Origin of the sequence: Streptomyces radiopugnans (genome assembly GCF_900110735.1) — a bacterium.
In the GTDB taxonomy this organism is placed as follows: Bacteria; Actinomycetota; Actinomycetes; order Streptomycetales; family Streptomycetaceae; genus Streptomyces; species Streptomyces radiopugnans.
The window spans coordinates 57,849-111,431 of the sequence record NZ_FOET01000018.1 but is presented as its reverse complement, the minus strand read 5'-3'; the positions used below and the strand labels follow the sequence as shown (position 1 = coordinate 111,431).

The window sequence follows — 53,583 nt, the reverse complement described above, 5'->3', positions numbered from 1 at the left end:
CCAGCAGCGGGTCGTCGATGTCGGTGACGTTCTGCACGTAGTGGACCTGCCGCTTGGTGTCGAGCCACACGCGCTGCACGAGGTCGAACGCGTTGTAGGTCGCCGCGTGCCCGATGTGGGTCGCGTCGTACGGCGTGATGCCGCAGACGTAGAGGCGGGCGACGGGGCCGGGGGCGAGGGTCACCCGTCCGCCGGTCGCGGTGTCGTGGAGGCTGAGGTCTCGGCCCTGACCTGGCAGGGCGGGCACCTCGGAAGCGGGCCAGGCATGCATGGTCATGAGCGTAACCGGCACGTGGTGCCGCCCACGAGCGGGATGCGCGCAATGGCCTGAACCGGGATGCCGCGGCCGATGCGGCCCGCTTGACGAATCGCCGGGAGCGGGCGCGGCGGAACCGGACGGCGGGTCAGACGGGCGGCCAGGGGATCGCGGGCCAGTCGCCGCCGGGCAGCGGGTGGCGGCCGGTGCCGATCAGGGCGTCGGTCCGCTTGCGCAGGGCGTCCAGCTCGGCGGGGGTGATCAGCTCGGCCAGGCGGGTGGCGAGCGGTCCGCCGTCGGCCAGCGCGGCGGACAGGCCGCGCAGCGGTTCCAGCGTCTCCTCGGGCAGCGGCTCGCCCGCCCAGCCCCACAGCAGGGTGCGGAGCTTGTCGTCGGTGTGGAAGGTCACACCGTGGTCGATGCCGTACAGCTCCCCGTCCGGAGTGGTCAGCAGGTGCCCGCCCTTGCGGTCGGCGTTGTTGATCACCGCGTCCAGGACGGCCAGGCGGCGCAGCCTGGCATCGTCGGCGTGCACCAGCAGCGCGGTGCGGTCCCCGCCCACGCCGACCGGGACGACGGGCTTCCAGCCCGGGCCCGGCTCACCCTCCTCCACCAGCGCGAGCAGTTCCGCGGCGGCGGGCCCGCCGTCCTCTCCCGGCTCCTCCCGCTCCCCCGGCCGCTCCGGTTCCCGCGTCCCGTCCGGCCGGGGTCCGATCCACAGCTGGCACATGCCCTCGCCGTACGGGCCGTCGCGCAGCACGGTCGGCGGAACCAGGTGCCAGCCCAGGGCCTCGGAGACCTCGTAGGCGGCCACCTCGCGCCGGGCGAGGCTGCCGTCGGGGAAGTCCCACAGCGGGCGCTCCCCGCGCACCGGCTTGTACACGCAGGGCACCCCGTCCCCGCCGTCACCGCCTTCCTCGCCCGCCCCCGCGACCGTGCAGTACAGCACCGCGTTGGAGGCGTCGCGGAGGCGTCCGCGCACCGTCAGCTCACCGCGGGCCAGCAGTTCGGCCGGCGGTGCGCCGCCGGGATGCGCCTTCGGCCTCACAGCCCGCGGCGGTATCCGTTCTGGCGCGGACATACGTGTCCCTCCGGGTCGAGCGGCAGACTGCACAGCGGGCACGGCGGCCGGCCGGCCTTGACGACCTCCATGGCGCGTTTGGCGAAGGCCCGGGCCATGGTGCCGCTGATCCTCACGCGCAGCACCGGCGGGCCGTTCTCGTCGTCCCGCAGCAGCCTCTCCTCGGCCTCGGCCAGGTCCTCGTCGGAGTCGGCCTCGATCTCGACGAGGGCCTGCGCCTCCACGACCACGCACTCGTCCTCGCCGTCCCAGGCCAGCGCCATGGTGCCGACCCGGAACTCCTCCTCCACCGGGGTCGCCAGGGGTGCGTTGTCGGCCGTCTCGGCGGGTGCGACGGCCGGGACCGGGGCGCTGCCGCCGGTGCGCCGCACGACCTCGTCGAGGAGTTCGTCTATGCGCTCGGCGAGCGCCTCGACCTGCGCCTTCTCCAGGGCGACGCTGGTGGTGCGGCCGGCCGCGGACGCCTGGAGGAAGAACGTCCGGCGGCCAGGCAGCCCGACCGTGCCGGCCACGAAGCGTTCCGGATGGTCGTAGAGGAACACCTGACGGGACACGTCCTGCTCCATCGGTTCGACTGCTGGGACACTGGCACCCTACTGCGCACGGCGATCACCGTGCCGACCACCGCACCCGCCACCGTGTCCGCGACCGCGCCGGCCGGACGCCCGTGCGGTGCGGCCGGCTTCGGGCGGCGCCGTCAGGCCCCGCCCCCGACGACCGCGCCGCCGTCGCCGCCGGCCTGCGGCGCGCCGTGCGCGGAGTCCCCGGCGTCCGCCTCGCGCGGGGCGAGCGAGGCGAGGTCACCGGTGTCGCCCAGCCGCAGCAGGAAGGGGCGCAGCGGGGTGTAGCGGATGGCGGTGACCGAGCAGGGCTCGACGTGGAGGCGCTGGAAGAGGTCCAGGTGCATGCCGAGGGCGTCGGCGACCAGCGACTTGATGATGTCGCCGTGCGAGCACATCAGATAGGTGGCGTCCGGCCCGTGCTCCCGCTCGATCCGCTCGTTCCACTCCCGTACGGCCTCCACCGCCCGGGCCTGCATACCGCGCATCGTCTCGCCGCCGGGGAAGGCCGCGGCGGAGGGGTGCTGCTGGACGGTGGCCATCAGCGGCTCCTCGTTCAGCTCGGCGAGCTTGCGGCCGGTCCAGTCGCCGTAGTCGCACTCGCCGATGCGCTCCTCGGTGTGCAGCGGCAGCTCCGGCCTGGCACCGGCCAGCGGCGCCAGGGTCTGGCGGCAGCGCTCCAGCGGGCTGTGGACGGCGGCGGCCAGCGGGAGCGCGGCCAGGCGTCCGGGGAGGGCGGCGGCCTGGGCGGTGCCGAGCTCGTCCAGGTCGACGCCGGGAGTGCGTCCGGCGAGCAGTCCGGAGGTGTTGGCGGTGGACCGGCCGTGCCGGACGAGGAGCAGCGTGGGCATGGCAGCCAGCGTAGGCGAGGACGGCGGGGCCGAGGAGGGGCGGGGGCCGGGTGGTGGGCGGGCGGCCGTCAAGGGGGCGGCCGTCGCACGTGCCACCGGGCCGACGGTGGAGAATCGTCGGTGTGATTGTGGACTGTGCGATCTACCGGGGCGGGCGCCGCGCCGAGGGTCCCTCCGGTCTCGCCGAGGCGCTCCGGGTGGCCCGTGCGGACCGCGACGCCTTCCTGTGGATCGGGCTGCACGAGCCCACCGAGGAGGAGTTCGAACAGGTCTCCCGGGAGTTCGGGCTGCACCCGCTGGCGGTGGAGGACGCCCTGTCGGCCCACCAGCGTCCCAAGCTGGAGGTCTACGAGGACTCGCTGTTCCTGGTGCTCAAGCCGGTGGACTACGACGATGCGGCCGACACCGTCGGCACCGGGGAGCTGATGCTGTTCCTCGGCGACTCCTTCGTGGTGTCGGTGCGGCACGGCACGACCAATCCGCTGGGCTCGGTGCGCGAGCGGCTGGAGCGGAACCCGCAGGTGCTGCAGCACGGTCCGACGGCCGTGATGTACGCGGTGAGCGACTCGGTGGTCGACCACTACATGGAGGTGGCCGCCGAGCTGCACGTCGACCTCGAGGAGCTGGAGGCGGAGGTCTTCACCCCCGGCGGCACCGCGTACGGCGCCGTGGCGAGCCGCATCTACGGCTTCAAGCGCCAGGTGCTGGAGTTCCGCCGGGCCACCGGACCGCTGGCGGAGCCGATGGAGCGGCTGGCGGGCACCGGCGTGCCGTTCGTGCACGACGACTCGCGCCCGTTCTTCCGCGACGTCAGCGACCATCTGACACGGGCGAACGAGCAGGTGGAGGCGTTGGACCGGCTGCTGTCGGACATCCTGTCGGCCTATCTGGCCCAGGTGGGCGTCCGGCAGAACGACGACATGCGCAAGATCTCGGCGTGGGCGGCCATGGCGGCGGTCCCCACCATGATCGCCGGGGTGTACGGCATGAACTTCGCCCACATGCCCGAGCTGGGCCACCCGCTGGGCTATCCGGGGGTGTTGGTGCTGATGGTCGCCGCGAGCACCGGTCTGTACCGCCTCTTCAAACGCCGGGGCTGGTTGTAGCCGCCTCCCCGGACGGAGTCCGCGACCCCGCTCCGGGCCCCTCACCGGGCTCCGCTCCGTGTTCCGTCCCGGATTCCGCACCGGGTCGCGCCCCGGGTCCGGACCCGGCCCGTACCGCGTCGCGCGCGGGCTCGGACTCGTGCTCCGGTCCCGGTCCCGCGTCCGCTCCCGGCTCCGGCTTCGGCAGCGGGGGGAGCGGGTCCAGGCGTACGGCGCGGCGCCGGCCGGCCAGCCGCTCGTAGGCGTAGCGGGCCTGGACGCCGCCCTCCATCACCACCGACCTGGCCATGCTCCAGCCCAGCAGGTGGCCGGTGCGGGCCAGTACGGCCAGGGCCGCGTCGCGGTGGGCGCGGGCCTCCGCCAGCGCGTTCTCCCTGAGCACCAACTCGACGGCCGCGACGTGGCCGGCGCGGGCGAAGCCCAGCATCCCCTCGCGGCACCAGGCCAGGTGCTCCCGTTCGGCGCGGAGGACCTCCCGGACCGCCTCGCCTGCCCCGGGACGGCCGGAGAGGTGCCCGGCCAGGCGGGCGAGCCAGGCGGCGGCACGGGTCGAGGCGGCGTGCCCGTGGGCGAGGTGGGCCAGGACGTCCCGCTCGCTCAGGGGCTGCCCGCACCGCATCCGGGCGTGCGCCGGGCAGCTCCCCCGCCGCTCCAGAAGGGCGGCGTGGTCCGCCTCGGGGGGCACCTCGGCGGGTTCCAGGCCGCAGGCGGCGAGCAGTCCGGCCAGCAGCCGGGCATGCCGCTCCTGAAGCTCGCCGTACCGGGCCATCGCCGGGGCGAGTTCGCGCCGGCCCTGGGGAACGAGGGCGGCGATCCTGCGGCTCTCCCGGCCGTTGCGCGCCTGGGCCGCGGCGGCCAGGGAGCACAGCAGCCGGAAGGACGCGTCGTCGTCGAGGACCTCCCGCACCAGGTCCCTTCTGCGCAGCATGGCCCGACACCTTCCGTGGACGTATCCGCAGAAGCCGAGTCAACCGGTGCGGGCGGGCGGCGGCAACAGCTCACCTCCGCCCCTGCGCCGAACGGACGTGTCCGCCGCGCCGGGCGTAACCCCGGCGGCTCCGCGCCGTTGTGCCGGGAGACGGCCGTGGCGGGGAGGACCCCCGAGCCCCCACCACGGCCGTGGGCACGTCCCGGCGCGGGGCGCGGCCGGGCGGCTCGGTCCGGCCGCGCCCCGCGCGGCGCCCACGGCGGGGGCGGGGCGGGCGAAGGCGGACGAGGGGCGGTCCCCTCAGGAGGCGGCCCCGGACCGCTCCAGAGCCTCCACCCCGGCCCGCAGCGCGGCGATCCGCTCCTCCAGGGTGAAGCCCGCCGGCGCCAGCGACAGGGTGGTCACCCCCGCCTCGGCGTAGGCCCGCATCCGGTCGGCGATCCGCTCGACCGGGCCGAGCAGCGCGGTGGAGTCGATGAGCTGCCGGGGCACGGCGGCCGCGGCGCCCTCCTTGTCCCCGGACAGGTACCTGTCCTGGATCTCGGCGGCCTCCTTCTCGTACCCCATGCGCCGGGCGAGCCGGTTGTAGAAGTTCTGCTTGCGGCTGCCCATGCCTCCGACGTACAGCGCGGTGTACGGGCGGAAGGTGTCGGCCAGGGCGTCGATGTCGTCGCCGAGGGCCAGCGGCACGGTGGGCACCACGTCGAAGCCCTCCATGGTCAGGCCCGCCTTCTCGCGCCCGGCCCGCAGTGCGCCGAGCGTGGTCTCCTCGGCGTGCTCGGGGGCGAAGAAGATCAGCAGTGCGCCGTCGGCGATCTCGCCGGTCTGCTCCAGGTTCTTCGGGCCGATGGCGGCGATGTACAGCGGGATCCGTTCGCGGACGGGGTGGACGGTCAGCTTCAGCGGCTTGCCGGGGCCGTCGGGCAGCGGCAGCGTCCAGTGCTCGCCGGAGTGGGTCAGCCGCTCGCGGGACATCGCCTTGCGGACGATCTCCACGTACTCGCGGGTGCGGGCGAGCGGCTTGTCGAACCGCACCCCGTACCAGCCCTCGGACACCTGCGGCCCGGAGACGCCCAGGCCCAGGCGGAAGCGGCCGCCGGAGAGGGTGTCGAGGGTGGCGGCGGTCATGGCCGTCATGGCGGGGGTGCGGGCGGGGATCTGGAGGATGGCCGAGCCGATGTCGATCCGCTCGGTCTGGGCCGCGACCCAGGCCAGGACGGTGGGGGCGTCCGATCCGTAGGCCTCCGCGGCCCAGCACACGGAGTAGCCCAGCCGGTCGGCCTCCCGGGCGACCGCGAGATTGTCGGCGTCCATCCCGGCGCCCCAGTAGCCGAGGTTGATCCCGAGTCTCATCCGCGTCCCCTTACCGATCGGTAACGTGCCCGTCGCCGGGACTCTAGCGCGCGGCCGCAAGTACTCTCAACGCCCATGGAGCACAGGCACGTGGGCCGCACCGGCCTCCGCGTATCCCGGATCGGGCTCGGTACTCTCACCTGGGCGCGGGACACCGGGGAGCGTGAGGCGGCCGACCTGCTGAAGGCCTTCTGGGAGGCCGGCGGGACGCTGGTGGACACCGCCGACGTGTACGCCGACGGCGGCGCCGAGTACCTCCTCGGCCGGCTGCTGCAGGACCTGGTGCCCCGCCGGGACCTGGTGATCGCCACCAAGGCGGGCGGCGTGCCCGACCCCGAGCGCCGCTTCGACTGCTCGCGCGGCCATCTGCTGGCCGCGCTGGACGCCTCCCTGGAGCGGCTGGGCACCGACTACGTCGATCTGTGGCAGGTCCACGCCTACGATCCCTTCACCCCTCTGGAGGAGACCCTCCAGGCCCTCGACACCGCGGTGGGCAGCGGCCGCGCCCGCTACGCGGGGGTGGCGGGCTTCTGCGGCTGGCAGCTGGCCAAGGCCGCCTCCTGGCAGCTCGCCGCCCCGGGGGCGCGCACCCGGCTGGCCGGCGTCCAGATGGAGTACTCCCTGCTCCAGCGCGGGGTGGAGCGGGAGGTGCTGCCGGCCGCGCTGGATCTGGAGGTGGGGCTGCTGGCTTCCTCGCCGCTGGGCCGGGGCGTGCTCACGGGCAAGTACCGCCGCTCCACCCCGCCCGGCTCACGCGGCGCCTCAGAGCGCCTGGCGCCCTTCGTGGAGCCCTACCTGGACGACGAGGCGGCGCGGATCGTCGACGCGGTCGCCACGGCCGCCGACGGGCTGGCCGTCACCCCGCTCCAGGTGGCGCTGGCATGGGTGCGCGACCGGCCCGGGGTGGCCGCGCCGATCATCGGCCCGCGCACGTCGCAGCAGCTCGGCGAGGCTCTGTCAGTGGAGAGCCTTACGCTTCCCGACGAGATCTGCCGGGCGCTGGACGATGTGTCGGCCCCGGTGCACCGCTATCCCGATCACGACTGGAGCACGCTTTGACCGCGTCCGGCGCCGACAACGCCGATCAGGCCCCTCAGACCGCAGCCCCGGGCGCCCGGGACAAGGCCGCGGAGCTCATGGCCGCCGTACGCGCCGTGGAGAGCGGCGAGCGCTCGGCCGCCGAGTTCTTCGCAGAGCCGAAGCCCGCGCCCCGGCCCCGGCGCGCCGCCCCGGCCGCCCGGCCCGGCGGTGTTCCCTGCGGGCCCGGTGGTGTTCCCGGCGGGCCGGGCGGCCCGGTGGCCGTGCCCGAGGGCGTCACCGCGCTGCTGGCCGAGGGCGGCGCTCCCGCCGCGCTGGGCGCGGCCGTGGTGGAGACCTTCGGCGAGGGCGCCGAGGATGTGCTGCGCGCCGATCCGTGGGAGCTGCTGGCCGTTCCGGGCGTGCTGCCGGAGCAGGCGGACGGCTTCGCACGGGCGCTGCTGGGGCCGGAGAGCGGTCCGGGCGACGAGAGGCGCGGCCGGGCCCTGGCGGTGTGGCTGCTGGAGCGGGCGGCGCTGTCCGGGCACACGGTGCTGGGCTCGAAGGCCCTGGCCGAGGGGCTGGCCCGGTACGGCGTGCCGGATCCGGACACGGCGGTGGGCGAGGCGGTCGACGCGGGTGCGGTGCTGGCCTTCGAGGACGCCGGCGAGGAGGGGGCCGGAGCCGGGGATGCCGCGGCCGGTGGATCCGGGGCGGGCGAGGAGGAGGAGGCCGAGCGGCCCGTAAGGCTGCTCGTCGGCCTGGAGCGCCACGCGCTGGCCGAGGAGAGCCTGGCCGAGGGCCTGGCACGGCTGAGCGGCACCTTCGCCCCGCCCGGTGAGGAGGAGACGGCCCGCTGGGAGGAGGCCGCGGCCAGTGCGCCCGGCCCGTCCGCGGCGGAGCTGGTGCGCGCCGCCGCCCGCAGCGGTCTGGTCGCGCACACCGGCGGCGAGGCCGCCCGTGCCGAGCCGGCGGCGCTGGTGGCCGCGGCCCGGGCGCTGGGGCTGCGGGCGTACGCCGCCGCGCACAGCGAGGACGGCAGGCGGCGGCTGGCGGAGCTGCTGGACGCCCGGGGCCGCGATGGGGACGGTACCGGCGCGGACGGCCCGGACGGTGATCCGGACGGCGGTCCGGGTCCGGCGGCCGTCACCGTCGACGGGCTGCTGGCCGGCAGGGAGGGCCCCGGGCGCGACGAGGAGGGCGCGTACGCGCTGGACCTGCTCGCCGTGCTGGACGCCCCCCAGCTCGACACCGAACGCGCCGCGATGCTGGTCGAGGCGCTGCCGGACGGTGCGCGGCTGGTCCTCAGCGGCGATCCGAACCTGCTCGGCTCGGCGGGCGCCGGCCAGGTGCTGGCCGATCTGCTCGCGGCGCGCGTCTGCCCGCAGGTGGTCTCCCGCACCCCGGATCCCGGTCCGGTCGGCGAGCTGGTCTCGGGCATCGGGATCGGCGAGCTGAACCAGGTGGAGGCACCCGGCCGGGAGGTGGTGATCGTCCCGGTGCGCGACGCCGGGGAGGCGGTGCACCGCACCGTGCAGCTCGTCGCCGACTCGGTGCCGCGGGCGCTCGGGGTGCCCGCCGGGCTGACGCAGGTGATCACCCCCGGCCACGGCGGCGCCGCGGGCACCCGGGTTCTCAACGCCGCGCTCAAGGAGCGGCTCAACCCCGGCCCCGGCCGGTTCGGCGGCTTCGATCCGGGCGACCGGGTGGCCTACTCCCCCTCCCCCGGGCACACCGCGCCGGGCACGGTGGTGTCGGGGGACGAGGAGGGGCTGCGGCTGGACTGCTCCGGCCGCGCCGTCACCGTCCCGCGCGGGCGGGTGGCGCGGACGGTGCGGCACGGCTGGGCGATCACCGCCCACCAGGCAGTCGGGACGCGCTGGCCGGCGGCCGTGGTGGTGCTTCCGGGCGACGCGGTCCCGGCCCTCGACCGCGCCTGGGTGTACACGGCGTTCGGCCGCGGCGAGCGGCATCTGTCCGTGGTGCACGGCGTGGACCAGGCGCTGCCGCGGGCGGTGGCGCAGATCCCGGCCCCGGAGCGCACGACGCGCCTGCGCGCGCTGCTGCGCGCGCAGGCGGCGACGGCGGCGGCCCCGCCGCCGGAGGCCGCCGGCTGACCTCTCCGCACCCTGCCGCCGGCGCCGGCTCGCGGTCCGGCGGCAGGGTGCGGATCAGTCCGCGGCCCGCACCACCGGTCCGCCGGCCTCGTCCTCGTCCTCGTCCTCGTAGAGATCCTCCTCGTCGAAGACGGCGCTGACGTCGAAGCGGCAGACGACCTGCTCGGGGTCGGCTCCGTCGAAGGGCGAGCCCAGCCACTCCCCCGGCTCGGCGGGCTCGTCGCCCGCGATCACCCAGAGCGTGGAGTCGCCCTCCTCCAGGCCGAACTCCTCGTGCCGGGTGGCGATCTCGTCGGGTTCGTACTCGCCGAACAGCACGCTGAGCGCGGCATGCACGCCGCTCCCGGCGAAGGGGCCCTCCAGCGCCTCCTCGTCCGCGTCCGCCGAGTCCGGGTCGAGCGCGGTGACGCGCTGCGCCTGGGCCATCAGCCGCTGAGGCTCCACGACGGTGTAGTCGCGGCGGATGAGGACGCTGAGGGTGCTGGGCTCCTCCGGCCCGGCGTAGGCGGGCATGCTGTCGCCGCCCGGGATCTCGAAGGGTGTGACCTCGTCGTAGACGTCGTACAACAGCTCGTCGTACGCCTCGCCCGCCGCGGCGAGTTCGTCGAAGGCGGCGTGGACGGCGGCCTCGGCCCGGGCGGCCCCGGCGCCCGAGCCCCCCTCGGCAGACCGTCGTTCGACGGCTTCGAGGTGACGGTCCAGCGCGGTCTTCAACGCTTCGGCGGCGGCTCGTACCTCGGCAGCACCGGGCTGCGCAGCATCAGACATAGTGCAGACGCTATCCGTACCGGGGCCCCGCACGCACAATAGATGTGATGCCGGAATACGAATTTCGTGATGTGTACGTCCCGCGCGGGGTCTCCCGCAAGGCCGCCACACGTCTGCTGACCGAACACGCCGAGTACGGACACTGGGAACTGGACCGCCTCAGGCTCAACTCCGACGGCAGCCGCCAGGTGCGGCTGCGGCGGCGGATCATCCGCCAGTTGCGCGCCACCTGGTGACGCGGAAGGCGGAAGGAGCGGACCCCGCCCCCTGCAGGGGCGGAGCCCGCTCCTCGCCGTGCTCCCGGCCGTGGTTCCCGGCCGCCGGTCAGCCCCGCATGGCGCGGGCGCGCCGGTAGAGCAGGGCGCCGCCGAGCAGCACTCCGGCACCGACCGGGGCGATCGAGCCCAGCCCGCTGCCGCCGGTCTCGGCCAGCTCGCCGCCCATGACCTGGGGAGCGGGCTTCTCGGGCGCCTCGGCACGGGGCTCGTCCCTCTTCTCCGGCTGCTTGGGCTCCTCCGGCTTCTGCTTCTCCGGGTGCTTGGGCTCCTCCGGCTTCTGCTTCTCCGGGTGCCCGGGCTTCTCGGGCCCGGGCCTCTCCGGGGACGGCTGGTGGTCGCTCACGTTGGCGCACTCGTTGCCGGCGGCCGGGTTGAGCGCACCCACCACGTTCACGGAGTTGCCGCAGACGTTCACCGGCGCGTGCACCGGGGCCTGGACGGTGTTGCCGGACAGCACGCCGGGCGAACCCGCGGCCACGCCCTCGGCCCTGGCACCGCCGTGGCCGGCGTGCCTCCCGTCCTGCTTCTTGCCGTGCCCCTTGCCGTGCTCGCGGTGCTGCCCGCCGGGGTTCTCCTGGTGGCCGCCACCGCGGTGCCCGCCCTCGTGCCCGCCCTGGTGGTGACCACCGTCGTGCCCGCCCCGCTGGTACCCGCCGTCGCGGTCGCCCTGGTGGTGGCCGCCGCGGTGGTCGTCCACGTTGGCGCACTTGTTGCCGAAGGCCGGGTTGAGGCCGCCGCCGACGGTCGCGGTGTTGCCGCAGGCGTTCACCGGCGCGTGCACCGGGGCCTGGACGGTGTTGCCGGACAGCACGCCGGGCGAACCCGCGGCCACGCCCCGGGCCTCGGCGTCCGCGTGGGCGGCGTGGCCGCCCGACATGGCCAGCACGCCGCCGGCCGCGGCGATGGTGATCAGGCCCTTCCTGGTGACCTGTCGCATGTGTACTTCCCCTTGCCCTCTGATGTGCGGGTGGCTTGCGATCTACGGTTGCGATCGCGGGCGGAGAGCACTCCTCGACTCCCCGCCCGCCGAAACAGCGGCCCCGGAGCGCATGGCGCGCACTCCGGGGCCGCCGTGCACCGGGCTCTCACGAGCCCGGGCGCGACGTCAGCTGTTGACGCAGAAGTTGCCGAAGGCGGGGTTCAGCAGCCCGATCACGTTGATCGTGTTGCCGCAGACGTTCACCGGGACGTGGATCGGCGCCTGGATGACGTTGCCGGAGACGACACCGGGAGAGCCGATGGCAGCGCCCTGGGCACCGGAGTCGGCGGCGGCCACACCCGCGCCCGCGAGCACGAGACCACCGGTGGCAGCCGCGACGGCGACGACCTTCTTGATCATTCTTCCTCCTTGTTGGCAATGCGATCCCAGCCGCGGACCGCACTCCCTGTAACGACACCGGAGGAAGCGGGCTACGGCCCGATGGCGCATTCACCCGTCCTGGTCACATGCGCACACACGGGCGATTACCGAGGAGGCGGGCCCCGGGCCGGTCAGCACTGGTCGAGGAAGCGGTCCAGCACCCGCACGCCGAACTTCAGCCCCTCCACCGGCACCCGCTCGTCCACCCCGTGGAACATCCCGGCGAAGTCCAGCTCCGGCGGCAGCTTCAGCGGGGCGAACCCGAAGCAGCGGATGCCCAGGTCGTCGAAGGACTTGGCGTCGGTGCCGCCGGAGAGCATGTACGGCACGGCCCGCGCGATCGGGTCCTCGGCCCTCAGCGCGGACTGCATGGCGTCCACCAGGGCGCCGTCGAAGCCGGTCTCCACCGCCTTGTCGGCGTGCACGTCCTCGCGCTTCACGCGCGGGCCCAGGATCCGGTCGAGGTCGGCCAGGAACTCCTCCTCGTAGCCGGGCAGGAAGCGCCCGTCGACGTGGGCGACGGCCTGGCCGGGGATGACGTTGACCTTGTAGCCGGCGCCCAGCATCGTCGGGGCGGCGGTGTTGCGCAGCGTCGCCCCGATCAGCTTGGCGATGCCGCCGAGCTTGGCCAGGGTCTCGTCCATGTCCTCCGGGTCCAGTTCCACGCCGAGGGCGTCGGAGAGCTCGTCGAGGAAGGAGCGCACCGTCTTGGTCACCCGGACCGGGAACCTGTGCCGCCCCAGCCGCCCGACCGCCTCGCACAGTTCGGTGATCGCGTTGTCGTCGTTGGTCATCGAGCCGTGCCCGGCGGTGCCGTCAACGGTGAGCCGCATCCAGTGCATGCCCTTCTCGGCGGTCTCCACCAGGTACAGGCGCAGCTTCTCGTTGACGGTGAAGGAGAAGCCGCCGACCTCGCCGATCGCCTCGGTCACCCCCTCGAACAGCTCCGGGTGCCGTTTCACCAGGTGCTTCGCCCCCCAGGTGCCGCCCGCCTCCTCGTCGGCGAGGAAGGCCAGCACGATGTCGCGCGGGGGCCTGCGGCCGCTGCGCAGCCGGTCGCGCACGACCGCCAGCGTCATCGCGTCCATGTCCTTCATGTCGACCGCTCCGCGCCCCCACACGCAGCCGTCGGCGATCTCGCCGGAGAACGGGTGGTGGGTCCAGTCCTCGGCGTTGGCCGGGACGACGTCGGTGTGCCCGTGGATGAGGAGCGCGGGCCGGGAGGGGTCCTCGCCCTCGATCCGGGCGACGGTCGACGCCCGGCCCGGGTGCGACTCGAAGATCCGCGGCTCCAGTCCCACCTCCGCGAGCTTCTCCGCCACGTACTCGGCCGCGGCCCGTTCGCCCGGTCCCGAGTGGTCGCCGTAGTTGCTGGTGTCGATCCGGATGAGATCGCGGCACAGGTCGACGACCTCGTCCTCGCCCCTTACCGCCTCCGTCGCGGTGGTGGTCGCGTTCGGCTCGCTCACACTGCCTCCTCGTGTTGCGGGGTCCGCGCCCATCCTCCCGCCTCCGGGGCCGCAGGCACAGGAGCCGGGGTGATCGCCCGGCTCCGCTCCAGTGCTATGGTTTACACGTCGCCACGACCACGGTCGGCGGCACGCACCTGTCCGGGTGGCGGAATGGCAGACGCGCTAGCTTGAGGTGCTAGTGCCCTTTATCGGGCGTGGGGGTTCAAGTCCCCCTCCGGACACGGAAGAGGCGAAGGCCCCCGCGGAGATCCGCGGGGGCCTTCGCCGTCCGTGCCGTACCGCCTCAGCCCACCGCCTTCGCCGCCGCGCGGCCGGCGGTGCGGCCCGAGAAGAGGCAGCCGCCCAGGAAGGTGCCCTCCAGGGAGCGGTAGCCGTGCATGCCCCCGCCGCCGAAGCCGGCGGCCTCGCCCACCGCGTAGAGGCCGGGCAGCGCCTCGCCGCCGGTGGTGAGGACGCGGGAGGACAGATCGGTCTCCAGGCCGCCGAGGGTCTTGCGGGTGAGGATGTTCAGGCGCACGGCGATCAGCGGGCCCGCCTCCGGGTCCAGCAGGCGGTGGGGCGGGGCGACGCGGATCAGCTTGTCGCCGAGGTAGGTGCGGGCGCCGCGGATCGCGGTGATCTGGAGGTCCTTGGTGAAGGTGTTGGCGATCTCGCGGTCGCGGGCGGTGATCTCGCGGCGCAGGGCGGCCTCGTCGATCAGATCGTCGCCGGTGAGCGCGTTCATGCCGCGCACCAGGGCGGAAAGGTCGCGCTCGACGACGAAGTCGGCGCCCTTGTCCATGAAGGCGCGCACCGGGCCGGGCGCCCCGGAGCGGGCGCGGCCCAGGACCTGGCGGACGCTGCGGCCGGTGAGGTCGGGGTTCTGCTCGGAGCCGGAGAGCGCGAACTCCTTCTCGATGATCTTCTGTGTGAGGACGAACCAGGTGTACTCGTACCCCGTGCCCATGATGTGCTCAAGGGTGCCGAGTGTGTCGAAGCCGGGGAAGAGCGGCACCGGCAGCCGCCTGCCGGTGGCGTCCAGCCACAGGGAGGAGGGGCCGGGCAGGATGCGGATGCCGTGCCGCGCCCAGATCGGGTCCCAGTTCTCGATGCCCTCGGTGTAGTGCCACATCCGGTCGCGGTTGACGATCCGGCCGCCGGCCTCCTCGGCGATGCCGAGCATCGCCCCGTCGACGTGGGCGGGCACTCCGGAGAGCATCCGCCTGGGCGGGGTGCCCAGGCGCTCCGGCCAGTTGGCGCGGACGAGGTCGTGGTTGCCGCCGATGCCTCCGGAGGCGACGATCACGGCCTGGGCGCGCAGTTCGAAGACGCCGGTCGCCTCCCGGCCGCTGGCCGTGCCGCGCGCGGCGCCGCTGGGGGCGAGCACCTCGCCGGTGACGGTGTCCACCGCTCCGGCGCTGCGGGCCAGCCCCGTGACGCGGTGGCGGAAGCGCAGGTCCACCAGACCCCGTTCGGCGCCCTGGCGCACCCGCCGCTCGAAGGGCTCGACCAGGCCCGGCCCGGTGCCCCAGGTGATGTGGAAGCGCGGTACCGAGTTGCCGTGGCCGGTGGCGTCGTAGCCACCCCGCTCGGCCCAGCCGACGACGGGGAACAGCCGCACGCCCTGGGCACGCAGCCAGGCGCGTTTCTCCCCGGCGGCGAAGTCGACGTACGCCTCGGCCCAGCGGCGCGGCCAGGCGTCCTCCTCGCGGTCGAAGCCGGCCGTGCCGAGCCAGTCCTGCCAGGCCAGTTCACGGCTGTCGCGTACGCGCATGCGGCGCTGCTCGGGGGAGCCGACGAGGAACAGCCCGCCGAAGGACCAGTGCGCCTGGCCGCCCAGGGAGGCTTCGGGCTCCTGGTCGAGCAGGATCACCTTCCGCCCGGCGTCGGCCAGTTCGGCGGTGGCCGCGAGCCCGGCCAGGCCCGCCCCGATCACGATCACATCGGCGTCGTACGCCATCGGCCCATCCGTTCCTCGGTCCGTCCCGCTGGTGACCGGAGAGTAACCCCGCGCCCGGTCCCGCGGCACCCCTGCGGGCTGCTTTGATGATCGGATGACGAGTAAGGAGACGGCGGGCAGGTCCGCGGACGAACTGCTGGACATCGTGGACGAGTACGACCGCGTGATCGGCCGGGCCCGGCGCGGTACGGCCACCGCCCGGCGGATGCGGCACCGGAGCGTGTCGGTGCAGGTGCGGGACGCCGAGGGCCGGATCTTCGTGCATCGCCGCACCCCGGGGAAGCTGGTCTTCCCCTCGATGTACGACGTGGTGGTCGGGGGCGTGGTCGGCGCGGGCGAGAGCTACGACGAGGCGGCGCTGCGCGAGGCCGAGGAGGAGCTCGGGGTGAGGGGGCTGCCGCACCCGGAGCACCGGCTGACCTTCCTGTACGAGTCGCCGGAGCACACCTGGTTCCTGGCCGTCTACGAGGTGCGGTGCGAGCTGCCGGTGCGCCCTCAGCCCGAGGAGGTCGCCTGGTGGGACTTCCTGCCGGAGGACGAGGTGGAGCGGCGGCTGGAGGAGTGGGACGTGGTGCCGGACGGGCTGGAGTGCCACCGGCGGCTGAAGGAGTGGCACCGGGAGCGGGGCGGAGGTCCCGCGTAGTGTCGAGAGCATGATCGAACGGCTCTGGTACGGGCTCCGGGACTCGCTGCGGCTGTGGCTGGCGCCGGAGCGGATGCGGGCCGAGGGCACCACCCCCGACTACCGCTTCTCCCTGGCCAACGAGCGGACCTTCCTGGCGTGGGTCCGCACCGCGCTGGCGCTGGTGGCGGGCGGCCTGGCGGTGGACCAGTTCCTGACGGGGATGCGCCCCGCGCCGCGGACGGCGATCGCCGTGGTGCTGCTGGCGGGCGGTGCGCTGTGCGCGGTGCGGGCGGTCAACCACTGGCTGCGCACCGAGCGGGCCATGCGGCGCGGGGAGGACCTGCCGCTGTCCCGCTTCCCCGTGCTGCTGGCGCTGGGCACGGCGGTGACCGCACTGGCGGTGGTCGCCGGGGTGGTGCTCGGGGAGCTGGGCCGGTGAGCGCGGGCCGCCGGCCGCGCGGGGGCGGGGCGGCCGGAGGCGGGGCGGCCGGGGGCGGGCCGCGCGGTGCCGAGGGGGCCGTACGCGACCCGGCCGCGCAGCCGGAGCGCACCCGGATGGCCTGGCGGCGCACCACCCTGGCCTTCGCGGCCGTGGTGGCGCTGCTGGCCCGCGGGACGGTGCACGACGGCGGTCCGCCGCGGCAGTACGCCCTGGCCGCGCTGGGGGCGCTGGTGTGGCTGGTGTTCCTGGCGCTGGCCCACCGCCGTATCCGCGCCCTGGATGTGCCCCGGCCGGGCCCGCTGGGTACGCGCACGGCGTACGCGGCGGCCGTCTGTACGCTGACCGTGCCGATCTCGGGAATGGTGGTGTGGCTGTGGTGAGTCCGCTCGTCGTGGTGATGGGTGTGTCCGGGTCCGGGAAGACGACGGTGGGCACGGCCCTGGCGGAGCGGCTGGGGGTGCCGTACGCGGAGGCCGACGACTTCCATCCGCCCGAGAACGTGGCGAAGATGGCCTCGGGCGTCCCGCTGACGGACGAGGACCGGGCCCCCTGGCTGGACGCGATAGCCGCCTGGCTCAAGGCCCAGGACGGGGAGGGCGGCGTGGTCACCTGCTCCGCCCTCAAGCGCGCCTACCGCGACCGGCTGCGCCGGGCCGCGCCGGAGGTGTTCTTCCTCCACCTCGACGGCTCGCCCGAGCTGATCGGCGAGCGGCTGTCGGGCCGCACCGGCCACTTCATGCCGTCCGCGCTGCTGAGGTCCCAGTTCGAGACGCTGGAGGCGCTGGACGCGGACGAGGCGGGCGCGGTCGTCCCCATCGACGGGACGCCGCAGGAGGTCACGGAGCTGGCCGTCGCCGCCGTCCTCCGCTGACCCGGTCCGCGTACCGCCCCGTACCGCCCCCGGTGCCGCCTCGCGCGGCGCCGGGGACGCCCTTTTCGCCACCCCTCTCTGGACTCCATACCGACTGGTCGGCATCATGGCTCGGTACGTACGACCACCCTCTTCCCGCCGAGGAGCCTTCCGATGACCGAGCACCACCCACCGGGCCTCGATCCCGCGCGGCTGCGCGCGTACCTGGACGGCGAGCGCCCGGGGCTCGTCCAGGGGCCCCTGAGCGCGGAGCTGATCGAGGGCGGCCGCTCGAACCTGACCTACGAGGTGACCGACGGGACCTCGCGCTGGGTGGTGCGGCGCCCGCCGCTGGGCCACGTCCTGGCCACCGCCCACGACATGGCGCGCGAGTACCGGGTGATCAGCGCCCTGGGCCCCACCGGCGTGCCCGTGCCCGGCGCGGTGCTGCTGTGCGAGGACACGTCCGTCCTCGGCGCGCCCTTCTACGTGATGGAGTACGTGGAGGGCACGCCGTACCGCACCGCCGGGCAGCTCGCCCCGCTCGGCCCCGAGCGCACCCGCGAGCTGGTCCTCGGCCTGGCCGACGCCCTGGTCAAGCTGCACTCGGTCGACCCGGCCTCCGCGGGCCTGGGCGACTTCGGGCGTCCGGAAGGCTTCCTGGAGCGGCAACTGCGGCGCTGGGGGAAGCAGTTGGACGCCTCCCGCAGCCGCGAGCTGCCCGGCATCGACGAGCTGCACGCCTTGCTCGGCAACCGGCTGCCCGCCTCCCCCGCCCCCGCGATCGTCCACGGCGACTACCGGCTGGACAACGTGCTCGTCGGCGCGGACGACGAGATCGCCGCCATCCTCGACTGGGAGATGTCCACCCTCGGCGACCCGCTGACCGATCTGGGCCTGCTGGTGATGTACAGCAGTCAGCGGCCCGTCCCCGGCACCCCCATCGCCACCACCCGCGAGGCGCCCGGCCACCCGGACGCGCGGGAGCTGATCGAGCGGTACGCGGCCGGCTCGGGCCGCGACGTGTCGGACATCGCCTGGTACACGGCGTTCGCCTACTTCAAGCTCGCCGTGATCCTGGAGGGCATCCACTACCGCTACACCCTCGGGCAGACCGTCGGCGCGGGCTTCGACCGCATCGGCGCACTCGTCCCCCTCTTCGTCTCGGACGGCCTCACCACCCTTCAGGAGGGCTGATCAGCCATGGACTTCGGATTCGACGCACGCACCGATGAGCTCCGCAAGAAGCTGCTGGCCTTCATGGACGAGCACGTCTACCCGGCGGAGGCGGTGGCCGGCGAGCAGCGTGCGGCGCTGGACTCGCCGTGGCGCACCCCGCCGGTGGTGGCGGAGCTGAAGGCCGCGGCCCGCGAGCGGGGCCTGTGGAACCTCTTCCTGCCCGACGCCGAGCACGGGGCCGGGCTGACCAACCTCCAGTACGCGCCGCTGGCGGAGATCACCGGCCGCAGTCCGCAGCTCGCCCCGACCGCGACCAACTGCGCCGCGCCGGACACCGGCAACATGGAGGTGCTGGCGCAGTTCGGCAGCGCCGAGCAGCGCCAGCGGTGGCTGAAGCCGCTGCTGGCCGGCGAGATCCGCTCGGCCTTCGCCATGACCGAGCCGGAGGTCGCCTCCTCGGACGCCACCAACATCGAGACGCGCATCCGGCGCGAGGGCGACGAGTACGTCATCACCGGCCGCAAGTGGTACATCTCAGGGGCGATGAACCCCGACTGCGCGGTCTTCATCGTGATGGGCAAGACCGACCCGGACGGCGACGACATCCGCCGCCAGCAGTCGATGGTGCTGGTGCCGCGCGACACCCCGGGCGTCGAGGTGCGCCGCGCGATGACGGTCTACGGCTACGAGGACCACTGGCACGGCGGCCACGCCGAGGTCTTCTTCCACGACGTGCGCGTTCCGGTGGCCAACCTGATCGGCGAGGAGGGCGGGGGCTTCGCCATCGCCCAGGCCCGCCTGGGCCCGGGCCGCATCCACCACTGCATGCGGCTGATCGGCATGGCCGAGCGGGCGATCGAGCTGATGTGCCGCCGGGCCAACACCCGTACCGCCTTCGGCAGGCCGCTGGCCGCGCAGGGCGTCGTCCAGCAGTGGATCGCCGACGCGCGGGTGTCGGTGGAGCAGCTTCGGCTGCTGGTGCTCAAGACTGCCTGGCTGATGGACACCGTCGGCAACCGGGGCGCGCACACCGAGATCCAGGCCATCAAGATCGCGGTGCCGCGCACGGTGGTGGGCATCCTGGACCGCGCGGTGCAGCTGCACGGTGCGGGCGGCGTCAGTCAGGACTTCCCGCTGGCCGAGCTGTGGGCGGGCGCCCGCACCCTCCAGCTCGCCGACGGCCCGGACGAGGTCCACCAGCGCTCGCTGGCCCGCCGCGAACTGAAGCGCTTCGCGCCTCCTGGGTCCTGACGGCCCTGCGCCCACGGGGCGCGTACGCATGCCCGGGGTCGCCGCGGTGGTATTCGTGGCGGCCCCGGGCACGAGAGTGTCAGGACTACACCCCTTAGAAGTACAGTCCTGACGCCGGGGCGAGACGCGGCACCCAGGCCACCCCACCGAGTCGTCCCCTCCCGCTGCCCGGCCGGAGTCCTGCCCTACGCTCCTCACATGGACGACTCCCCCTGCTCCTGCCTCCTCTGTGCGCCCTCCGTGGAGGGGCCCGCCTGGGAGGAACGCGACCGCCGGACGGCCGCGAGCGTGACCGAATTCGGCTGGCATGTGATGGGCGTGGGTGCGAACGGCAGCGCACCCGCCGACTGGGCCTACTCCATCGGACTCTGGCACACGCTGCGCAGCCCCGAGATCTGCGTCTTCGGGCTGCGGGTCGAGACGATGATGTCGATCGTGAACACCGTGGGCACAGCGGTCCGCGAGGAGCGTCCACTCGAGCCCGATCAGCGGCGGGACGACATCCTCAACGGTTACCAGGCTGCCGTCCGTCCTGTGCACCCCGGCTGGTACCTGGACTTCTTCGGCGCCGGCGTCGACTTCTACCAGGCCCCTCCGCTGCCGATCGCGCAGCTCTTCTGGCCGGACAAGGCCGGGCGCTTCCCGTGGGAGGAGGAGGCCGAGGAGTACTGCCGCGCAAGCCAGCCGCTGCTCTGGATTCCCAAAGACGAAACCGCCGGCCCGTGGTCCGGGATCGGTTGAGGCCCGCACAACAGCGCCGGAGGAGCACATTGCGGCTCAGGGCCGCCGGCAGGGCCTTGCGCACCCCGAGCCGGCACCGCGGCGCACGGGCCCCGGCTCGGGGCAGGCGCTGTCACCCGGTGCGGTTCCTCAGCGCGGCGATGGTCTCCCCGACCAGTGCCCGCGCCTCGGCCACCGTCGCCGCCAGCGACTCCGACGTCTCGCCGGGCGCCCCCAGCAGGCGGCGGACTCGCGGGCCGAAGCCGGCCGGCGCGGCCGGCAGCGTCTCGGCGACGGCCAGCGCGCCCTTCTCGTTGAGGCACCAGCGCCGGTCCTCGGCGAACACCGCCTGCACCAGCACACCGACCGCCCGGGACAGGCAGAGCGAGACGTAGAGCGTGTCCGCCCCTGCCGCGCCCTTCGCCGCGGCACCGACCAGGAACTCCGCCTCCCAGGCTCCCGCCGTCAACGCCTCCCGCAGCGGCTCGGGGTAGACCGCGGTCCTGCGCCGAAGATCCGCCAACTCGCCGGACGGGTCGGCCAGTACCCGACCGAGCGCCACCTCGCCCGCGTAGCACGGCGACCAGAATCCGAGCGGATGCCCCGCCTGTACGCCCACTTCGTACCGGCCCTCGCGGCAGTCCGCCCACACCCGCTCGACCCGGTCCAGGTCCCGCAGGATCCAGTCCACCGCCACACCGTCGACCCGCAGCCACGCACCGCCGTTCACCCAGGGCCCCCAGCCGCCCGGGCCGGCCACCTCCACGCCGGGACCGGCCAGCGCGCGCAACGCGGCGAGATCGAGCTCGCCCCGGTAGTAGACGCCGAGGTCCCAGTCCGATCCGGGCCGGTGCTCCCCGCGGGCCCGGCTGCCGCCGAGCATCACCCCGACCACGCCCGGCACCTCGGCCAGACGGCCCGCCATGTCCTCGATGATCGCCCGCACGGAACGAGTCTGACAGCCACCGACGTACCAGGCCGCCGGATGACGGTCCTCGCGCGCCGGAAGCGGCACGAGGAAGCAGGAGGCGGACCACCGGGGATTCACCGACGACCTCGGTACCGGCGTCGGTACCCCGGCCGGACTGCGTCCTTGACCTCAACCTCGCTTGAGATATGAAACTCGGTCACATGGATACCACGGACAGCGGCACCATCCTCTTCCGCAACACCATGCGCATCACCGACGGCCATCTCGACGGCTTCCGCCGCGCCATCGCACAGGCGGTGGCGTTCGCCCGGGAGCACGGCCCCCAGCTCATGGTGGAGGTCTTCATCGACGAGGAGCGGATGCTGGCGCACAGCTTCCAGCTCTACCGCGACTCCGACGCCGTCCGCACCCACTGGCGGCTGTCGGACCCGTACATCCGCGAGGTGATGGAGCACTGCACCGTGCAGCACTTCGAGGTGTTCGGCGAACCGGACCACGACATCGTCGCGGCCCTCAAGACCCCCGGCGGCGAGTCCTTCCCCTTCACCGTCTCGCCCCGCCTCGCCGGCTTCAACCGCCTTGCGGAGTCCGGACGGGGATGACTCCCCTTCCTGGGAGGAGTCACCGATGTGGACCGGGGTTCGTGGCGGGGCAGGCGCGTACACGTCGCGTCCTGGCGCTCCCCCTGCCTTTCGAGCAGCGCTGTCGGTGACGACTGCTAGCTTCCTGCGCAGGAATGAGCCGGTTCGACGCTCTCGGTGAGGAGCGCGGCGGCCAAGGGGGGTGGCCGGACAGGCGTCCCCGGCTCCCACGGGCCCGGGACACCGAATGGCTCCGCACCCACCCCCCTCACTCCTCCTCACCGACGCGGACACCGTCGAACTCCACGGTTTCCGCGTGCGAGACACGCGCGGCACGCCCACACCCATCCGGTGGCGCGCAGGTCGATGCCGCCGGACCGAACTGAAAGACCCCTGAGCCGCCTGCTGTCGCGATGCCTCGTGATGTCACTCGTCGGCACCGGAGGGTGAAGGAGAGCGTTCTCACCTCCGTTTGACGATGCTTCCGACGGCGACTCCGGCCCAGATCCCGGAGAGGAAAGCGGCCCCGGCCCGAACCCACAACTGGCTTCCGGTGCTTGCCGCCGTCCAGAACCAGAGGAAAGCGAGGAGGGACGCCCATCTGGGATCGTCGAACAGGTCTCGCACGCCACCCCCTACTTCCGCAGCAGTCCGCCACCTGGGGAAAACCGCTGGTGCGGCCCTCCATGAGCGGAGCGCCCGTGGCGGTACCGTATCGCCGACGTACGGCTCTGTTGTTGGGGGAGTTGTCACTGCCCGGCCGGCTTGTCGGCCCGGCGTTGGCGGTCCTGCTCGATGGCGTAGGCGACCGTCTCGGCGCAGTGGATGACCGTCTGGAGGCGGTTGAGCACATCCCGGCGGGCGGCCTCGATGAGGTCTTGGTGCGTGGGAGTCGGTTCGGTGCTGGTCTTGGGGGTCCAGAAGCCGCGGTGGCTGTGCTCGGTGACGATGACCTGGCAGGCGCGGACCACGGCGTTCAGGGCTGCGGTGATCTCGTAGCGGTACAGCTGCTCGTTGTCGGCGGCGCGGTCGTGGGTCATGGGCGGAGCCTTGTGGTGGGTCGGGCGGTGAGCAGGTAGCGGACGGCGTCGTCGTAGACCGTGTGGGTGTAGGGCGTGCCGGAGGCGAGGACGGCTAACGCGTGTTCGTGAGCCTGGTGGTCGTGGAGCCAGGCCAGGAGGGGTCGGGCGGCTGGTGGGTCGAGCTGGTCGCTGATGTGGCGGGCCCGGGTGCGGAGCCGGCGCAGGGCCAGGCGGGGTGAGCCGGCCGTGTGGGTGCCGAGGGGGAAGGTGCGTCCGTCGTCGGGGGTGGAGGCGACGGCCTCGCACCGGTAAAGACGAGAGACGGGCACAAGGGGGCGGAGTCCGGGGTCGGCCTGAACATCTCGCGGTAGTCGGTGTACGTCCTGGTGGCAGAACGGCTCGGATACGTGCGTCTCTCGGAAGGACCCGGGCTGCTTCACAGGGGCCGCCCGGTGTGGAGATCGGCCAGGGTGCAGCCGGTGAGGGTGCGGGCGGCCTGGGCGGCCAGTGTCCAGCGGATCTCGGATTGCTCGTACAGGACGATGGCCTGCCGGTCGGGGACGAGGCGGCCGTTGTGGAGGCGGTAGGTCTGGCCGTGGACGCCGTCGAGTACGGAGGCGCTGACGCGGACCGCCACCGCTCCGGTGCCGCGCAAGTGGGGGCAGAGCCCGGCTGCCTTCGGGGCGCAGGGCAGGCAGACGGGCGGATGGACGGTGACCAGGCCCTCCGGCCAGCCGGCCCAGTCGGTGCGGTGGTCCTCCAGCAGCCACAGCACCCCGCGCTCGTCGCAATCGGCCGGAGATCCGCAGATCTGGCACAGCAGCCGGGCCATAGCCCGGCGCTGCCGCTGGGGATGAACGCGGGAGTAGCGCGGCCTGCCCCGGCCCGGACGCAGGGCGCGGCGTACCCACAGCGCGCCGTCGGTGTCGCGGTCGAGAGGCACCTCGTCGGGGTAGGCGATGCCTCGCGCGGTGGCGATCACCGCAGGCGTGAGGCGCTGCTCGCCACTCCAGGCGGTGATGTACGGCACCACGTCCGGCCGGCTCTGAGGCTGCGCGTTCACGGCCACCGCACCTCCCCTGCCTGCGCGGCGGCGGCGCACGGCCGTCCGCCGTTGACCGCCGCCAGGTGCACGAACCGCACCGGGCGGGCCCGCCAGGTCAGACGGTGCCCGTCCCGGTAGACGGTCAGCGCGCAAAGGCGGCCTCGGCACAGCCGGACGTAGTCCTGGAGCGAGCCGGGCCCGTGCACCCAGTGGTCCAGCACGTACCCGGCCTGCAACGGTCCCAGCGACGACGCCACCGCCCGCGCCCCGACCCGCAGCCAGCGGATCGCCGCCTCCGGCGACGCGGCGGCGTACGCTCCGCGCCGCTCCTCCGCGCCCGGTTCGCTCTCGGCGGCGACGACCGCCTCGCACCACACACCCGGCCGGACGGCAGCGGCGCGGGGCAGCGCCTCGCGCATCTGTGCGGAAGAACAGACGAAGAGGCGCCGCGCTTTGGCCGCACTCCAAGCCGTCGGGTGAGCGGTGTCGAGGTGTGGACGCACTGTTTCCTGCCTTCGTCGGAGAACCGCACTCCTGCTCGCCCCTCTCTGAGAAAGTGCATCGCCCGGGGCGGAGCCTCCGTTTTTCCGCGAGGCGAGGCGAGGCGTGCCAGGTTCGTCTCGGCCGTGGAGGCGAACAACCCGGAGAAACCACGGATGGTGCCCAACCCGTGGCTTTTCTCGGTTGGCCGGGGCAAACCCGTGAGAAGTCACGGATCTCCGTCACGGATCGTGGAGTCGATCACTACGCTCGATGACTGTTCGGGTGAGACGGAGGTGGGAGTTTGTCGGAACAACACCGCCCCTCCTGCGCCAAGCGCTGGCGGGAGCACGCGACCGCCGAACAGTGGCCTGTCGAGCGGACGGTGGACGCCATCCACAGCTGCTGCGGAGTGAGCAGGCTGCGGGCGCACCGGCTGGCCCGTGGTTGGACGCTGGGCACCGCCGTGGACGAATTCCACCGCATGTGCTCCGAGGCGGGCGTGACCTCGCCACCGAAAGTGGATGAGGACCAGCTCGCCCTGTGGGAGAAGCGTGCGGATCGCCGTCCCAGGGCAACGACGGTGGATCTTCTCTGCCGTCTGTACCGGACCGACTCCCAGGGCATCGGTCTGGTCGGGGATTACCGCCGCTCCTCTCAGTTGGAGGTCCCGATTCCCCGTTCGCCATCGGGGTACGTTCAGGAGAACGCGGTGAGAGGCCTTTCCGCCGACCGTTCGGAAGGCGACACGATCACCGATCTCCCGGCTGATCCCATCGAACGCATGGCGGGGGCGGTACGCCGGTCCGTCGACAGGACGCTGGCGTCCACCAGCGTGAGCAACGGCCAGCTCGACCTGTTGGACGAGCGGTTGTTGTGGCTGCGTACGCAGTACATCTCCACGCCGCCGGAGGCGATGCTGGGTGTACTGCTCGCGGACCTCGAAGAAGTCCGGACGCTGGCGGCCGAACGGCAGCCGGCCGCAGCGCAGGTGCGGCTGTCGGAGACGATCGCACTCCTGGCGACTCTCGTCGCCGACTGCCTGATGAAGCTCGGCCGCCTCAGGCAGTCCCGCGCGTGGTACGCCACGGCCCGTACGGCGGCGGACGACAGCGGGAACGTCGAGATCCGCGCCAGGGTGCGTGCTCAGGCGGCGATGCTGCCGTACTACTACGGCCCGTTGGAATCCGCGATCTCGCTGGCCCGGGAAGCCCGCCTGCTGCTGCGCCACCGCTTCAGCGCCACGGGTGCCTTCGCCGCAGCCGCCGAGGCACGCGCACTCGCCAGGCAGGGCGATACCCCGGGAGCGGAAGAGGCGCTTCGCAACGCGCGCGGTGTGTTCGAGAGGTGCGAGCACGGACCGGTGGAGGACGCCTTCGCCTTTCCCGAGCGCCGGCTGCTGCTCTACCTCAGCGGTGTGCACACCTTCCTCGGCCGCAGCCGCCAGGCCCGTGAAGTTCAGCAGCGGGCACTGTCCCTGTATCCGAGCCACAGCGGCATCGACCCCGCGCTGCTCAGACTGGAACAGGCCATCTGCCTCGCCCAGGAAAGGAACCTGACCGAAGCGTGCAGACTGGCGGGCGCGGCCTACCTTCAGGCGTCCCCGGCCCATCGGACGACGATCCTGGGAGCACGCGCACGGCACGTCATCGAGGCGCTGCCACCCTCGATGAGGTCCGCCCGAGCCGTGCGGGAACTGGGCGAGATCCTGGCGCTTCCTCCGGGGACGGTGTGACAGGCGTGCGCGTCGTCGGCCAGCCTTGGTCCATGACTGCACCGCTGCCCCGCCACGGTGGGTTCGCCGAATCCGAGCTGCGACACGTTCTGGAACGCGCCTGTGAGACGGCCGGGCTGGACGGCACCGGCGCGGTGCTGCTGCGCGGCCACACCAATGCCGTCGTACGCCTCGCCCACGCGCCCGTCGTCGTCAAGATCGCGCGGCGGGGCTCGCACCCGGCCGGGGTCGAGCGCACCGTCCGCTTCGTCCGGTGGCTGATGGAGCGGGACTTCCCGACCGTCCCGCTGTATCCGGGCCCGGATCAGCCGGTCGTCATCGACGGCCACCCGGTCACCTTCTGGACGTACCTTCCCCAGCCCGACAAGCCGATGACCGCAGGCCGCATTGCCGGGCCGCTGCGTGCCCTGCACCGACTGCCCGCCCCGCCGTTCCGGCTCAGGCCGCTGGACAACGTGTCGGCGATCCGGGCCTCCCTCGCGGTGATCACCTCGCTGCCGCAGGAATCCGTCCGCTTCCTCTCCCGGCGGGTGGACAGGCTGGAGAAGCAACTCACCGACCTCACATACGAACTGCCCGAGGCCGTTCTCCAGGGTGACCCTCAGCACCGCAACGCCCTGTACGACGGCGATCGCGCCGTGCTGTGCGACTGGGACACCGTGGCCTGGGGTCAGCCGGAGTGGGATCTGACGACCATCGAGATCCACTGCCGCCGCTTCGGCCACGGTACCGAGCACTACGAGCAGTTCGCCCGGGCCTATGGCTACGACGTCACGGGCTGGTCCGGCTATCCGGTCCTGCGTGACATCCGTGAGCTGAGGATGGTCACCACCAACGCCCGCAAGGCGGCCCACACCCCCGGCTCCCTGGCGGAGGTGGAGCGCCGCATCGTGGGACTGCGGGGATCGGATAGCCAACTGCGCTGGAGCATACTTTGACGCCGTATTCACCCTTTCCCGTCACACCCAGGAACACAGGGCGCGATGCCGGCGGTGCATGAGGCGACGGCCCACGCACCGAAAGGAGGAGAAAGAGTGCCCGAACATCGACGACCACGGTGAAGGGAGTGTCCGCATGACTGACGAGCAGGGCGCCAAGGGGACCGTCAGCTATCTGATGGAGATGGGCGCCCTCAAGCGCGGCAAGCGAAGCGGTTGGTGGATCGTCGGAGTCAAGGATCCCGAGACAATCGCCGAGCACTCGTTCCGTACGGCCGTCATAGGGGCTGTACTGGCCATGCTGGAGGCAGAGGTGCGGCAGTACCCGCCGGGTGAGCTGGTAGGAGTGTCTTGCCTGGCGGACGGACCGGACGCGTGGTTCGCCCAAGACGTACTCGACCATGGCGGGCGCGTCGAGGCCGTCCTGCCCGCTGAGCAGTACCGCGACGATCTGCCCGAGTGGCACCACCCGACGTACGACGGCCTGCTGGGGAGCGCGGCCGAGGTGCACCGCACCGGGCTGGTCGAGTCCGGCTCCCACGCCCACCAGGCGGGCAGCGAGATCCTCGTCGGCCTGGTCGACCGGCTGCTCGCCGTCTGGGACGGGAAACCGGCGCGCGGCTACGGTGGCACGGCGGATGTGGTGGCCTACGCCCGCCGCACCGGCGTCCCCGTCCGGGTGCTGTGGCCCAAGGACGCCTCCCGGGACTGACCGAGACCGCCGTGTGCCCCCGGACCGCTGGGCGGTCCGGGGGCACACGGCGCCGGCGGGCGGACCGGAGGGGCTCAGGGCTGGATGACGACGCGGCCGGTGGTGGTGCCGTCGGCGACGCGCTGGACGGCGTCGGCCGCGCCCTCCATCGGTACGCGCTCGCTCACCAGCGGCTTGACCGCGCCCCGCTCGGCGAGCGCGGTCAACTCATCGTGACAGGCGCGGACGGCGGCCGGGGCGTGGGTGTTGTACAGGCCCCAGTGCAGGCCGAGGATGGCGTAGTTCTTCACCAGGGCGTGGTTGAGACCGGGTGCGGGGATGGTGCCGCTCGCGAAGCCGACGACCACGATCCGGCCCTCGAAGGCGACGCACTTGGTGGATGCGGTGTACGCGTCGCCGCCCACGGGGTCGTAGACGACGTCCGCGCCGCGGCCGCCGGTGGCCTCCTTGACCGCCTCGGCCAGGCCCTTCACGCCGTCGACCGCGCGCCGGTCGATCACCGTGTCGCAGCCCAGCTCCTTCGCCACCGCCGCCTTCCCGGGGCCTCCGACGACGCCGATCACCTTCGCGCCCGCCGCCCTGCCGAGCTGGACGGCGGCGCTGCCCACTCCCCCGGCGGCGGCGTGGACCAGCAGCGTCTCGCCGGCCTGGAGGCGGGCGCGGCGGTGGAGGCCGAACCAGCCGGTCTGGTAGCCGATGTGGAGGGCGGCGGCCTCGGCGTCGTCCAGCGCCTTCGGCGCCGGGGCGCAGCGGGCCTCGTCGACCGCCACCAGTTCGGCGAGGGCGCCGTGGGGGAGGTCGGGCTGGGCGATGACCCGGGTGCCGGCGGCGGTTGCCGTGCCCTCGCCGGCCGCCACGACCTCACCGCACAGCTCCACGCCGGGGGTGAAGGGCAGCGGGGGCCGTACCTGGTAGTGGCCGCGGCACAGCAGCGCGTCGGGGAAGTTGACGTTCGCCGCCCGTACGCGCAGCAGGAGGCGGCCGGGGCCCGGCTCGGGGTCCGGGACCTCCTCCAGCCGCATCACATCGCGCGGTTCGCCGTTCTCATGGACGCGCCATGCCTTCACCTGAGGCCTCCGCCCTGGTCGTGGACCGTGTGGGGTCGTGGGTCGTGGGTCCGGAATCGTGGGTTGTGGGTCGTGCCGGGTTCTTCGGGTGCTCCGCGAGGGCGCCGGCGCGCCGGGCTCGCGGGGGCCTACGGCCGCAGGGCCCGCAGCAGCAGGTCCGCCAGGTGGTCGGCGACCTCCTGCGGGGTCATGCGCCCGCCGGGCCGGTACCAGGTGCTGAGGTGGTGGACGGAGCCGAAGTGGTAGTCCACCACCAGGTCGGCCGGGGTGGCGGTGGAGAACACCCCCGCCTTCTGCCCCTCCTCGATCAGGGCGCGGAACCGCTCGTGGTAGCGGCGGCGCTCTGCCCGCACCTGCTTCTGCTTGTCCTCGCTGAGCTGGTGCATGGAGCGGAAGAAGATCGAGGCGTCGTCGAGGTTGTCGATGGTGGTGACGACGACGTCGGCGGCGGCGTCGCGCAGTCTCTGCTCCACGGGCGCGTCGGAGGAGGCGAAGGCGTCCAGCCGTTCCTGCTGCAGGCGCAGCACCCGGCCGTAGATCTCGTGCAGCAGATCGTCCTTGGAGCCGAAGTAGTGGTAGAGGGCGCCCTTGGTGACGCCCGCCGCCTCGACGATCTCCTGGACGGAGGTGCGGTCGTAGCCGCGGTCGGCGAACAGCCGGGTGGCGGCGGCCAGCAGCCGCTGCGGGACAGGCTGGGTGGGGGCGTCGTCCTGCCGCTGGTTCGCCGGGCTCGTCATGGCGGTTCCTCCTGCTTTCGGTGGCCTTACCGGACCTGCTGGTCCCGCTGGATTGTCTCCAGCTTCCGCTGCACATGATTCATGCCGTCCAGCCACTTGTCGGTGTCGGACGCCCGCGCGACGGCGTAGCGGCCGACCTCCGGGTGCGGCAGGACCAGGAAGCGCCCGGCGTCGACGGCCTCCAGCGTGGCGCGGGCGACGTCCTCCGGCTCGATGGCCGTGGGGCTGAGCACCAGGTCGCCGGCGGTGGAGGCGGAGGCGAGCATGTCGGTGCGCACGCCCTGCGGGCACACGGCGTGGACGTCGATCCCGCGGTGGCGGTAGGTGACCGACAGCCACTCGGCGAAGGCGAGGGCGGCGTGCTTGGAGACGCTGTAGGGCGCGGAGCCGACCATGGTGAGCATCCCGGCGGCCGAGACGGTGGCGACGAAGCGGCCGCGGCCGCGCTCCAGCCACTCGGGCAGCAGTTCGCGCGCCGCCCGGACGTGGGCCATGACGTTGACGTCCCAGGCGGCGTCCCAGACGGCGTCTTCGGCCTCGGGACCTCCGGCGGGGGCGATGCCGGCGTTGGCGCAGAAGACGTCGATGCCGCCGCCGAGGGCCTCGCGGGCGGCGGCGACGATGTCCGAGGCATCGCCGGGCACCGCCGTGGCGCCGATCTCCCGCGCGACGGCCTCGGCCTTGCCGGCGTCGAGGTCGTTGACGACGACCCTGGCGCCGCGCGCCGTGAAGGCGCGGGCGAGGGCGGCTCCGATGCCGCCGCCCGCCCCGGTCACCACGACGCCCGCGTCCCGCAGGTTCTCCATGTGCCCACCCTTCGTCTCGTTCCGGTCGCCGGCGGTGGCCTCGTGGGGGCCGTGCCGGGGCCTCGTCGTGCCGTATCGGGGCCGCGGCCGGCGATTCACGGGTTTCCTGCACAGACTAACCAGTCGGTATGTGGCATCGGAAGATTCGGGGGCACACGGATCCATTGGAGGGTCCGGTACGTCCCAACGATGACGGCTGTGGTCACTTACGTCGGAGGTGGTACGCGTTGGCCGGTTTCAATGCCCTGGCAGAACAGGTCCGTGATCCCGAGAGAGACCCGTCCCAGCGCAGGCAGGCCCTGCGCAAGTGCCTGGAGCGCTTCGCCCCGTACGGGCACCGCGCCACCTGGCACCATCTGTGCGCCCGCGCGGGCATCTCCCCCGACGACCGCAGCCCCGATCCGGAGCGGCTGGTGGCCGCCCTGGAGGAGTTGGAGGAGGCCCGGGAGGTGTGGCTGGCGTACGAGCGCGACTTCGCGCGGCGGCGCAGGGAGCAGAAGCACGTCGGCGTCCGGCAGCCGCCGGGCGACGCCTGGCACCGCCGCTGCTGGGGCGGTCGCGGGCTGCTGCCCGTCGAGGACCCCGGCGCCGCGCCGCCCGCCCCGCTGGCGGAGGTGCTGCGGCGGCTGGTCGCCGAGGCGGAGGCGCGTGAGGCGCGGCGTGCGGCGCAGGCGATGCACAGCGCCGAGCAGGCCCTGCTGGCCCGGCGGCCGGGAGCGGTGGCGCACGGTCGCGCGGGGAGGATGGCGGTCAGCGGCTGACGGCCGAGACCGCGTCCGGCTCGGGCGGCCCTGGTGGAGCATGACGCGTCACGGCGGGTCCCGGATCTCCCGGGGCCCGCCGTGACGCGTCGCGGGCGGGCGGGCGGGGCGTACGGGAAGGAGGCGGGGCCGCCCGTTGACATGTCCGATGCCCCCGACCATGCTGAGCAAGCGCTTAGTAGCGTGTGCCGACACCACGGACACCACTGACACCACGCACGGTTGGGGAGGCGAGCTTCGATGGCGGAGCCCCGGATTTTCACATCGGTCGACGAGCTGCGGGCTGCGGTCGGCGAGGAGCTGGGCACCAGTGACTGGCTGGAGGTCGACCAGAAGCGGATCGACCTGTTCGCGGACGCGACCGGCGACCACCAGTGGATCCACGTCGATCCGGAGAAGGCCGCCGCCGGCCCGTTCGGCACGACCATCGCGCACGGCTACCTGACGCTCTCGCTGCTGCCGGTGCTGGTGCCGCAGCTGATCCGCGTCGAGGGCGTGCGCATGGGCATCAACTACGGCGTGAACAAGGTCCGCTTCCCCTCCCCCGTGCCGGTCGGTTCGCGGGTGCGCGCGACCGCGCGGATCACCGAGGTCTCCGAGGTGGGCGAGGGCTGCGCCCAGCTCACCTCGCTGGTGACGATCGAGCGGGAGGGCGGGGAGAAGCCGGTGTGCGTCGCGGAGAGCGTCGTCCGCTACTACCTCTGACGCCCGCGGCCCGCGGGGCTCACGCGCCCCGGTCGGCCCCGTCGGCGGTTTCCGCTGCGGGGGCGGCCGGGGCGCCGACCATCCTCAGCACCAGTCCTGCGTAGAGCTCGCCGATCTCCTCGGGGGTGCGCGTGCCGCCGGAGCGGAACCAGCGGGCGACGTCGATGCAGAGCGAGAGCACGGCCAGCGCCGTGCCCCGGATGTCGGGGACGGTGAAGTCCCCGGCGGCCACCCCGTCCTCCAGGATTCCGCGCAGGATCTCCTCGCTGCGCCGCCGCAGGGCGACGATCTCGGCGTAGTGCTCCTCGGCCAGCGCGTTCAGCTCGTACTGCACCACCCGGGCCGTGGTGTGGCGCTCGGCGTGCCAGCGGACGAAGGCCCGCACCGCGGCGGCGAGCCGGTCGGCGGGGGTCACGGCGCTGTTGCCGGCCTCGGTGAGGATGCGCACCGAGCGCTCGTGGCCGACCCGGCTGATCTGGTAGAGCAGTTCTTCCTTGGTGCGGTAGTGGATGTAGAGGGCGGCGGGGCTCATTCCGGCGCGGGAGGCGATGTCCCGGGTGGTGGTGGCGTGGAAGCCCCGCTCGGCGAAGGCCTCGACCGCCGCCAGCAGCAGCCGACGGGCGGCGTCGGGGGCCACCTCGCCCCAGGAGTCGTCCGGCCCCCCGGCACCGTCCGCGTCGCCCCGGGTCTCTTTCACGGCGTCCGCGGCGTCCGCGGACTCCGCAGCCTCCACGGACTCCGCTCCCGTCTCCGCAGCCATCAGCACCTCGCCCGTTCGTCCCGCCGGGCGAACACCATACAACGGTTGCTGAGCAGCCGCTTAGGCGGCGGCCGCCCGGGGAGCGGGCGCCGCGGCGGCCGTCAGAACGCCGACACCCCGGTCAGCGAGCGGCCGATGAGCAGCTTGTGGATCTGGCTGGTGCCCTCGTACAGGGTCATCACGCGGGCGTCGCGCAGCAGCTTGCCGACGGGGTACTCGTCGATGTAGCCGTAGCCGCCGAAGACCTGGAGGGCGTTGTTGGCGGCGCGTACCGCGGCCTCGGAGGCGTAGAGCTTGGCGACGGAGGATTCGGTGGCGAAGGGCAGGCCCCGGTCTATGTGGTCGGCCACGCGCCAGGTCAGCAGCCGGGCGGCGTCGACGTCCACGGAGATGTCGCTGATCAGCTCCTGGACGAGCTGGTGGCCGGCGATGGGCTTGCCGAACTGCTCGCGCTCGGTGGCGTAGGAGACGGCCGCGTCCAGCGCCGCCTGGGCGATGCCGACGCAGCCGGCCGCCACCGACATGCGCCCCTTGGCGAGGGCGGACATGGCGACGGAGAATCCCTTGCCCTCCTGGGCGACGCGGCAGTCGTCGGGGACGCGGACGCCGTCGAGCACCAGCTCGGCGGTGGCCTGGCCGCGCAGGCCGAGCTTGCCGTGGATCTCCCGGCGGGTCAGACCCGGGGTGTCGGTGGGGACGAGGAAGGCGGTGATCCCCCGGTGGCCGGGCTCGGTGCCGGTACGGGCGAAGAGCAGCACCACGTCGGCCCAGGTGCCGTTGGTGATGAACATCTTGGTGCCGTCGATGATCCAGTCGCCGCCGTCACCGCCGTCGCGGCGGGCCCGGGTGGTGAGGCCCGCGGCGTCGGAGCCGGTGCCCGGCTCGGTCAGGCCGAAGCAGCCGATCGCCTCGCCGGCGCACAGGGCCGGCAGCCACCGCCGCTTCTGCTCCTCGCTCCCCCAGGCCGCGATCGACTTGGCGACCAGGCCGAGGGAGACCGACAGCACCCCGCGCACGGCGGAGTCCCCGCGTCCGAGCTCCTCGGTGACCAGGCAGTACGCCAGGTGGTCGCCGCCGGAGCCGCCGTACTCCTCGTCGATGGTCAGGCCCAGGAAGCCCAGGTCGCCCAGGGACTTCACCACGGACCGGTCGATGCTCTCGGCGCGGTCCCACTCGGCGGCGTGCGGGACGATCTCCCGGTCGACGAACTCCTTGGCGAGCTGCCGTACGGCAGCCTGCTCCTGAGACAGCTCCAGATCCATGCCCAATAAACTAGCAGTGCTAGTTGCGACTTCACAGATACCGGACGAGACCCGAGGATGTGATCCGTGGCACGCCCACGTACCCCCCTGCTGAGCCGCGAGCGGATCGTGGCGGCGGCGCTCGCGCTGGTGGACGGCGAGGGCCTGCCCGCGGTGTCCACCCGCAGGCTCGCCGCCGAACTGGGCGTCAGCGGCCCGTCGTTGTACAACCACTTCCGCACCAAGGACGAGATCCTGGACGCGGTGGCCGACGCGGTGTGCGCCGATGTCGACCTGTCGATGTTCGAGGACGGCACCGACTGGCGCGAGGCGCTGGTGGCCTGGGCCCGCTCCTACCGCGCGGCGCTCAGCGCGCACCCGAACATCGTCCCGTACCTGGCGCAGGGACCGGGCCGGCGCCCGAGCCAGCTGCGGATGGCCGACGCGGTCTACGGCGCGATGCTCGACGCCGGATGGCCGCGCGCCCACGCCACCCGCATCGGCGCGCTGATGCGGTACTTCGTGGCCGGCTCCGCGCTGGGCTCCTTCGCCCGCGGCTTCGTCGACGACGCGGCGCTGTACGAGCGCGACTACCCGCACCTGGACCAGGCCCACCTGCTGGCCGAGCACCAGCAGCGCGTCGACGAGGGCGCCTTCGAGACGGGCCTGCGCGCCCTCGTCGACGGGCTGGCGCTCCGCTTCCCGGACCAGGAGCGGGCCCGGGAGGCGGAGGACGGCGAGGAGCGGACGGGTTAACGGGTTAGAAGACCACCAGCGCCCGGCCGCCGCGTCCGGCGAGCATGGCCTCGAAGGCCGCGGGCACGTCGGCCAGGCCGATCCGGTCGGTGACCAGCGCGCCCAGGTCCAGCCGCCCGGAGCGGACGTGCTCGGCGAGGACCGGCAGGTCGCGCACGGGGTCGCAGTTGCCGTAGACGCAGCCGGACAGGGTGCGGGCGAAGTGGAAGATCTCCAGCGGAGAGAAGGAGACCTGGCTGTCCTTGCCGCCGATGCCCACCACCGAGGTGCGGCCGCCGCGCCGGGTGGAGGACCAGGCGGCGCGGATGGTCTCCGCACGGCCGACGCACTCGACGGCGGCGTCCGCGCCCAGCCCACCGGTGATCTTCCGGATCTCCTTGGCCGTGGTGTCGGAGGCGATCAGGAAGTCGGTGGCCCCGGCGCGGCGCGCCAGTTCCTCCTTGCCCGGGGAGACGTCCACGGCGACGATCCGCTCCGCGCCCGCGATCCGCGCCGCCTGGATCACGGCCAGACCGACCCCGCCGACGCCGAAGACGGCCAGCGACTCGCCCTCGCGCAGGCGGACGCTGTGGTTGACCGCGCCGTAGCCGGTCAGGACCGCGCAGCCCAGCAGGGCCGCGTCGGTCAGCGGTACGCCGGCGGGCAGCGGCAGCACACCGCGCTCGGCGACGACCGTCTCCTCGGCGAACGCGGCCGTGCCCAGGCCCGGGTACAGGTCGCGGCCGTCGGCGGAGCGGGCGTAGGGGACGCCGCTGGCCGCGTTGGCCTCGGTGCACAGCCACGGCTCGCCCAGCCTCGCGCAGAAGTGGCAGCTCCCGCAGGAGGGAGCCCAGTTGAGGACGACCTCGTCGCCGGGGGCGACGGCCGTGACGCCCTCGCCCACGGCGGTCACGGTGCCCGCGCCCTCGTGGCCGAGGACGGCGGGCACGGGCTGGCGCAGGGTGCCGTTGGACAGCGACAGGTCGGAGTGGCAGACCCCGGCGGCGGCGAGGCGGACCCTCACCCGGCCGGGGCCGGGCTCCGGCAGGTCGATCTCCCCCAGTTCCAGCGGGGCTTGGGCGGCGGGCAGGACTACGGCGCGGACCACGTGGCGTCTCCTCTCGCGTCCTCGGGCGGACGGGCTGCTTGCGGTGGGGCCGGGCGGGCGGGGAAGGTGCTCAGAACTGCAGGGACTTGGTCTGGAGGTACTCGGTCAGACCCTGCGGGCCCAGTTCCCTGCCCACGCCGGACTGCTTGTAGCCGCCGAAGGGGGCAAGCGGGTTGAACCGGCCGCCGTTGACGTCCACCTGGCCGGTCTGCAGGCGGCGGGCGAAGGCGGTGGCCGTCTCGTCGTCGGCGGCCCACACCGCGCCCGACAGCCCGTAGGCGGAGTCGTTGGCGATCCGGGCGGCGTCGTCGGCGTCCTCGTAGCGCAGGATGCTCAGGACCGGGCCGAAGATCTCCTCGCGGGCGATGGTCATACCGGGGGTGACGCCGGCGAAGACGGTGGGGCGCACGTAGTAGCCGCGTTCCATCCCCTCGGGTGCGTCCGCGCCGCCCGCGACGAGGGTCGCGCCCTCCTCGACGCCGGTGCGGATGTAGCCGGTGACGCGCTCGCGCTGCCCGGCGTTGACCACCGGGCCCAGGCGCGTGGCGGGGTCGGTGGGGTCGCCGGGGGTGTACTTGGCCGCCGCGGCGGCGGCGATCTCCACGGCCTCGTCGTACCGGTCGGCGTGGACCAGCATGCGGGTCCAGGCGCTGCACGTCTGGCCGGCGTTGGCCATCACGTTGCCCACGCCGATCTTCACGGCCTTCACCAGGTCCGCGCCGGGCAGGATGACGTTGGCGGACTTGCCGCCCAGCTCCAGCGCGACCCGCTTGACCGCGCCGCCGGCGATCGCGCCGATGCGGCGGCCGACGGCGGTGGAGCCGGTGAAGGAGACCATGTCCACGCCGTCGTGCTCGGCCAGCGCCTGCCCGGCGACCGGGCCGCGCCCGGTGACGAGGTTGAACACCCCGGCGGGCACCCCCGCCTCGGCCACGGCCTCGGCGAACAGCCGTGCGACCAGCGGTGTGTCCTCGGCGGGCTTGAGGACCACCGTGCAGCCGGCCGCCAGGGCCGGGGCCACCTTGGCGACGACCTGGTGCAGCGGGTAGTTCCAGGGGGTGATGGCGCCGACGACGCCGACCGGCTCGTGCAGTACGCGGGAGTTGCCCAGCCTCTCCTCGAAGGGGTGCTCGGCGGCGAGCCCGGCGTACGTCCCGGCGACCGTGATGGGCAGATCGGCGTGGACGGCCTGCGAGAAGGCCAGCGGGGCGCCCAGCTCCGCGGTGACGGTGGCCGCGATCGCCTCGCGGCGGGCGGCCAGGGCGTCGTGCAGCGCACCGAGCCGCGCCGCGCGCTCGGCGGGCGGTGTGGCGGCCCAGCCGGGCAGGGCCGCGCGGGCCGCCGCCACGGCCGCGTCGACGTCCTCGGCGGTGCCCGCCGGGACGGTGCCGATGATCTCCTCGGTGGCCGGATCGACGACCTCGATCGTCTCCGTGCCCGCGGCGGGGCGCCACTCTCCGTCGATGTACATGCCGTTGTGTGCCTGCATGACCCCAAACTAGCGGCGCTAGTTTGGGGTGTCAGCAGGACGGCGCATGCCGTGGATCACACGGAGGACTGGGCGGGGGATCCGGCGGAAGCCGGGGAGGCCGATCCGGACTCCGCAGCGGTCTCCCCGGCGGCCTCTCCGGTGGGCGCCGCGGCGGGAGCCACCCGGACCGGGAACCCGTTGAGCACGGCGGTCCCCGACAGCGGGTCGAGCAGCCGCCCGTCCAGGAGCTGGTTGACGTTGGCCCCGGGCTCGGCGGAGGCCACCGGCACACGGGTGCCGGGCCGGTCGTGGCCCCAGCCGTGCGGCAGGCTGACGACCCCCGGGGCCACCTCTTCGGTCACCTCCACCGGCGCCCGTACCGCGCCCCCGTCGCCGGCGATCTCGGCGAGGGAGCCGTCGGCCAGACCGAGCCGGGCGGCGTCGGCGGGGTGGACGTGGAGGGTGCAGCGGTTGCTTCCGCCCTTCAGGCCGGGGACGTTGTGCATCCAGCTGTTGTTGGAGCGCAGATGGCGGCGGCCGACCAGCACCGGGGCACCGGGCTCCCCCTGGCGGTCTGCCAGGAAGCGGCGCAGCCGCGGTATGTCGGCGGCGATCGGCTCCGGGCACAGCTCGACCTTGCCGGAGGGGGTGCGCAGCACCTCGGGCAGACGGGGGCGCAGCGGGCCCAGATCGACGCCGTGGGGGTGCTCCAGCAGCTTCGCCAGGGTCAGGCCGCCGGGGTCGGCGCCGAAGCCGTCACCGTAGGGGCCCAGCCGCAGCATCATGTCCAGCCGCCGCTCGGGGCCGCTCTCCCCGCTCAGCAGGCGGGTCAGCTCTCCGGTGTCCCGGCCGTGGACGGGGGAGAGCGGGTCGGCGACGGCGGCGGACAGGGTGTGCTCGACGACCATGGCGTCGACCGACTCCGGGTCGGCGCCGGGCGCGCCGGAGGCGCACAGCACCAGCCGGGCCAGGATCGCGCTCTCGCTCGTCTCCCCCTCCCCCAGGGGGATCACGGGCCGGGTGTAGCGCGCCTGGTTGCGGACGGCCAGGGCGTTGAAGCTGAAGTCGAAGTGCGGGGAGCGGGAGGGCGGGGGCGGCGGCAGCACCACATGGGCGTGGCGGGAGGTCTCGTTGAGGTACGGGTCGACGCTGACCATGAAGTCCAGCCCGGCCAGGGCGCGTTCGAGCCGGGCGCCGTCGGGGGCGGAGAGCACCGGGTTGCCGGCGACGCAGACCAGCGCCCGTACCCGCCCCTCGCCCGGGGTGTCGATCTCCTCGGCCAGCGCGGCGGCCGGGAACTCCCCCTTGACCTCCGGGTGCCCACTGACCCGGCTGTGTCTGCGGCCGGTGGCGAAGCCCCGGCCCGGGGCGGGCGGGCGGGGGGCGCGGGCGGTGGCCGACAGCGGGAACATCGCGCCGCCGGGCCGGTCGAGGTTGCCGGTCAGCGCGTTGAGGACGTCCACCAGCCAGCTGGCCGTGGTGCCGAACTCCACGGTGGTGCTGCCGATGCGGCCGTAGACCGCGGCGCGCTCGGCGGCGGCCAGTTCGCGGGCGAGGGTGCGGATGACCTCCGGCTCGACGCCGCAGGCGCCGGAGACGGCCTCGGGGGTGAAGTCGCCCGCCAGCCGGGCCACGTCCTCCACACCGCCGAGGTGCTCCCCGGCCGCACCGGTGTCGACCAGTTCCTCGGCGAAGAGGACCTGGACCATCGCCATCAGCAGCAGGGCGTCCCCGCCGGGCCGTACGGCCACGTGCCGGTCGGCCAGGCGCGCGGTGCGGGTGCGGCGCGGGTCGACGACGGTGAGGGTGCCGCCGCGCCTGCGCAGGGCCCTGAGCCGGCCGGGGAAGTCGGGGGCGGTGCACAGACTGCCGTTGGACTCCAGCGGGTTGGCGCCGACGACCAGCAGATGGTCGGTGCGGTCCAGGTCGGGGACGGGGATGGCCAGGGGGTCGCCGTAGAGCAGCCCGCTGGAGGCGTGCTTGGGCATCTGGTCGAGGGTGGAGGCGGTGAAGACGTTGGGGGTGCGTAGCGTCTTGACCAGCAGGGGCGGGTAGAGGGCGCCGGCGACGGTGTGGACGTTGGGGTTGCCCAGGAAGAGGGCGACGGCCCGGGGATCGCCGTCCTCCAGGACGCGGCCCAGTCCCTCGGCGACCGCCGCGAACGCCTCCTCCCAGCTCGCCTCGCACAGTTCGCCGTCGCGTCGGACCAGGGGGCGGACGAGGCGGTGGGGGTCGGCGTCCAGTTCACCGAAGAGGGCGCCCTTGGGGCAGACGAAGCCGCGGCTGAAGACGTCGTCGCGGTCGCCGCGGGCCGCGGTGATCCGCTCCCGTCCGCCGTCGTCCGGTGCGATCGTGACGACCAGTCCGCAGGTGGCCTCGCACAGCGGGCAGATCCGCAGAGCGGTGCGGGCGCCGGGGCCCGCGGCGGGGCCGGGCTCCGCGTTCGACTGCGTGGTGACACTCTCCGGCATCGGTCCCCCTGATGAGCGGCGTCCGGGTGGGCGGTGCGGTCCGGCGGCTCCATACCGACCGGCCGGTAAGGGAACCTTAGCCCCGCCGCCCCCCGGTCGCCCAGGGGTGGGAGCCGAAACGGCGGCACACCCGTCCAAGGCTCGCCGTTGACGTGCGGACCCCCGAATTCCTATGGTTGACAACAGGAAACCCTGAGCACCGGGAGCGTTGCGATGAGTGGCACCACAAGCGGTTTCGAGCAGGCGCGCAAGACCGCGGAGGGGCTGGCGTACTCCTCCGGCTTCGGCAACGAACACGCCTCCGAAGCCGTTCCGGGAGCGCTCCCGGTCGGCCGCAACTCCCCCCAGCGCGCCCCCCTGGGGCTCTACGCCGAGCAGCTCAGCGGCACCGCCTTCACCGAGCCGCGCGCCCACAACCGCCGCTCGTGGCTGTACCGCGTCCGCCCCTCCGCCGCCCACCCCCGCTTCGTCCGCGCCGACGGCGGCTCCCTGCGCGGCGCCCCCTTCACCGAGACCGAGCCCGACCCCAACCGGCTGCGCTGGGACCCGCTGCCCGACCCCGCCCCCGGCACCGACTTCCTGGACGGGCTGTGGACCCTGGGCGGCAACGGCGACGCCGCCCGGCGCGAGGGCGTGGCCATCCACCTGTACGCAGCCAACGCCCCCATGGAACGCCGGGTGTTCAGCTCCGCAGACGGCGAGCTGCTGATCGTGCCCGAGCGCGGCGGCCTGCTGCTGCGCACCGAGTTCGGCCTGCTGCGCGCCGAGCCGGGCCACATCGCGCTGATCCCGCGCGGGGTCCGCTTCCGCGTCGAGCCGCTGGACGCCGTGGTGCGCGGCTACGTCTGCGAGAACATGGGCCGCCCCTTCGTCCTGCCCGACCTCGGCCCCATCGGCGCCAACGGCCTGGCCAACCCCCGCGACTTCCTCGCCCCCACCGCCGCGTACGAGGACGTGGAGGGCCCGGTGGAGGTGGTCAACAAGTTCTGCGGCGGCCTGTGGACGGCCACCTACGACCACTCACCCCTCGACGTCGTCGCCTGGCACGGCAACCTGGTGCCCTACGTCTACGACCTGCGCCGCTTCAACGTGATCGGCAGCATCAGCTACGACCACCCCGACCCGTCGATCTTCACCGTCCTCACCTCGCCGTCGGACACCCCGGGCCTGGCGGGCGTGGACTTCGTGGTCTTCGCCCCGCGCTGGCTGGTCGGGGAGGACACCTTCCGGCCGCCGTACTTCCACCGCAACGTGATGAGCGAGTACATGGGCCTGATCGAGGGCGCCTACGACGCCAAGACGGCCGGCCCCGGCGGCTTCGTCCCCGGCGGCGGATCGCTGCACAACATGATGTCCGCCCACGGTCCGGACCGCGAGACCTTCGACCGGGCCAGCGCCGCCGAGCTGGTCCCGCAGAAGGTGGACGACGGACTGGCCTTCATGTTCGAGACCCGCTGGCCGGTGACGCTGACCGCCCAGGCACGCGACGCCGGGCACCTCCAGCGCGACTACGACGACGTGTGGCAGGGCCTGGAGCGCCACTTCCGGGAGTGAGGGGCCCGCATCCGGAGGCGATGGCGCGTACCGTGACCCACGACGTACCGCCGCACCGCCGCCGCGTCACGGCACCGTGACGCGGCGGCCCGGCAACACCCGGCAACCCAGCCTGGCCGTCCGGAGGCCGCCTTGACCACCTTCGCTCCCGACTCGCTCGCGCTGAACCGCAAACTGCCGCTGTGGTATCAGGTCTCGCAGTCCCTGCGCGCCTCGATACTCGGCCGCTCCCCCGGCGCGCCCCTGCGCCTGCCCACCGAGGAGCGGCTCGCCGAGCACTACGGCGTCAGCGTGCTGACCATGCGCCAGGCGCTCAAGGAGCTGGAGAACGAGGGGCTGATCTCCCGGCACCGGCGGCGCGGCACCTTCATCGAGCCGAGCGCCCGCAGCGGGTCCCCCGTGCGGCTGCTCGGCTCGGTGGACGCCATCGTGGCCCAGCAGTCGGGCGAGGAGACGGTGCTGCTGGGACACGGCACCGGACCGGTCCCCGGGGAACTGGCCGAGTACTTCCCCGACCTCACCGAGGCGGTGGCCTACCGGCGGCTGCGCCGCGACCGGGAGACGGGCGAGCCGACCAACTGGGCGGAGAACCTCGTCCGCCCCGAACTGGCCGGCCGCATCGACCTGGAGGACCTGGAGCGCTGGCCCATGACGAAGGTGCTGCGCGACGCCGTGGGGGTGCGGATCAGCCGCATCACCGACACCGTCCAGGCGCGGCTGGCCGACCCGGAGACGGCCGAGCTGCTCCAGGTGCCGCTGCTCAGCCCGATCCTGCACTACACCGGCGTCACCTACGACGAGAGCGGCCGGGTGGTGGACGTGGCCCGCATCCACTACCGCGGCGACCGCTTCTCCTTCTCCGTCACCGTGGAGGCGGACTGATCCGCGTCCGTAACATGCGTGCGGTGAGCCGTGGGGGAAGGGGAACGGGGAGGGAACCGGTGGGTGCCGCAACGGGCGGCGGCCGTGGTGAGGCCGTCCCGCTCGACGAGCTGATGCCCTGGTCGGTCCGGCCGCCGCGGCCGGGCCGGGACTGGGTGACGGCGCCGGACGCCGCGTCGCTGCGGTCCCGCTGGGCCGAGCTCCTGCGGGCCTCCGGCGCCGAGCGCGAGGCGCTGTTCGTCCCCAGCCGCGCCCGCACCACCCGCACCGCCGTCCCCCAGCTCCCCGGCCCCGCCGGGAGCGCCGGCGCCCCCACCGTCCGGCTGGACCGGGAGGACGGGCCGTGCCCGGAGCCGGTGCGGGTGCTGTGCGGACCGTACGACCGGCAGTGGCTGATACCGGACCACCGCCTGCTCGACGCCGCCCGGCCGGAGCTGTGGCGGGTCGCCGACGACCGGCAGGTCTTCTTGGTCGAGCCCCCGGCCGCGCCCCGCTCCCCCGCACCTGAGCCGGTCTTCACCGAACTGCTCCCGGTCGCCGCCGCGGCGTCCCGGCCCGGCCTCGTACGCCCCCTCTACCGGCGCCCCGGCGGCCGCGAGCCCAACCTCGCCCCGGGCCTGCCCGGACTGCTGGCCCGGGTACTGGGCACACCGGTGACGGCCGAGGACGTCCTGGCCTGGACGGCCGCAGCGGTGCGCCCCGCCCCCGGCACCCCCGGCGGCCATGCCGTACCGCTCACCGCGGACCGGGAGATGTGGCGGGAGGGCGTCGCGCTGGGCCGCGAGGTGCTGCGGGCGCACACCCGCGGCGCCCGCTGCGGCGACGGCTCCCGCCCGCGCCTGCCGGGCGGGCGGCGCCCCTACGTACGGGCCACGCTGCCCGAGTGCCCGGCCCCGGACGCGCTGCGCCACGACGCGGAGGAGGAGGCCCTGTGGGTGGGGGACGGCCGGATAGCACCGGTGGCGCGCGGCGCCTGGGAGTTCGAGGCGGGCGGCGTCCGGGTGCTCGCCGAGTGGTTCGCCCGGCGTACGGCCCCGGCCGCGCCCGGCACGCTGGAGGCGGTGCGCCCGAGGGCCTGGCAGCCCCGGTGGACCTCGGAACTGCTGGAGCTGATCACCGTGCTCACCCTCCTCGACGGGCTGCGCGGAGCCCGCGCCGGGTTCGCCGGCAGGCTGGCCGGGCGTCCGGCCGTGGAGGTGTCCGCGCTGCGCGGGGCCGGTGTGCTGCCGGTGCCGCCGGGAGCGCGGCGCCCGGCCTCCGTACTGGACCACCGCGAGGAGGGCCCGGAGGGGCAGCTGGCGCTGCTGTGAGGAGCCGGCCTCCCCGCGGCGGGCCGACCGCCGGTGCGGGAGCGGGGCGCCGGGGGGGAGTGCGCGGAGGTGGCCGGGGCCGGGCGGCGACGCCCGGCCCGCCGCGGGGAGGCCGGTCCCCCGGAGCCCTGAGCCGAAACCTTTATCCTCCGGCCCGGGTGCTCCGGGTGCTGCGGGTATGGCCGGGCGTGGTCAGGCGTGGCCTCCGAAGAGGGAGCGCCGCAGCCGCCGCAGCGGCGCGAAGAGGGAGACCCGCGCGCCCCTGCTGTGGGAGCGCATGTGCACCGCGTCGCGCGCGGTCAGTTCGCGCATGAGCAAGGTCGCCTCCGCCGTGTCATCCTGGGGGACGGCGGGCCCCGCCAGCACGCTCAAGTGCCGGTCCAGGCGCGAACCGGTCGCACCGCTCCCGCACTGGATCGCAGGGATCCGCGCCCTGCTGCGTACCGTTATCTGTTCCATGACACTCCCCACCCAAACGAGGGCTCCCGGCCCGGGCAGGGTAACCCTATCTCCCGACCGTGACCCACGGGTATTCCGGTCACTCGATTCACCTTCCCCGCAAGGGGGTTGACGAACACCGTACGAGACAACAGCATCCGACCGGCCCCATGGCGGGGCCGGGGACGGGGGACGAGGATGAACACCGGTGACAGTGGAAGGCTGCTCGCCGACCGCTACCGCCTCACGGCCGAGCTGGGCCGCGGCGAGGTGGGCGTGGTCTGGCAGGGACGCGACGAAGTGCTGGGCCGCGAGGTCGCGGTCAAGGAGGTCAGGGCCGCCGAGGAGCTCTCCCCGGCCGAGGTGCGCGCCCTCTACTCGCGCCTGGAGCGGGAGGCCATGACGGCAGGGCGCATCTCCCACCGCAACGCCACCACCGTCCACGACGTGGTGATCGAGGACGGCCGCCTGTGGATCGTGATGGAGCTGGTGCGGGGGCTGTCGCTGGCCGCCGCGCTGGAGGCCGAGGGGCCGATGTCCCCGGCCGGCGCCGCCCGGATCGGCGCCGAGGCCGTCTCGGCGCTGCGCAGCGCCCACGAGGCGGGCATCACCCACCGCGACATCAAGCCGTCCAACATCCTGCTGGGAAACGACAGCAGGGTCGTCCTCACCGACTTCGGCACCGCGCAGGTGAAGGCCGACACGGCGCACGACCGGCCCGGTGCGGCGGTCGGCCGGCCCGAGTTCCTCGCCCCGGAGTGCGCGCGGGGCCAGGACCCGGGCCCGGCCGCGGACCTGTGGGCCCTGGGTGTGGTGCTGTACCTGGCCGTGGAGGGCGTCTCGCCGTTCCGGCGCGACACCCCCGGGGAGACCCTGCGCTCCCTCGCCGCGTACACCGACGCCGATCTGCCGCCCATGCGGCGGGCGGGCGCGCTGGCGCCGGTGCTGGAGGGGCTGCTGCGGACGGACCCGGCCGAGCGTACGACCGCCGCCCGGGCCGAACGGCTGCTGCGCGTGGCCGCGGCCGGCGGCGGCCCGCGCGCCACCGCTCCCTCGTCCCCGTCCTCGTCCCCGTCCTCGCCGGACGCGGGCCGTACGGACTCCGGCGAGGACGGGGACGGCGGGGACGGCGGGCGCCGGGGCGCGCCGGGCACGGCCCCGGAGCGGCGGACGGCGTCCGCGCCGGGCTCCTGGGACGCCGACCGGGGGCCGCGCGGGGTGCTGGTGCTCGTCGCCGGGCTGCTGGTCCTGCTGCTGGCCGCGCTCGCCGTGGCCGTGGTCCTGCGCTGAGCACCCGCCGGAATCCCCGGCGGGGCGGAGGAAACCTGCGTGCACGGCGGTCCCCCGTACCGGATCATGGGGGCCATGTGTGCCGACCGCCGTGCCGTGCCGACCGAGGAGTCGCTGCCCATCCGGCTCAACATCGACGACAGCGACTCCCCCTCCGACGTCATCGACGCCCTCTTCCTGGGCCGCTTCACCACCGGCGAGCAGCCGCACGCCCGCAGCCGCTCCCTGGAGCGGGTGCGCAAGGGCATGGCACTGCTGCCGCCGGGGGCGGTCGTGCTGCGCTCGGCCCGCGACGGCGACCGCGGCGCGACCCTGGCCGAGGGCGACGGCTGGACGGTGCTGGTCTCCCGCTGGTCCCGCGGCGCCGACGTGACCGTGACGGCCGTCAGCGAGGAACTGGCGGAACGGACGCTGAAGGCCGCGGTGCAGGGCGCGGAGGACGAGCCCGAGCCCCGGCCGGACGACGTCACCATGGGCTTCTGGTACAACTCCCCGCGGCGCGGCCCGTACCGCACCACCCGCCGGATCACCGCCGGGAGCTGGGAGGAGATCCGCGGCAACTACACCGCCCCGGTCGCCGAGGCCATGGACGGGCTGATGAAGACCACCCCGGACGACATCACCGGGCGGCTGCTGCTGCTCCACGGCCCGCCGGGCACCGGCAAGACCTCCGCCCTGCGGACGCTGGCGCGCTCCTGGCAGGACTGGTGCCAGGTGGACTGCGTGCTCGACCCCGAGCGGCTGTTCAACGAGGTCGGCTATCTGATGGACATCGCCATCGGCGAGGACGACGGCGCCCCGGACCGGCCCGGCCGTGAGCGCTGGCGGCTGCTGCTCCTGGAGGACTGCGACGAGCTGATCCGCGGCGAGGCCAAGCACGCCACCGGCCAGGCCCTGTCCCGGCTGCTGAACCTCACCGACGGACTGCTGGGCCAGGGCCGCAACGTCCTGGTCGGCCTGACCACCAACGAGGACCTGGAGCGGCTGCACCCGGCGGTCGTCCGCCCCGGCCGCTGCCTGGCCCGCATCGAGGTCGGCCCGCTGACGCGGGCGGAGGCCGTGAACTGGCTCGGCACGGAGGAGGGCGTCGGCCGCGACGGGGCGACCCTGGCCGAGCTGTACGCGCTGCGCCGCGGCTCGGGCCCGGCCTCGGTGCCGCCGCAGCCGGGGAGGTCGGACGAGGGGATGTACCTGTGACGCCTCCCGGAAGGGTTCCCGGAAGCGCTCCCGGAAGGACGCCCGAGGAGCGCGTGGACGATCCGGTGGCGGAACTGGCCGGGCGGCAGGCGCGCGGGGAGCGGATCAAGTACCTCCACTTCTGGGGGCACACCCCGCCCCGAGGACGGCGCGACGGCCCGCCCGGCCCGTGGTGCCTCAGCCGGTGGTGGCCCTCGCCGTTCACCGTGGACGGCGTCCTCCATCCCACCGCCGAGCACTGGATGATGGCCGCCAAGGCGCGGCTGTTCGGCGACGCGGCGGCCGAGGAGCGGATTCTCGCCTCGGCGGAGCCGGGCGCGGCCAAGGCCGCGGGCCGCACGGTGCGGGGCTTCCGCGAGGAGGTCTGGGCCGGGCACCGCTTCGGCATCGTGGTCGAGGCTGTCTCCACAAGTTCGGGCAGCACGGCGAACTGCGGGCGTTCCTCCTCGCCACGGAGGGACGAGTGCTGGTGGAGGCCAGTCCGCTGGACCGGATCTGGGGCATCGGGCTGGCCGCGGACGACGAGCGGGCGTCCGACCCGGCACGCTGGCGCGGGCTCAACCTGCTGGGCTTCGCCCTGATGGCGGCCCGGGAGCGGCTGGTGGCGGGCTGAGGCGTCAGCCCTCCCGGCCGTACTCGGCGCCGATCGCCTCCTCGGCGGCGGCGAGTGCGGCGGCCCGGTCCAGGCCCAGGCGCCGCGCCCGCTGGGCGTACGCCCGCGCCGCCGTCGCGGCCTCGCGTGCGGCGGTGTCCCCGGTGGCGGCGATGAAGCTGCCGTGGCGGCCCCGGGTCTCGATCACCCCGTCGGCCTCCAGCGCGCGGTAGGCCTTGGCCACCGTGTTCGCCGCCAGCCCCAGTTCCTCGGCGAGTCCGCGCACGGTGGGCAGGCGGTGGCCGACCGGCAGCCCGCCGCCGCGGGCCTGCTCGGCGATCTGGGCGCGCACCTGCTCGTAGGGTGCGGTGGGGGCGTCCGGGTCGACGGCGAGTCTCAGGGGCACGGCACTTCTCCTGCGGCGGGGTCGGGACGACGGGTAGGGCGGGTACGGCGGGTGCGTCGATTGTGCACCAGCGTGTCAGCCCCGCTCCCAGGTCCCGGTCTCCAGCGCCCAGCGGTACTCCGGCCGTCCCCTCACCGCGCCGGTGCGGAAGGGGCGGCCGCCGTCGTCGATGCGGAGGGTGCCCCCACCGCCCCCGCCGCTCCACTCCACTTCGATGTACCAGTCGCAGTCGCAGCCCTCGGTCCGCGCCTCCACGCGCAGCGCGAGGGGGTCGTCGGCGGTGACGCGGTACGGCAGGCGGGTGGCCGGCAGGGGCCGGCCGCCCTCGCCGTCGTAGCCGTCCACGGGCTTCGCCTGCGGGCGCGGGGCGTCCAGGTCGACGGAGAAGGCGGCCGGGGTGAGGGACCCGCCGCAGCCGTCGTTCATCGCGAAGACCGACCGGGCAGGGGGCGTACGGCGGGCCGTCACCCGGACGTGCAGGGCCTCGATCACCACGGGGGCCGCCCCGGTGCCGTACACGGTGGCCTCCACGATGGTCTCGCCGCCGTGCACGGCGCCCAGCGAGCGGGCCCAGCCGGCCGCGTCCTGCTCCACCGGGGGCGGGGGGACGCGGGAGGGCGGCAGGTCGATCAGGTAGCGGTGGTCGCAGCCGTGGCGCCACACATGGGAGCGGACCGTCCAGCTCAGCGGGGCCGCTCCCGGCGCACCGCCGCGCCCGCGTTCCCGGTCGCCGCCGTCCGGCAGCCGGGAGGGGGCCGTCCGCGGGGTGCGGCCCGGCCTCGCGCCGCCCCCGGTGTGCCCGTCGGCCCCGGCCGGGGACAGGGAGGAGGGCGGGGCGGAAGGGGACGCGGAAGAGGGCTCGGAAGAGGACGGTGAGGCGCCGGAGCCGCCGCTGGCCCCTGGTACGGGAGCGGTGGGCCCGCCCGCGGTGCGGCGCTGCGGGGCGGCGCGGTCGGGGAGGGCGTACGTCGCGGCGGCGACCGCTGCGACCAGGAGCGCCGCGAGTACGGCGATCACGGCGGGCAGCGGCCGCGGTGGCACCCGGCTCCGCCGGGGGACGGCGGCCGCGGACGACGCGTGCTCGAGTTCGCGCTCGGGCCCGGATTCGGGTTCGGGCTCGGGCTCGGGCTCGGGCTCGAAGCAGGCTTCGGAAGCGGGCTCCGCCGCCGGGCCCGGCCGCTCCGGTTCCCTTCCGCGCAGCGCGTCGGCCCGCATCCACCGCCGGTGCAGCTCCAGCAGTTCCTCCGGAGTCGCGCCGCACAGTCTCGCCAGCCGTTCCACCGGTGCGTACTGCGCCGGTACCGTCCGGCCGTTGCAGTACCGGTGCAGTGTGGAGGTGCTGGTGTGCAGCCGGCGCGCCAGCGTGCCGTAGCTGTGCCCCGACCGCTCCTTCAGCTCCCTCAGGAAGGAGGCGAACTCCTCCGTCCCCCGTGCGGCCCCCATGGCATCCCCCTCGTCTGCGCCGTTCCGGGAGCGCGTTCCAGGCGCGCGCGTTTCCACTGGTCAGCCTAGGCGCGAACGTTCCCGCGTCCCGCTTTCCGCGGTATCTGTTGCCACCGTGTGACAGGGCGGCGCAGGCTCACGGTGACGAACCGCCGGCCCGACGAAACAGGGGGACCCGCATGACCATCCGCACACGGCACCGCCGTACCGCCACCACCGCGGCGGTGGCGGTCGCCACCGCACTGACCGCACTGACCGCACTGACCACCGCCGGCACGGCCCAGGCCGCCCCGGAGCGGAGCACCGCACCGGGGTTCCTCTCCGCCCGGGAGCTTCCGCCGCACCCGTTCTCGCCCTGGTACGAGGGCGAGGTCGCCCGGGGGCTCCCGGAGTTCCCGGTCTTCTGCCTGGAGGAGGCGCTGCCCGCCAAGGGCGCCTGGCACCGGCAGTTCCACACGGAGTACGACACCGGGGCCGTACAGGTCGCGGTGCGTACCGCCGGCGTCGGCGCGGCCCGCAGGCTGGCCGCCGAGGCCGAGGCGTCGGTGCGCGACTGCGCGGCGGACTTCCGGGAGCGGTACCCGGGGGCGTCCGCCCGGTGGAAGGACTACGGCCGCGTCGACGTGGAGGAGGGCGCCCACGTCTACGGCGTCCACACCGCTCCGCCGGAGTCCGAGTACGGGATCCACCTGTTCGGCGTGGGGCGCGACGGGCGCACGGTCACGGTCGTCGCCTGGGGCCAGATGGGCACCTTCGAGCACGCTCCGGTGAAGGATTTCAGGGAGACGACGCGTACGGCGGTGGACAAGCTGTACCGCTGACCGGGCCGGGCGCCGCCGGTGCGGGCCCCGTCGCCGTACGGCGGCGGGGCCCGCACGGCGTTCCGCCCGCCGTCCGCTCAGTCACGCAGCCGCCGGCCGACCTCGCCCAGCGCCCGCGCCAGGACGGCGAGTTCCTCGCGGTCCAGGACGTCGATGAGCACCTCGCGCACCGCCGCCACATGACCGGGGGCCGCGCCGCGCAGCAGTTCGCGCCCCTCCTCGGTGAGAACGGCGAAGACGCCGCGGACGTCGGTGGGGCAGGCGCGGCGCCGTACCAGACCGCGCCTCTCCAACTGGCCGACCTGGTAGGTCAGGCCGCTCTTGGATGTGATCAGCCGTTCGGCCAGCTCGGTCATGCGGATCTCGCCGCCGGGGGCATCTGCGAGGTGGACCAGGATCTCGTACTGCGGGTGGGACAGGCCCGCCTCGTCCTTGAGCTGCTGCTCCAGCCGTCGGGCGACGCGGTTGCCGGCCTCGAGGAAGCCCTGCCAGGCCGCCATCTCCAGCTCGTCCAGCCATCGGGGCTCGTTCATGCCCCCATCGTACGCGGTTGTTCAAATTCGAACCGGGCTGTACGCTCGCCATGAGCAAGTGATTCGAATTTGAACCAATGGAACGGCAGAGCAGGAGAGCACCCATGACCATCCCCACCGGCACCCTCCCCGGCACCGACGGCGCACACGCCGACACCGGTGTCCCGGCGTCCTCGCCCACCGCCCATGACGCCGGGCTCCTGCTGCTGCGTCTCGCCCTCGGCCTGACGATGGCCGCGCACGGCGCGCAGAAGCTGTTCGGCTGGTTCGGCGGAGGCGGCGTCGAGGGCACCGGGCAGTTCTTCGCCTCCCTCGGCTACCCGTCGCCCGAGGCGATGGCCGTCGTCGCCGGGCTGACGGAGACCGCGGGCGGCCTCGCCCTCGCCCTCGGCCTGCTCACCCCGCTCGCCGGGGCGGCCGTGCTGGGAACCATGGTCAACGCGGTGGCGGTGAAGTGGGGCGGCGGCTTCTTCGCGCCGCAGGGCGTGGAGTACGAACTCCTCCTGGCCGCGGGCGCCGCCGCGCTCACCCTCTCCGGCCCCGGCCGCTGGGCCGTGGACCGCGCCCTGCCCGTGCTCCGCTCCCACCGGCTCTCCCACGGCGCGGCCGCCGTCGTACTGGCCGTCGTCGTCGCGGGCGCGACCCTGCTGGCCCGCTCCTGATCCACCCCTCTCCCGGGCTCCCCGGTACGCGCTTCCGCACGAGCCCGGGAGGCGGAGACGCAGAAGAAACGGAAGGCACCGCCATGACCGCAACCGTCCCTCCGGCCCCGCGCCCCGCGGCGGACCGCATGCCCGTGCTCTACCTCAGCCACGGCGCCCCGCCCCTGGCCGACGACGCCCTGTGGACCGCGCAGCTCGCGGACTGGTCCGCGCGGCTGCCGCGGCCGGAGGCCGTGCTGATCGTCTCCGCCCACTGGGAGTCCGCGCCGGTGACGCTGGGCGCCACCCGGACCGTCCCGCTGGTGTACGACTTCCACGGCTTCCCCGAGCACTACTACCGCGTCGCCTATCCGGCCCCGGGCGCCCCCGCCCTGGCCGCGAAGGTGCGGGCCCTGCTCGCCGGGCCGGGCACCCCGGTGCACGAGGCGCCGGACCGGGGCCTGGACCACGGCGCGTACGTGCCGCTGGCCGAGATGTACCCCGGCGCCGACGTCCCCGTGCTCCAGCTCTCGATGCCCACCCTCGACCCCGGGGAGCTGCTGCGGCTGGGCCGCAGGCTGGCCCCGCTGCGCGACGAGGGCGTGCTGATCATCGGCAGCGGCTTCTTCACCCACAACCTGCGCGGTCTGATGTGGGGCGCCGGGCCCGACGAGGCCCCGTCCTGGTCGAAGGAGTTCGACGCCTGGGGTGGCGAGGCCCTGGAGAGGGCGGACCTCGACGCCCTGCTCGACTTCGAGCACCGGGCTCCGGCGGGCCGGATCGCCCACCCGCGCACCGACCACTTCGCGCCGCTGTTCGTCTCCCTCGGGGCGGGCGAGGCCGATCTGGGCTCCCAGCGCACGGTCGTCGACGGCTTCTGGGGCGGGCTGGCCAAGCGCTCGGTGCAGTTCGGCTGAGCCGGCGCGCCCGGCCCTCAGGTGGCCGGAAGCACCACGACCCGGCCGGGGGCGGCCGGGTCGTAGGCGATGGAGTCCCCGGGCCGGTGCCAGTGGAGTGCGAAGCGGTGGCCCGCCCTATACGCCTCCAGCGCGGCCCGGCAGTAGGCCACCATGTCGCCGGGCAGCGCCTCCAGCGGGAACCAGACCAGCTCCGAGCACTTGTCCGGCTCCGCGTTGACCGGCTCGCGCCCTTCCCCAGCCCACGCCTCGAAGAACCACCCCATCCGGGGATCCCCGGTCGGGGAGCAGTGCTGCACCACGAGGGCGACCTTCAGCTCCTCGGGCGCGAGACGCAGCCCGACCTCCTCGTACGCCTCCCGGATCACCGCCTCCCGCACGTCCTCGCCGTCCTCGGCGTGACCGGACGGCACGTTCAGCAGGCCGTCCGCGTAACCGGTGCCCGCCCGGCGCGCGAGCAGCACCTCCTCACCGCGCCGCAGGACGAGGTGGACGTCGACGATCTCCCTGTGCCGTCTTCTGTTCCGCAGGCTCCTCATGGTGCGCGATCATCGCACCGCCCTCCGGCACCGTCGCCCCCGGCGGGTACGCCTTGCCCACCGGCCCCGGGAGCGGGGAGGCTGGTCGCCGTGCCGCATCCGCCCGGACGCCTTCCCGGACACCCGCCCGTCCCGCCCGAAGCACCCCGGCGGAGGCCCGGGACACCGCACCGGAGACGAGCCCCCGTGATCATCACCCCCGCCCTGCCCGGCGACCTGCCGCTGCTGCTCGCCTTCCGCGAGGAGGCGGCGGCCTGGCTGCGGAGGCTGGGCACCGACCAGTGGAGCCGCCCGTATCCGGCGGAACGGCTGCTGGCCGCCGTTGAGGAAGGGGCCGTGTTCCTGGTCCGCGACGGGCGAACGACCGCCGCGACCATCACCCTCACCCGCGAGGCGGGGGAAGGGCTCTGGACGGACGAGGAGCTCCGCGAACCCTCCCTCTTCGTCGCCAAGCTCACCGTGGCGCGCACCCACGCCGGGCGGAATCTCGGCGGTCGGCTGCTCGACTGGGCGGGAGACCGCGCCCACCGGGCGGGGGCCAGGTGGGTGAGGCTCGACGCGTGGACGGCGAACGAGGCCCTGCAGCGCTACTACCTCGGGCAGGGCTTCCACCACGTCCGCACGGTCCGCGAGGGGCGCGCGGTCAGCGGCGGTCCCCGGGTCTCGGGCTGGCTCGCCCAGCGTCCGGCCGCGCCCTGCGACCACGGCTTCACCGACCGGACGCCCGGGCCGGCCCCGGCCGGCGGGGCGTAGGGCCGCCGACGGGCCGGGGCACGGGTGTCTCAGCCGGGTACCGGCTCCCCGCGCAGGGGCGGATCGCCCTCGGCGCGGCGGGGGACGGCTATGCGCCGCGGGGTCATGTGCACCGCGAGCCACTCCAGGTCCTCGTAGAGCCGTGGTTCGCCCCGGACCTGCCGCCGGCCCTCGATCCACGGCAGGTAGCCCTCCCAGGTGGCGATGATCGAGCCGCCCCACGCCTGGTCGATGACCTGCAGGTCGAAGGCGTCCGAACGGGCGCCCACACCCAGGGAGTTGTACGTCGTCAGATACGCGGCGATCAGTCCCGCCGCCGCTTCGTCCCCCGCCGTCGCGCGGGCGATCAGCCGCGACACGGCCCGCTGGTCCCGCTCGTCCGGTATCCCCTCCTCACGCAACTGCCTGCGCCGGTCCATCGTGGCGGTGAGGTACTCCATCGTCGCCTGCTTGCGGCGCCGGTCGTGGTCGAGCCTGGTGGTGCGGGACAGCATCAGCAACTGCCAGGCGAGACCACCGAAGGCGAGGACGCTGACGAGGAGGGTTCCGAACGAGGCGGCCAGGGACCAGCGTTCATACGGCGTCACGTCCGCACACCCTACGGAACCGTCCACGCCCCGGGAAGCGGGCCGCCGCCTCCCGCCGGGCCGAGCCCGGCCGGCCGTCGCGTCCGGAACCGCCGGCACGGCCGGCGTTCCGGTGGCCGGGGCCCGTTCGGGGGACCCGGACCTCCTTCGCGGCGCTCGGCCCGCCGGAGGCGGCCGAAGCACGCGGAAGGCCGCGAGGGAGGCCGGGAGCCCCCCGCGCC

Annotated in this window: 56 protein-coding genes, 1 tRNA gene and 2 pseudogenes (1 of these 59 cut by a window edge); 29 read left to right on the top strand and 30 right to left on the bottom strand. The window is 74.2% G+C overall.

The features are described from left to right. From mshC to BMY40_RS24400, 4 genes are all read right to left on the bottom strand, one after another. Positions 1-271, bottom strand: the 5' portion of a protein-coding gene (gene mshC / locus BMY40_RS24415) for a cysteine--1-D-myo-inosityl 2-amino-2-deoxy-alpha-D-glucopyranoside ligase (protein WP_093662957.1). Its footprint begins 959 nt before the window's first position; only the first 271 of its 1,230 coding nucleotides appear in the window; it begins with the start codon at positions 269-271; its stop codon lies beyond the left edge, outside the window. Between the two features lie 133 nt (positions 272-404). Further along, positions 405-1,337, bottom strand: a complete 933-nt coding sequence (locus BMY40_RS24410; protein ID WP_093662935.1) for an SCO1664 family protein — start codon at positions 1,335-1,337, stop codon at positions 405-407. Further along, entirely contained in the window at positions 1,301-1,891 is a 591-nt protein-coding gene (locus BMY40_RS24405; RefSeq protein ID WP_093662956.1) for a DUF3090 domain-containing protein, read from the bottom strand. The genes BMY40_RS24410 and BMY40_RS24405 overlap by 37 nt, the downstream gene beginning before the upstream one ends. A gap of 143 nt (positions 1,892-2,034) precedes the next feature. After that, a complete protein-coding gene (locus tag BMY40_RS24400; RefSeq protein WP_093662934.1) occupies positions 2,035-2,748 on the bottom strand; it encodes a histidine phosphatase family protein in 714 nt (237 codons plus the stop codon). A gap of 113 nt (positions 2,749-2,861) precedes the next feature. On the opposite strand from BMY40_RS24400, the gene corA reads away from it, so the two are divergent. Further along, the gene (gene corA / locus BMY40_RS24395) at positions 2,862-3,854 is read left to right on the top strand and encodes a magnesium/cobalt transporter CorA (protein WP_093662955.1); all 993 of its coding nucleotides are present in this window, start codon (positions 2,862-2,864) and stop codon (positions 3,852-3,854) included. Here the strand turns inward: corA and BMY40_RS24390 are convergent. Both BMY40_RS24390 and BMY40_RS24385 read right to left on the bottom strand, forming a co-directional pair. Continuing rightward, positions 3,832-4,782 (bottom strand): hypothetical protein, encoded by a 951-nt coding sequence (locus BMY40_RS24390; protein ID WP_093662933.1) that lies wholly within the window; start codon positions 4,780-4,782, stop codon positions 3,832-3,834. The genes corA and BMY40_RS24390 overlap by 23 nt on opposite strands. Before the next feature lie 300 nt (positions 4,783-5,082). Then, entirely contained in the window at positions 5,083-6,135 is a 1,053-nt protein-coding gene (locus tag BMY40_RS24385) for an LLM class F420-dependent oxidoreductase (protein ID WP_093662932.1), read from the bottom strand. A gap of 75 nt (positions 6,136-6,210) precedes the next feature. Between BMY40_RS24385 and BMY40_RS24380 the strand changes: the two genes are divergently transcribed. Both BMY40_RS24380 and BMY40_RS24375 read left to right on the top strand, forming a co-directional pair. Continuing rightward, the gene (locus tag BMY40_RS24380; RefSeq protein ID WP_093662931.1) at positions 6,211-7,194 is read left to right on the top strand and encodes an aldo/keto reductase; all 984 of its coding nucleotides are present in this window, start codon (positions 6,211-6,213) and stop codon (positions 7,192-7,194) included. 77 nt (positions 7,195-7,271) lie between these two features. Further along, entirely contained in the window at positions 7,272-9,269 is a 1,998-nt protein-coding gene (locus BMY40_RS24375; protein WP_093662954.1) for a helix-hairpin-helix domain-containing protein, read from the top strand. Between the two features lie 54 nt (positions 9,270-9,323). Here BMY40_RS24375 and BMY40_RS24370 read toward each other — a convergent pair whose 3' ends face one another. Further along, positions 9,324-10,037: a hypothetical protein gene (locus BMY40_RS24370; RefSeq protein ID WP_093662930.1), complete on the bottom strand. Its 714-nt coding sequence runs from the start codon at positions 10,035-10,037 to the stop codon at positions 9,324-9,326. Positions 10,038-10,084: 47 nt separating this feature from the next. Between BMY40_RS24370 and BMY40_RS24365 the strand changes: the two genes are divergently transcribed. Continuing rightward, positions 10,085-10,273 carry a DUF5703 family protein gene (locus tag BMY40_RS24365; protein ID WP_093662929.1) on the top strand — a complete coding sequence of 63 codons (189 nt, stop codon included), beginning with the start codon at positions 10,085-10,087 and terminating at the stop codon, positions 10,271-10,273. 88 nt (positions 10,274-10,361) lie between these two features. Here BMY40_RS24365 and BMY40_RS24360 read toward each other — a convergent pair whose 3' ends face one another. From BMY40_RS24360 to BMY40_RS24350, 3 genes are all read right to left on the bottom strand, one after another. Further along, complete coding sequence (locus BMY40_RS24360; protein WP_093662928.1) at positions 10,362-11,252, bottom strand: chaplin; 891 nt, start codon at positions 11,250-11,252, stop codon at positions 10,362-10,364. A gap of 168 nt (positions 11,253-11,420) precedes the next feature. Next, the gene (locus BMY40_RS24355; RefSeq protein WP_093662927.1) at positions 11,421-11,654 is read right to left on the bottom strand and encodes a chaplin; all 234 of its coding nucleotides are present in this window, start codon (positions 11,652-11,654) and stop codon (positions 11,421-11,423) included. Between the two features lie 152 nt (positions 11,655-11,806). Then, on the bottom strand, positions 11,807-13,177 hold the full coding sequence (locus tag BMY40_RS24350) for a M20/M25/M40 family metallo-hydrolase (RefSeq protein ID WP_412698508.1): 1,371 nt from the start codon (positions 13,175-13,177) through the stop codon (positions 11,807-11,809). Between the two features lie 106 nt (positions 13,178-13,283). On the opposite strand from BMY40_RS24350, the gene BMY40_RS24345 reads away from it, so the two are divergent. Next, positions 13,284-13,368: transfer RNA gene (locus BMY40_RS24345), tRNA-Leu, on the top strand. Between the two features lie 62 nt (positions 13,369-13,430). Here the strand turns inward: BMY40_RS24345 and BMY40_RS24340 are convergent. Beyond that, the gene (locus BMY40_RS24340; protein ID WP_093662925.1) at positions 13,431-15,086 is read right to left on the bottom strand and encodes an FAD-binding dehydrogenase; all 1,656 of its coding nucleotides are present in this window, start codon (positions 15,084-15,086) and stop codon (positions 13,431-13,433) included. A gap of 94 nt (positions 15,087-15,180) precedes the next feature. Between BMY40_RS24340 and BMY40_RS24335 the strand changes: the two genes are divergently transcribed. From BMY40_RS24335 to BMY40_RS24305, 7 genes are all read left to right on the top strand, one after another. Further along, complete coding sequence (locus tag BMY40_RS24335; protein WP_093662924.1) at positions 15,181-15,729, top strand: NUDIX domain-containing protein; 549 nt, start codon at positions 15,181-15,183, stop codon at positions 15,727-15,729. Positions 15,730-15,739: 10 nt separating this feature from the next. Then, positions 15,740-16,150 carry a YidH family protein gene (locus tag BMY40_RS24330; protein WP_093662923.1) on the top strand — a complete coding sequence of 137 codons (411 nt, stop codon included), beginning with the start codon at positions 15,740-15,742 and terminating at the stop codon, positions 16,148-16,150. Then, positions 16,147-16,533 (top strand): DUF202 domain-containing protein, encoded by a 387-nt coding sequence (locus BMY40_RS24325; protein WP_245770296.1) that lies wholly within the window; start codon positions 16,147-16,149, stop codon positions 16,531-16,533. Before BMY40_RS24330 ends, BMY40_RS24325 begins: the two co-directional genes overlap by 4 nt. Before the next feature lie 17 nt (positions 16,534-16,550). Further along, positions 16,551-17,024 (top strand): gluconokinase, encoded by a 474-nt coding sequence (locus BMY40_RS24320; protein ID WP_093662952.1) that lies wholly within the window; start codon positions 16,551-16,553, stop codon positions 17,022-17,024. A 153-nt stretch (positions 17,025-17,177) separates the two neighbouring features. Then, positions 17,178-18,200: a phosphotransferase family protein gene (locus BMY40_RS24315; RefSeq protein WP_093662922.1), complete on the top strand. Its 1,023-nt coding sequence runs from the start codon at positions 17,178-17,180 to the stop codon at positions 18,198-18,200. Between the two features lie 6 nt (positions 18,201-18,206). Continuing rightward, a complete protein-coding gene (locus BMY40_RS24310) occupies positions 18,207-19,433 on the top strand; it encodes an acyl-CoA dehydrogenase family protein (protein WP_093662921.1) in 1,227 nt (408 codons plus the stop codon). A 198-nt stretch (positions 19,434-19,631) separates the two neighbouring features. Continuing rightward, the gene (locus tag BMY40_RS24305; RefSeq protein WP_093662920.1) at positions 19,632-20,174 is read left to right on the top strand and encodes a DUF4262 domain-containing protein; all 543 of its coding nucleotides are present in this window, start codon (positions 19,632-19,634) and stop codon (positions 20,172-20,174) included. A gap of 112 nt (positions 20,175-20,286) precedes the next feature. Here the strand turns inward: BMY40_RS24305 and BMY40_RS24300 are convergent, their stop codons facing one another. Beyond that, positions 20,287-21,078, bottom strand: a complete 792-nt coding sequence (locus BMY40_RS24300; protein WP_093662951.1) for a nucleotidyltransferase domain-containing protein — start codon at positions 21,076-21,078, stop codon at positions 20,287-20,289. Between the two features lie 206 nt (positions 21,079-21,284). Here BMY40_RS24300 and BMY40_RS24295 point away from each other — a divergent pair, with 206 nt between their 5' ends. Continuing rightward, positions 21,285-21,686 (top strand): hypothetical protein, encoded by a 402-nt coding sequence (locus BMY40_RS24295; protein WP_093662919.1) that lies wholly within the window; start codon positions 21,285-21,287, stop codon positions 21,684-21,686. 728 nt (positions 21,687-22,414) lie between these two features. On the opposite strand, the gene BMY40_RS24290 is transcribed toward BMY40_RS24295, so the two are convergent. The 4 genes from BMY40_RS24290 to BMY40_RS24275 all read right to left on the bottom strand — a co-directional run bounded on the left by BMY40_RS24290 (position 22,415) and on the right by BMY40_RS24275 (position 24,151). Continuing rightward, on the bottom strand, positions 22,415-22,705 hold the full coding sequence (locus BMY40_RS24290) for a hypothetical protein (protein ID WP_093662918.1): 291 nt from the start codon (positions 22,703-22,705) through the stop codon (positions 22,415-22,417). Further along, complete coding sequence (locus BMY40_RS24285; RefSeq protein ID WP_093662917.1) at positions 22,702-23,016, bottom strand: hypothetical protein; 315 nt, start codon at positions 23,014-23,016, stop codon at positions 22,702-22,704. The genes BMY40_RS24290 and BMY40_RS24285 overlap by 4 nt, the downstream gene beginning before the upstream one ends. A 107-nt stretch (positions 23,017-23,123) precedes the next feature. Further along, a complete protein-coding gene (locus BMY40_RS24280; protein WP_093662950.1) occupies positions 23,124-23,750 on the bottom strand; it encodes a hypothetical protein in 627 nt (208 codons plus the stop codon). Beyond that, on the bottom strand, positions 23,747-24,151 hold the full coding sequence (locus tag BMY40_RS24275; RefSeq protein WP_093662916.1) for a hypothetical protein: 405 nt from the start codon (positions 24,149-24,151) through the stop codon (positions 23,747-23,749). Before BMY40_RS24275 ends, BMY40_RS24280 begins: the two co-directional genes overlap by 4 nt. Before the next feature lie 365 nt (positions 24,152-24,516). On the opposite strand from BMY40_RS24275, the gene BMY40_RS24270 reads away from it, so the two are divergent. The 3 genes from BMY40_RS24270 to BMY40_RS24260 all read left to right on the top strand — a co-directional run bounded on the left by BMY40_RS24270 (position 24,517) and on the right by BMY40_RS24260 (position 27,597). Continuing rightward, the gene (locus BMY40_RS24270; protein ID WP_093662915.1) at positions 24,517-25,947 is read left to right on the top strand and encodes an NsdA family TPR-like regulatory protein; all 1,431 of its coding nucleotides are present in this window, start codon (positions 24,517-24,519) and stop codon (positions 25,945-25,947) included. Between the two features lie 32 nt (positions 25,948-25,979). Further along, a complete protein-coding gene (locus BMY40_RS24265) occupies positions 25,980-26,885 on the top strand; it encodes an aminoglycoside phosphotransferase family protein (RefSeq protein WP_093662914.1) in 906 nt (301 codons plus the stop codon). Between the two features lie 136 nt (positions 26,886-27,021). Further along, on the top strand, positions 27,022-27,597 hold the full coding sequence (locus BMY40_RS24260) for an HD domain-containing protein (RefSeq protein WP_177214115.1): 576 nt from the start codon (positions 27,022-27,024) through the stop codon (positions 27,595-27,597). A gap of 74 nt (positions 27,598-27,671) precedes the next feature. Here BMY40_RS24260 and BMY40_RS24255 read toward each other — a convergent pair whose 3' ends face one another. The 3 genes from BMY40_RS24255 to BMY40_RS24245 form a co-directional block, all read right to left on the bottom strand. Further along, entirely contained in the window at positions 27,672-28,664 is a 993-nt protein-coding gene (locus BMY40_RS24255; RefSeq protein ID WP_093662913.1) for an NADPH:quinone oxidoreductase family protein, read from the bottom strand. Between the two features lie 128 nt (positions 28,665-28,792). Beyond that, positions 28,793-29,401 (bottom strand): TetR/AcrR family transcriptional regulator, encoded by a 609-nt coding sequence (locus BMY40_RS24250; protein WP_093662912.1) that lies wholly within the window; start codon positions 29,399-29,401, stop codon positions 28,793-28,795. 26 nt (positions 29,402-29,427) lie between these two features. After that, the gene (locus BMY40_RS24245) at positions 29,428-30,207 is read right to left on the bottom strand and encodes an SDR family oxidoreductase (protein ID WP_093662911.1); all 780 of its coding nucleotides are present in this window, start codon (positions 30,205-30,207) and stop codon (positions 29,428-29,430) included. A 227-nt stretch (positions 30,208-30,434) separates the two neighbouring features. Between BMY40_RS24245 and BMY40_RS24240 the strand changes: the two genes are divergently transcribed. Further along, positions 30,435-30,968, top strand: coding sequence for a hypothetical protein (locus BMY40_RS24240; protein ID WP_245770295.1), 534 nt, complete (start codon positions 30,435-30,437; stop codon positions 30,966-30,968). Between the two features lie 240 nt (positions 30,969-31,208). Then, the gene (locus BMY40_RS24235) at positions 31,209-31,673 is read left to right on the top strand and encodes a MaoC family dehydratase (protein ID WP_093662910.1); all 465 of its coding nucleotides are present in this window, start codon (positions 31,209-31,211) and stop codon (positions 31,671-31,673) included. Between the two features lie 19 nt (positions 31,674-31,692). Here BMY40_RS24235 and BMY40_RS24230 read toward each other — a convergent pair whose 3' ends face one another. Both BMY40_RS24230 and BMY40_RS24225 read right to left on the bottom strand, forming a co-directional pair. Beyond that, entirely contained in the window at positions 31,693-32,433 is a 741-nt protein-coding gene (locus BMY40_RS24230; protein WP_093662948.1) for a TetR/AcrR family transcriptional regulator, read from the bottom strand. A gap of 101 nt (positions 32,434-32,534) precedes the next feature. After that, complete coding sequence (locus BMY40_RS24225; protein ID WP_093662909.1) at positions 32,535-33,695, bottom strand: acyl-CoA dehydrogenase family protein; 1,161 nt, start codon at positions 33,693-33,695, stop codon at positions 32,535-32,537. Between the two features lie 66 nt (positions 33,696-33,761). Between BMY40_RS24225 and BMY40_RS24220 the strand changes: the two genes are divergently transcribed. After that, positions 33,762-34,430 (top strand): TetR/AcrR family transcriptional regulator, encoded by a 669-nt coding sequence (locus tag BMY40_RS24220; protein ID WP_093662908.1) that lies wholly within the window; start codon positions 33,762-33,764, stop codon positions 34,428-34,430. Between the two features lie 4 nt (positions 34,431-34,434). On the opposite strand, the gene BMY40_RS24215 is transcribed toward BMY40_RS24220, so the two are convergent. The 3 genes from BMY40_RS24215 to BMY40_RS24205 all read right to left on the bottom strand — a co-directional run bounded on the left by BMY40_RS24215 (position 34,435) and on the right by BMY40_RS24205 (position 39,459). Beyond that, on the bottom strand, positions 34,435-35,517 hold the full coding sequence (locus tag BMY40_RS24215; RefSeq protein WP_093662907.1) for a Zn-dependent alcohol dehydrogenase: 1,083 nt from the start codon (positions 35,515-35,517) through the stop codon (positions 34,435-34,437). Between the two features lie 70 nt (positions 35,518-35,587). Next, positions 35,588-37,006: an aldehyde dehydrogenase family protein gene (locus BMY40_RS24210; RefSeq protein WP_093662906.1), complete on the bottom strand. Its 1,419-nt coding sequence runs from the start codon at positions 37,004-37,006 to the stop codon at positions 35,588-35,590. A gap of 56 nt (positions 37,007-37,062) precedes the next feature. After that, positions 37,063-39,459 carry a molybdopterin-dependent oxidoreductase gene (locus BMY40_RS24205; RefSeq protein WP_093662905.1) on the bottom strand — a complete coding sequence of 799 codons (2,397 nt, stop codon included), beginning with the start codon at positions 39,457-39,459 and terminating at the stop codon, positions 37,063-37,065. Between the two features lie 213 nt (positions 39,460-39,672). Between BMY40_RS24205 and hmgA the strand changes: the two genes are divergently transcribed. The 3 genes from hmgA to BMY40_RS24190 all read left to right on the top strand — a co-directional run bounded on the left by hmgA (position 39,673) and on the right by BMY40_RS24190 (position 43,205). Next, a complete protein-coding gene (hmgA, locus tag BMY40_RS24200) occupies positions 39,673-41,013 on the top strand; it encodes a homogentisate 1,2-dioxygenase (protein ID WP_093662904.1) in 1,341 nt (446 codons plus the stop codon). A gap of 132 nt (positions 41,014-41,145) precedes the next feature. Continuing rightward, positions 41,146-41,895, top strand: a complete 750-nt coding sequence (locus tag BMY40_RS24195) for a GntR family transcriptional regulator (protein WP_093662903.1) — start codon at positions 41,146-41,148, stop codon at positions 41,893-41,895. Between the two features lie 113 nt (positions 41,896-42,008). Continuing rightward, complete coding sequence (locus BMY40_RS24190; RefSeq protein WP_093662947.1) at positions 42,009-43,205, top strand: type ISP restriction/modification enzyme; 1,197 nt, start codon at positions 42,009-42,011, stop codon at positions 43,203-43,205. A 192-nt stretch (positions 43,206-43,397) separates the two neighbouring features. On the opposite strand, the gene BMY40_RS24185 is transcribed toward BMY40_RS24190, so the two are convergent. Further along, entirely contained in the window at positions 43,398-43,664 is a 267-nt protein-coding gene (locus BMY40_RS24185) for a hypothetical protein (RefSeq protein WP_093662902.1), read from the bottom strand. Positions 43,665-43,841: 177 nt separating this feature from the next. Here BMY40_RS24185 and BMY40_RS24180 point away from each other — a divergent pair, with 177 nt between their 5' ends. From BMY40_RS24180 to BMY40_RS24170, 3 genes and pseudogenes are all read left to right on the top strand, one after another. Then, the gene (locus BMY40_RS24180; protein WP_093662901.1) at positions 43,842-44,933 is read left to right on the top strand and encodes a serine/threonine-protein kinase; all 1,092 of its coding nucleotides are present in this window, start codon (positions 43,842-43,844) and stop codon (positions 44,931-44,933) included. A 75-nt stretch (positions 44,934-45,008) separates the two neighbouring features. Beyond that, positions 45,009-46,130, top strand: a complete 1,122-nt coding sequence (locus BMY40_RS24175) for a DUF5925 domain-containing protein (RefSeq protein ID WP_093662946.1) — start codon at positions 45,009-45,011, stop codon at positions 46,128-46,130. Positions 46,131-46,183: 53 nt separating this feature from the next. Continuing rightward, positions 46,184-46,743, top strand: a pseudogene (locus BMY40_RS24170) (NADAR family protein). A 4-nt stretch (positions 46,744-46,747) separates the two neighbouring features. On the opposite strand, the gene BMY40_RS24165 reads toward BMY40_RS24170, so the two are convergent. Continuing rightward, complete coding sequence (locus BMY40_RS24165; protein ID WP_093662900.1) at positions 46,748-47,128, bottom strand: GntR family transcriptional regulator; 381 nt, start codon at positions 47,126-47,128, stop codon at positions 46,748-46,750. Between the two features lie 75 nt (positions 47,129-47,203). Then, entirely contained in the window at positions 47,204-48,571 is a 1,368-nt protein-coding gene (locus BMY40_RS29005; RefSeq protein ID WP_093662899.1) for a helix-turn-helix domain-containing protein, read from the bottom strand. 179 nt (positions 48,572-48,750) lie between these two features. On the opposite strand from BMY40_RS29005, the gene BMY40_RS24155 reads away from it, so the two are divergent. Next, positions 48,751-49,392, top strand: coding sequence for a hypothetical protein (locus BMY40_RS24155; RefSeq protein ID WP_093662898.1), 642 nt, complete (start codon positions 48,751-48,753; stop codon positions 49,390-49,392). A 77-nt stretch (positions 49,393-49,469) separates the two neighbouring features. Here the strand turns inward: BMY40_RS24155 and BMY40_RS24150 are convergent, their stop codons facing one another. Further along, positions 49,470-49,925: a MarR family winged helix-turn-helix transcriptional regulator gene (locus BMY40_RS24150; protein WP_093662897.1), complete on the bottom strand. Its 456-nt coding sequence runs from the start codon at positions 49,923-49,925 to the stop codon at positions 49,470-49,472. Between the two features lie 104 nt (positions 49,926-50,029). Between BMY40_RS24150 and BMY40_RS24145 the strand changes: the two genes are divergently transcribed. Both BMY40_RS24145 and BMY40_RS24140 read left to right on the top strand, forming a co-directional pair. Beyond that, positions 50,030-50,587 carry a DoxX family protein gene (locus BMY40_RS24145; protein ID WP_093662896.1) on the top strand — a complete coding sequence of 186 codons (558 nt, stop codon included), beginning with the start codon at positions 50,030-50,032 and terminating at the stop codon, positions 50,585-50,587. Between the two features lie 83 nt (positions 50,588-50,670). Next, complete coding sequence (locus tag BMY40_RS24140; protein ID WP_093662895.1) at positions 50,671-51,483, top strand: dioxygenase family protein; 813 nt, start codon at positions 50,671-50,673, stop codon at positions 51,481-51,483. Positions 51,484-51,500: 17 nt separating this feature from the next. Here the strand turns inward: BMY40_RS24140 and BMY40_RS24135 are convergent. Beyond that, a pseudogene (locus BMY40_RS24135) lies at positions 51,501-51,998 on the bottom strand (NUDIX hydrolase); the annotation flags it as partial. A 210-nt stretch (positions 51,999-52,208) separates the two neighbouring features. Here BMY40_RS24135 and BMY40_RS24130 point away from each other — a divergent pair. Continuing rightward, positions 52,209-52,775, top strand: coding sequence for a GNAT family N-acetyltransferase (locus tag BMY40_RS24130; protein WP_093662893.1), 567 nt, complete (start codon positions 52,209-52,211; stop codon positions 52,773-52,775). Positions 52,776-52,804: 29 nt separating this feature from the next. On the opposite strand, the gene BMY40_RS24125 is transcribed toward BMY40_RS24130, so the two are convergent. Then, positions 52,805-53,362 (bottom strand): DUF4760 domain-containing protein, encoded by a 558-nt coding sequence (locus BMY40_RS24125; RefSeq protein ID WP_093662892.1) that lies wholly within the window; start codon positions 53,360-53,362, stop codon positions 52,805-52,807. Positions 53,363-53,583 lie beyond the last annotated feature (221 nt).

Bases quoted from the DNA above. Each gene is read 5' to 3' on its own strand.
- BMY40_RS24410 (WP_093662935.1), bottom strand. From the start codon at position 1,337: ATGTCCGCGCCAGAACGGATACCGCCGCGGGCTGTGAGGCCGAAGGCG.
- BMY40_RS24400 (WP_093662934.1), bottom strand. From the start codon at position 2,748: ATGCCCACGCTGCTCCTCGTCCGGCACGGCCGGTCCACCGCCAACACC.
- BMY40_RS24390 (WP_093662933.1), bottom strand. From the start codon at position 4,782: ATGCTGCGCAGAAGGGACCTGGTGCGGGAGGTCCTCGACGACGACGCG.
- BMY40_RS24385 (WP_093662932.1), bottom strand. From the start codon at position 6,135: ATGAGACTCGGGATCAACCTCGGCTACTGGGGCGCCGGGATGGACGCC.
- BMY40_RS24380 (WP_093662931.1), top strand. From the start codon at position 6,211: ATGGAGCACAGGCACGTGGGCCGCACCGGCCTCCGCGTATCCCGGATC.
- BMY40_RS24375 (WP_093662954.1), top strand. From the start codon at position 7,272: ATGGCCGCCGTACGCGCCGTGGAGAGCGGCGAGCGCTCGGCCGCCGAG.
- BMY40_RS24370 (WP_093662930.1), bottom strand. From the start codon at position 10,037: ATGTCTGATGCTGCGCAGCCCGGTGCTGCCGAGGTACGAGCCGCCGCC.
- BMY40_RS24365 (WP_093662929.1), top strand. From the start codon at position 10,085: ATGCCGGAATACGAATTTCGTGATGTGTACGTCCCGCGCGGGGTCTCC.
- BMY40_RS24360 (WP_093662928.1), bottom strand. From the start codon at position 11,252: ATGCGACAGGTCACCAGGAAGGGCCTGATCACCATCGCCGCGGCCGGC.
- BMY40_RS24355 (WP_093662927.1), bottom strand. From the start codon at position 11,654: ATGATCAAGAAGGTCGTCGCCGTCGCGGCTGCCACCGGTGGTCTCGTG.
- BMY40_RS24350 (WP_412698508.1), bottom strand. From the start codon at position 13,177: ATGGGCGCGGACCCCGCAACACGAGGAGGCAGTGTGAGCGAGCCGAAC.
- BMY40_RS24340 (WP_093662925.1), bottom strand. From the start codon at position 15,086: ATGGCGTACGACGCCGATGTGATCGTGATCGGGGCGGGCCTGGCCGGG.
- BMY40_RS24335 (WP_093662924.1), top strand. From the start codon at position 15,181: ATGACGAGTAAGGAGACGGCGGGCAGGTCCGCGGACGAACTGCTGGAC.
- BMY40_RS24330 (WP_093662923.1), top strand. From the start codon at position 15,740: ATGATCGAACGGCTCTGGTACGGGCTCCGGGACTCGCTGCGGCTGTGG.
- BMY40_RS24320 (WP_093662952.1), top strand. From the start codon at position 16,551: ATGGGTGTGTCCGGGTCCGGGAAGACGACGGTGGGCACGGCCCTGGCG.
- BMY40_RS24315 (WP_093662922.1), top strand. From the start codon at position 17,178: ATGACCGAGCACCACCCACCGGGCCTCGATCCCGCGCGGCTGCGCGCG.
- BMY40_RS24310 (WP_093662921.1), top strand. From the start codon at position 18,207: ATGGACTTCGGATTCGACGCACGCACCGATGAGCTCCGCAAGAAGCTG.
- BMY40_RS24305 (WP_093662920.1), top strand. From the start codon at position 19,632: ATGGACGACTCCCCCTGCTCCTGCCTCCTCTGTGCGCCCTCCGTGGAG.
- BMY40_RS24300 (WP_093662951.1), bottom strand. From the start codon at position 21,078: ATGGCGGGCCGTCTGGCCGAGGTGCCGGGCGTGGTCGGGGTGATGCTC.
- BMY40_RS24295 (WP_093662919.1), top strand. From the start codon at position 21,285: ATGGATACCACGGACAGCGGCACCATCCTCTTCCGCAACACCATGCGC.
- BMY40_RS24290 (WP_093662918.1), bottom strand. From the start codon at position 22,705: ATGACCCACGACCGCGCCGCCGACAACGAGCAGCTGTACCGCTACGAG.
- BMY40_RS24275 (WP_093662916.1), bottom strand. From the start codon at position 24,151: ATGCGCGAGGCGCTGCCCCGCGCCGCTGCCGTCCGGCCGGGTGTGTGG.
- BMY40_RS24265 (WP_093662914.1), top strand. From the start codon at position 25,980: ATGACTGCACCGCTGCCCCGCCACGGTGGGTTCGCCGAATCCGAGCTG.
- BMY40_RS24260 (WP_177214115.1), top strand. From the start codon at position 27,022: ATGACTGACGAGCAGGGCGCCAAGGGGACCGTCAGCTATCTGATGGAG.
- BMY40_RS24250 (WP_093662912.1), bottom strand. From the start codon at position 29,401: ATGACGAGCCCGGCGAACCAGCGGCAGGACGACGCCCCCACCCAGCCT.
- BMY40_RS24245 (WP_093662911.1), bottom strand. From the start codon at position 30,207: ATGGAGAACCTGCGGGACGCGGGCGTCGTGGTGACCGGGGCGGGCGGC.
- BMY40_RS24235 (WP_093662910.1), top strand. From the start codon at position 31,209: ATGGCGGAGCCCCGGATTTTCACATCGGTCGACGAGCTGCGGGCTGCG.
- BMY40_RS24230 (WP_093662948.1), bottom strand. From the start codon at position 32,433: ATGGCTGCGGAGACGGGAGCGGAGTCCGTGGAGGCTGCGGAGTCCGCG.
- BMY40_RS24225 (WP_093662909.1), bottom strand. From the start codon at position 33,695: ATGGATCTGGAGCTGTCTCAGGAGCAGGCTGCCGTACGGCAGCTCGCC.
- BMY40_RS24210 (WP_093662906.1), bottom strand. From the start codon at position 37,006: ATGCAGGCACACAACGGCATGTACATCGACGGAGAGTGGCGCCCCGCC.
- BMY40_RS24205 (WP_093662905.1), bottom strand. From the start codon at position 39,459: ATGCCGGAGAGTGTCACCACGCAGTCGAACGCGGAGCCCGGCCCCGCC.
- hmgA (WP_093662904.1), top strand. From the start codon at position 39,673: ATGAGTGGCACCACAAGCGGTTTCGAGCAGGCGCGCAAGACCGCGGAG.
- BMY40_RS24190 (WP_093662947.1), top strand. From the start codon at position 42,009: ATGCCCTGGTCGGTCCGGCCGCCGCGGCCGGGCCGGGACTGGGTGACG.
- BMY40_RS24185 (WP_093662902.1), bottom strand. From the start codon at position 43,664: ATGGAACAGATAACGGTACGCAGCAGGGCGCGGATCCCTGCGATCCAG.
- BMY40_RS24180 (WP_093662901.1), top strand. From the start codon at position 43,842: ATGAACACCGGTGACAGTGGAAGGCTGCTCGCCGACCGCTACCGCCTC.
- BMY40_RS24175 (WP_093662946.1), top strand. From the start codon at position 45,009: ATGTGTGCCGACCGCCGTGCCGTGCCGACCGAGGAGTCGCTGCCCATC.
- BMY40_RS29005 (WP_093662899.1), bottom strand. From the start codon at position 48,571: ATGGGGGCCGCACGGGGGACGGAGGAGTTCGCCTCCTTCCTGAGGGAG.
- BMY40_RS24155 (WP_093662898.1), top strand. From the start codon at position 48,751: ATGACCATCCGCACACGGCACCGCCGTACCGCCACCACCGCGGCGGTG.
- BMY40_RS24150 (WP_093662897.1), bottom strand. From the start codon at position 49,925: ATGAACGAGCCCCGATGGCTGGACGAGCTGGAGATGGCGGCCTGGCAG.
- BMY40_RS24145 (WP_093662896.1), top strand. From the start codon at position 50,030: ATGACCATCCCCACCGGCACCCTCCCCGGCACCGACGGCGCACACGCC.
- BMY40_RS24140 (WP_093662895.1), top strand. From the start codon at position 50,671: ATGACCGCAACCGTCCCTCCGGCCCCGCGCCCCGCGGCGGACCGCATG.